Origin of the sequence: Terribium retamae, from assembly GCF_022347545.1 — a bacterium.
Classification (GTDB): Bacteria; Pseudomonadota; Alphaproteobacteria; order Rhizobiales; family Rhizobiaceae; genus Mesorhizobium; species Mesorhizobium retamae.
Genome location: NZ_JAKREW010000015.1, coordinates 56,894 through 112,953, shown reverse-complemented (window position 1 = coordinate 112,953; position 56,060 = coordinate 56,894). Strand labels below are relative to the sequence as shown.

At 60.6% G+C, this 56,060-nt stretch carries 59 protein-coding genes (2 of these 59 running past the window's edge); 29 read left to right on the top strand and 30 right to left on the bottom strand.

Features of this window, described 5'->3' with window-relative positions; all coding sequences use genetic code 11:
* Positions 1-1,060 carry the 3' portion of a pyridoxal phosphate-dependent aminotransferase gene (locus tag L4923_RS16460; protein ID WP_239366960.1) on the top strand. It extends 143 nt beyond the left edge of the window, so only the last 1,060 of its 1,203 coding nucleotides appear in the window; its start codon lies off the left edge, out of view; its stop codon occupies positions 1,058-1,060.
* Between the two features lie 75 nt (positions 1,061-1,135).
* On the opposite strand, the gene L4923_RS16455 is transcribed toward L4923_RS16460, so the two are convergent.
* Entirely contained in the window at positions 1,136-1,531 is a 396-nt protein-coding gene (locus L4923_RS16455; protein ID WP_239366959.1) for a (R)-mandelonitrile lyase, read from the bottom strand.
* Between the two features lie 188 nt (positions 1,532-1,719).
* On the opposite strand from L4923_RS16455, the gene L4923_RS16450 reads away from it, so the two are divergent.
* Positions 1,720-3,771: an elongation factor G gene (locus tag L4923_RS16450; protein WP_239366958.1), complete on the top strand. Its 2,052-nt coding sequence runs from the start codon at positions 1,720-1,722 to the stop codon at positions 3,769-3,771.
* 873 nt (positions 3,772-4,644) lie between these two features.
* Positions 4,645-5,148, top strand: coding sequence for a methyltransferase family protein (locus L4923_RS16445; RefSeq protein WP_239366956.1), 504 nt, complete (start codon positions 4,645-4,647; stop codon positions 5,146-5,148).
* Between the two features lie 37 nt (positions 5,149-5,185).
* Here the strand turns inward: L4923_RS16445 and L4923_RS16440 are convergent, their stop codons facing one another.
* Entirely contained in the window at positions 5,186-6,082 is an 897-nt protein-coding gene (locus L4923_RS16440) for a LysR family transcriptional regulator (protein ID WP_054310737.1), read from the bottom strand.
* A 53-nt stretch (positions 6,083-6,135) separates the two neighbouring features.
* A complete protein-coding gene (trxB, locus tag L4923_RS16435; RefSeq protein WP_239366953.1) occupies positions 6,136-7,110 on the bottom strand; it encodes a thioredoxin-disulfide reductase in 975 nt (324 codons plus the stop codon).
* 258 nt (positions 7,111-7,368) lie between these two features.
* Between trxB and L4923_RS16430 the strand changes: the two genes are divergently transcribed.
* Together L4923_RS16430 and L4923_RS16425 are read left to right on the top strand one after the other, a co-directional pair.
* Positions 7,369-7,860 carry an Lrp/AsnC family transcriptional regulator gene (locus tag L4923_RS16430; protein WP_239366951.1) on the top strand — a complete coding sequence of 164 codons (492 nt, stop codon included), beginning with the start codon at positions 7,369-7,371 and terminating at the stop codon, positions 7,858-7,860.
* 46 nt (positions 7,861-7,906) lie between these two features.
* The gene (locus L4923_RS16425; protein WP_239366949.1) at positions 7,907-8,725 is read left to right on the top strand and encodes a glycosyltransferase family 2 protein; all 819 of its coding nucleotides are present in this window, start codon (positions 7,907-7,909) and stop codon (positions 8,723-8,725) included.
* Here the strand turns inward: L4923_RS16425 and L4923_RS16420 are convergent.
* Genes L4923_RS16420 through rfaE1 form a run of 3 tightly spaced genes read right to left on the bottom strand, consistent with a single transcriptional unit; the run spans position 8,652 to position 11,382 of the window.
* Positions 8,652-9,308 carry an HAD family hydrolase gene (locus L4923_RS16420; RefSeq protein WP_275448440.1) on the bottom strand — a complete coding sequence of 219 codons (657 nt, stop codon included), beginning with the start codon at positions 9,306-9,308 and terminating at the stop codon, positions 8,652-8,654. The genes L4923_RS16425 and L4923_RS16420 overlap by 74 nt on opposite strands.
* Entirely contained in the window at positions 9,308-9,889 is a 582-nt protein-coding gene (locus tag L4923_RS16415) for a D-sedoheptulose-7-phosphate isomerase (protein ID WP_239366947.1), read from the bottom strand. The genes L4923_RS16420 and L4923_RS16415 overlap by 1 nt, the downstream gene beginning before the upstream one ends.
* 5 nt (positions 9,890-9,894) lie before the next feature.
* A complete protein-coding gene (gene rfaE1, locus L4923_RS16410) occupies positions 9,895-11,382 on the bottom strand; it encodes a D-glycero-beta-D-manno-heptose-7-phosphate kinase (RefSeq protein WP_239366944.1) in 1,488 nt (495 codons plus the stop codon).
* A gap of 137 nt (positions 11,383-11,519) precedes the next feature.
* Here rfaE1 and rfaD point away from each other — a divergent pair, with 137 nt between their 5' ends.
* Genes rfaD through waaC form a run of 3 tightly spaced genes read left to right on the top strand, consistent with a single transcriptional unit; the run spans position 11,520 to position 14,409 of the window.
* Positions 11,520-12,467 (top strand): ADP-glyceromanno-heptose 6-epimerase, encoded by a 948-nt coding sequence (gene rfaD / locus L4923_RS16405; protein WP_239366941.1) that lies wholly within the window; start codon positions 11,520-11,522, stop codon positions 12,465-12,467.
* Positions 12,440-13,447 carry a lipopolysaccharide heptosyltransferase II gene (gene waaF, locus L4923_RS16400; protein ID WP_239366938.1) on the top strand — a complete coding sequence of 336 codons (1,008 nt, stop codon included), beginning with the start codon at positions 12,440-12,442 and terminating at the stop codon, positions 13,445-13,447. The genes rfaD and waaF overlap by 28 nt, the downstream gene beginning before the upstream one ends.
* The gene (waaC, locus tag L4923_RS16395; protein ID WP_239366936.1) at positions 13,444-14,409 is read left to right on the top strand and encodes a lipopolysaccharide heptosyltransferase I; all 966 of its coding nucleotides are present in this window, start codon (positions 13,444-13,446) and stop codon (positions 14,407-14,409) included. Before waaF ends, waaC begins: the two co-directional genes overlap by 4 nt.
* A 58-nt stretch (positions 14,410-14,467) precedes the next feature.
* On the opposite strand, the gene greA is transcribed toward waaC, so the two are convergent.
* The 3 genes from greA to L4923_RS16380 all read right to left on the bottom strand — a co-directional run bounded on the left by greA (position 14,468) and on the right by L4923_RS16380 (position 16,164).
* Positions 14,468-14,941 carry a transcription elongation factor GreA gene (greA, locus tag L4923_RS16390; protein ID WP_239366986.1) on the bottom strand — a complete coding sequence of 158 codons (474 nt, stop codon included), beginning with the start codon at positions 14,939-14,941 and terminating at the stop codon, positions 14,468-14,470.
* Positions 14,942-15,196: 255 nt separating this feature from the next.
* A complete protein-coding gene (locus L4923_RS16385) occupies positions 15,197-15,739 on the bottom strand; it encodes a tetratricopeptide repeat protein (RefSeq protein WP_239366933.1) in 543 nt (180 codons plus the stop codon).
* Between the two features lie 74 nt (positions 15,740-15,813).
* Positions 15,814-16,164 (bottom strand): DMT family protein, encoded by a 351-nt coding sequence (locus L4923_RS16380; protein ID WP_239366930.1) that lies wholly within the window; start codon positions 16,162-16,164, stop codon positions 15,814-15,816.
* Between the two features lie 172 nt (positions 16,165-16,336).
* On the opposite strand from L4923_RS16380, the gene L4923_RS16375 reads away from it, so the two are divergent.
* The 3 genes from L4923_RS16375 to L4923_RS16365 all read left to right on the top strand — a co-directional run bounded on the left by L4923_RS16375 (position 16,337) and on the right by L4923_RS16365 (position 19,582).
* The gene (locus L4923_RS16375; RefSeq protein ID WP_239366927.1) at positions 16,337-17,239 is read left to right on the top strand and encodes an extensin-like domain-containing protein; all 903 of its coding nucleotides are present in this window, start codon (positions 16,337-16,339) and stop codon (positions 17,237-17,239) included.
* A gap of 133 nt (positions 17,240-17,372) precedes the next feature.
* Entirely contained in the window at positions 17,373-18,179 is an 807-nt protein-coding gene (locus L4923_RS16370) for an extensin-like domain-containing protein (RefSeq protein ID WP_425530961.1), read from the top strand.
* Between the two features lie 92 nt (positions 18,180-18,271).
* Positions 18,272-19,582 carry a hemolysin family protein gene (locus L4923_RS16365; protein ID WP_239366924.1) on the top strand — a complete coding sequence of 437 codons (1,311 nt, stop codon included), beginning with the start codon at positions 18,272-18,274 and terminating at the stop codon, positions 19,580-19,582.
* A 53-nt stretch (positions 19,583-19,635) separates the two neighbouring features.
* Here the strand turns inward: L4923_RS16365 and L4923_RS16360 are convergent, their stop codons facing one another.
* Positions 19,636-20,238 (bottom strand): NADPH-dependent FMN reductase, encoded by a 603-nt coding sequence (locus tag L4923_RS16360; protein WP_239366921.1) that lies wholly within the window; start codon positions 20,236-20,238, stop codon positions 19,636-19,638.
* 92 nt (positions 20,239-20,330) lie between these two features.
* Here L4923_RS16360 and L4923_RS16355 point away from each other — a divergent pair, with 92 nt between their 5' ends.
* Entirely contained in the window at positions 20,331-20,705 is a 375-nt protein-coding gene (locus L4923_RS16355; RefSeq protein ID WP_239366918.1) for a winged helix-turn-helix transcriptional regulator, read from the top strand.
* 75 nt (positions 20,706-20,780) lie between these two features.
* Here L4923_RS16355 and L4923_RS16350 read toward each other — a convergent pair whose 3' ends face one another.
* Positions 20,781-21,173: an acyl-CoA thioesterase gene (locus L4923_RS16350; protein WP_239366981.1), complete on the bottom strand. Its 393-nt coding sequence runs from the start codon at positions 21,171-21,173 to the stop codon at positions 20,781-20,783.
* Positions 21,174-21,378: 205 nt separating this feature from the next.
* Here L4923_RS16350 and L4923_RS16345 point away from each other — a divergent pair, with 205 nt between their 5' ends.
* Both L4923_RS16345 and L4923_RS16340 read left to right on the top strand, forming a co-directional pair.
* Positions 21,379-22,995 carry a GMC family oxidoreductase gene (locus tag L4923_RS16345; protein ID WP_239366916.1) on the top strand — a complete coding sequence of 539 codons (1,617 nt, stop codon included), beginning with the start codon at positions 21,379-21,381 and terminating at the stop codon, positions 22,993-22,995.
* On the top strand, positions 22,992-24,203 hold the full coding sequence (locus tag L4923_RS16340) for a mandelate racemase/muconate lactonizing enzyme family protein (RefSeq protein ID WP_239366915.1): 1,212 nt from the start codon (positions 22,992-22,994) through the stop codon (positions 24,201-24,203). The genes L4923_RS16345 and L4923_RS16340 overlap by 4 nt, the downstream gene beginning before the upstream one ends.
* Before the next feature lie 102 nt (positions 24,204-24,305).
* Here L4923_RS16340 and L4923_RS16335 read toward each other — a convergent pair whose 3' ends face one another.
* Positions 24,306-25,244, bottom strand: a complete 939-nt coding sequence (locus L4923_RS16335; RefSeq protein WP_239366914.1) for a diacylglycerol/lipid kinase family protein — start codon at positions 25,242-25,244, stop codon at positions 24,306-24,308.
* 729 nt (positions 25,245-25,973) lie between these two features.
* On the opposite strand from L4923_RS16335, the gene L4923_RS16330 reads away from it, so the two are divergent.
* The 3 genes from L4923_RS16330 to L4923_RS16320 all read left to right on the top strand — a co-directional run bounded on the left by L4923_RS16330 (position 25,974) and on the right by L4923_RS16320 (position 28,127).
* A complete protein-coding gene (locus tag L4923_RS16330; protein ID WP_239366913.1) occupies positions 25,974-26,408 on the top strand; it encodes a hypothetical protein in 435 nt (144 codons plus the stop codon).
* A gap of 3 nt (positions 26,409-26,411) precedes the next feature.
* Positions 26,412-27,542: a hypothetical protein gene (locus L4923_RS16325; RefSeq protein WP_239366912.1), complete on the top strand. Its 1,131-nt coding sequence runs from the start codon at positions 26,412-26,414 to the stop codon at positions 27,540-27,542.
* 87 nt (positions 27,543-27,629) lie between these two features.
* Entirely contained in the window at positions 27,630-28,127 is a 498-nt protein-coding gene (locus L4923_RS16320; protein WP_239366911.1) for a hypothetical protein, read from the top strand.
* Positions 28,128-28,132: 5 nt separating this feature from the next.
* On the opposite strand, the gene L4923_RS16315 is transcribed toward L4923_RS16320, so the two are convergent.
* The 4 genes from L4923_RS16315 to L4923_RS16300 form a co-directional block, all read right to left on the bottom strand.
* Positions 28,133-28,753, bottom strand: coding sequence for a hypothetical protein (locus L4923_RS16315; protein ID WP_239366909.1), 621 nt, complete (start codon positions 28,751-28,753; stop codon positions 28,133-28,135).
* A 13-nt stretch (positions 28,754-28,766) separates the two neighbouring features.
* Positions 28,767-30,413: an FAD-binding oxidoreductase gene (locus L4923_RS16310; protein WP_239366907.1), complete on the bottom strand. Its 1,647-nt coding sequence runs from the start codon at positions 30,411-30,413 to the stop codon at positions 28,767-28,769.
* Positions 30,414-30,573: 160 nt separating this feature from the next.
* Positions 30,574-30,828, bottom strand: a complete 255-nt coding sequence (locus tag L4923_RS16305) for a DUF1344 domain-containing protein (RefSeq protein ID WP_239366905.1) — start codon at positions 30,826-30,828, stop codon at positions 30,574-30,576.
* A 92-nt stretch (positions 30,829-30,920) separates the two neighbouring features.
* Positions 30,921-31,289, bottom strand: coding sequence for a hypothetical protein (locus L4923_RS16300; protein ID WP_239366903.1), 369 nt, complete (start codon positions 31,287-31,289; stop codon positions 30,921-30,923).
* 59 nt (positions 31,290-31,348) lie between these two features.
* On the opposite strand from L4923_RS16300, the gene L4923_RS16295 reads away from it, so the two are divergent.
* On the top strand, positions 31,349-31,606 hold the full coding sequence (locus tag L4923_RS16295; RefSeq protein WP_239366901.1) for a SemiSWEET family sugar transporter: 258 nt from the start codon (positions 31,349-31,351) through the stop codon (positions 31,604-31,606).
* Here the strand turns inward: L4923_RS16295 and L4923_RS16290 are convergent.
* The 5 genes from L4923_RS16290 to L4923_RS16270 all read right to left on the bottom strand — a co-directional run bounded on the left by L4923_RS16290 (position 31,597) and on the right by L4923_RS16270 (position 38,035).
* Entirely contained in the window at positions 31,597-32,643 is a 1,047-nt protein-coding gene (locus L4923_RS16290; RefSeq protein WP_239366899.1) for a CapA family protein, read from the bottom strand. The genes L4923_RS16295 and L4923_RS16290 overlap by 10 nt on opposite strands.
* Before the next feature lie 82 nt (positions 32,644-32,725).
* Positions 32,726-33,535 (bottom strand): galactosyl transferase, encoded by an 810-nt coding sequence (locus L4923_RS16285; protein ID WP_239366897.1) that lies wholly within the window; start codon positions 33,533-33,535, stop codon positions 32,726-32,728.
* A gap of 37 nt (positions 33,536-33,572) precedes the next feature.
* Entirely contained in the window at positions 33,573-34,577 is a 1,005-nt protein-coding gene (locus L4923_RS16280; protein ID WP_239366894.1) for a polysaccharide pyruvyl transferase family protein, read from the bottom strand.
* A 51-nt stretch (positions 34,578-34,628) separates the two neighbouring features.
* Entirely contained in the window at positions 34,629-36,113 is a 1,485-nt protein-coding gene (locus tag L4923_RS16275) for a lipopolysaccharide biosynthesis protein (protein WP_239366891.1), read from the bottom strand.
* 491 nt (positions 36,114-36,604) lie between these two features.
* Entirely contained in the window at positions 36,605-38,035 is a 1,431-nt protein-coding gene (locus L4923_RS16270; RefSeq protein WP_239366888.1) for an amidase, read from the bottom strand.
* 313 nt (positions 38,036-38,348) lie between these two features.
* Here L4923_RS16270 and uvrB point away from each other — a divergent pair, with 313 nt between their 5' ends.
* Positions 38,349-41,417, top strand: a complete 3,069-nt coding sequence (gene uvrB, locus L4923_RS16265) for an excinuclease ABC subunit UvrB (RefSeq protein WP_275448439.1) — start codon at positions 38,349-38,351, stop codon at positions 41,415-41,417.
* A 113-nt stretch (positions 41,418-41,530) separates the two neighbouring features.
* Here the strand turns inward: uvrB and L4923_RS16260 are convergent, their stop codons facing one another.
* Positions 41,531-42,580 (bottom strand): serine hydrolase domain-containing protein, encoded by a 1,050-nt coding sequence (locus L4923_RS16260; protein ID WP_239366885.1) that lies wholly within the window; start codon positions 42,578-42,580, stop codon positions 41,531-41,533.
* A 203-nt stretch (positions 42,581-42,783) separates the two neighbouring features.
* Between L4923_RS16260 and L4923_RS16255 the strand changes: the two genes are divergently transcribed.
* Positions 42,784-42,975, top strand: a complete 192-nt coding sequence (locus L4923_RS16255) for a hypothetical protein (RefSeq protein ID WP_239366883.1) — start codon at positions 42,784-42,786, stop codon at positions 42,973-42,975.
* A 24-nt stretch (positions 42,976-42,999) separates the two neighbouring features.
* Positions 43,000-43,428, top strand: coding sequence for a VOC family protein (locus tag L4923_RS16250; protein WP_239366881.1), 429 nt, complete (start codon positions 43,000-43,002; stop codon positions 43,426-43,428).
* A gap of 171 nt (positions 43,429-43,599) precedes the next feature.
* Here L4923_RS16250 and L4923_RS16245 read toward each other — a convergent pair whose 3' ends face one another.
* Positions 43,600-45,303, bottom strand: a complete 1,704-nt coding sequence (locus L4923_RS16245; protein ID WP_239366879.1) for a tetratricopeptide repeat-containing sulfotransferase family protein — start codon at positions 45,301-45,303, stop codon at positions 43,600-43,602.
* 230 nt (positions 45,304-45,533) lie between these two features.
* The gene (locus L4923_RS16240; RefSeq protein ID WP_239366877.1) at positions 45,534-45,950 is read right to left on the bottom strand and encodes a Kazal-type serine protease inhibitor domain-containing protein; all 417 of its coding nucleotides are present in this window, start codon (positions 45,948-45,950) and stop codon (positions 45,534-45,536) included.
* 483 nt (positions 45,951-46,433) lie between these two features.
* On the opposite strand from L4923_RS16240, the gene L4923_RS16235 reads away from it, so the two are divergent.
* The 3 genes from L4923_RS16235 (at position 46,434) to L4923_RS16225 (ending at position 47,696) form a co-directional block, all read left to right on the top strand.
* Positions 46,434-46,646, top strand: a complete 213-nt coding sequence (locus L4923_RS16235; RefSeq protein ID WP_239366875.1) for a cold-shock protein — start codon at positions 46,434-46,436, stop codon at positions 46,644-46,646.
* Positions 46,647-46,857: 211 nt separating this feature from the next.
* Complete coding sequence (locus tag L4923_RS16230; RefSeq protein WP_040970978.1) at positions 46,858-47,070, top strand: cold-shock protein; 213 nt, start codon at positions 46,858-46,860, stop codon at positions 47,068-47,070.
* Positions 47,071-47,276: 206 nt separating this feature from the next.
* On the top strand, positions 47,277-47,696 hold the full coding sequence (locus L4923_RS16225; protein WP_239366874.1) for a BA14K family protein: 420 nt from the start codon (positions 47,277-47,279) through the stop codon (positions 47,694-47,696).
* Between the two features lie 130 nt (positions 47,697-47,826).
* On the opposite strand, the gene L4923_RS16220 is transcribed toward L4923_RS16225, so the two are convergent.
* The 3 genes from L4923_RS16220 to L4923_RS16210 all read right to left on the bottom strand — a co-directional run bounded on the left by L4923_RS16220 (position 47,827) and on the right by L4923_RS16210 (position 49,946).
* Positions 47,827-48,468: an MBL fold metallo-hydrolase gene (locus L4923_RS16220; protein ID WP_239366873.1), complete on the bottom strand. Its 642-nt coding sequence runs from the start codon at positions 48,466-48,468 to the stop codon at positions 47,827-47,829.
* 130 nt (positions 48,469-48,598) lie between these two features.
* Positions 48,599-48,910: a hypothetical protein gene (locus tag L4923_RS16215; protein ID WP_239366872.1), complete on the bottom strand. Its 312-nt coding sequence runs from the start codon at positions 48,908-48,910 to the stop codon at positions 48,599-48,601.
* A gap of 142 nt (positions 48,911-49,052) precedes the next feature.
* Positions 49,053-49,946, bottom strand: coding sequence for a branched-chain amino acid aminotransferase (locus L4923_RS16210; RefSeq protein WP_239366870.1), 894 nt, complete (start codon positions 49,944-49,946; stop codon positions 49,053-49,055).
* 240 nt (positions 49,947-50,186) lie between these two features.
* Between L4923_RS16210 and L4923_RS16205 the strand changes: the two genes are divergently transcribed.
* From L4923_RS16205 to L4923_RS16190, 4 genes are all read left to right on the top strand, one after another.
* Positions 50,187-50,732: a MarR family winged helix-turn-helix transcriptional regulator gene (locus tag L4923_RS16205; RefSeq protein WP_239366977.1), complete on the top strand. Its 546-nt coding sequence runs from the start codon at positions 50,187-50,189 to the stop codon at positions 50,730-50,732.
* Positions 50,719-51,438, top strand: a complete 720-nt coding sequence (locus L4923_RS16200) for a response regulator (protein WP_239366868.1) — start codon at positions 50,719-50,721, stop codon at positions 51,436-51,438. Before L4923_RS16205 ends, L4923_RS16200 begins: the two co-directional genes overlap by 14 nt.
* A 51-nt stretch (positions 51,439-51,489) precedes the next feature.
* Positions 51,490-52,899 carry an ATP-binding protein gene (locus L4923_RS16195; protein ID WP_239366866.1) on the top strand — a complete coding sequence of 470 codons (1,410 nt, stop codon included), beginning with the start codon at positions 51,490-51,492 and terminating at the stop codon, positions 52,897-52,899.
* Positions 52,900-53,187: 288 nt separating this feature from the next.
* Positions 53,188-54,210: a glycosyltransferase family 4 protein gene (locus tag L4923_RS16190; RefSeq protein ID WP_239366864.1), complete on the top strand. Its 1,023-nt coding sequence runs from the start codon at positions 53,188-53,190 to the stop codon at positions 54,208-54,210.
* A gap of 51 nt (positions 54,211-54,261) precedes the next feature.
* Here the strand turns inward: L4923_RS16190 and L4923_RS16185 are convergent, their stop codons facing one another.
* The 3 genes from L4923_RS16185 to L4923_RS16175 form a co-directional block, all read right to left on the bottom strand.
* Positions 54,262-54,621, bottom strand: a complete 360-nt coding sequence (locus L4923_RS16185) for a tRNA-binding protein (RefSeq protein WP_239366862.1) — start codon at positions 54,619-54,621, stop codon at positions 54,262-54,264.
* Positions 54,622-54,637: 16 nt separating this feature from the next.
* Positions 54,638-55,138, bottom strand: a complete 501-nt coding sequence (locus tag L4923_RS16180; RefSeq protein ID WP_239366859.1) for a type III secretion system chaperone family protein — start codon at positions 55,136-55,138, stop codon at positions 54,638-54,640.
* A 320-nt stretch (positions 55,139-55,458) separates the two neighbouring features.
* Complete coding sequence (locus tag L4923_RS16175) at positions 55,459-55,773, bottom strand: accessory factor UbiK family protein (RefSeq protein ID WP_239366857.1); 315 nt, start codon at positions 55,771-55,773, stop codon at positions 55,459-55,461.
* Between the two features lie 235 nt (positions 55,774-56,008).
* Between L4923_RS16175 and lgt the strand changes: the two genes are divergently transcribed.
* Positions 56,009-56,060, top strand: the beginning of a protein-coding gene (gene lgt, locus L4923_RS16170) for a prolipoprotein diacylglyceryl transferase (RefSeq protein WP_425530960.1). Its footprint extends 803 nt past the window's final position; the window shows 52 of its 855 coding nt (coding positions 1-52); the start codon lies at positions 56,009-56,011; the stop codon falls past the right edge of the window.

Here is a 56,060-nt window from a genome sequence, read left to right as displayed (position 1 = left end):
CGTGAAGAATGCCGCCATCGAGGCGATCCGGCGCGGCGAGACGAAGTACCCGCCGGTCTCCGGCATCGCTCCGCTGCGCGATGCGATCGCCAAGAAGTTCAAGCGCGAGAACAATCTCGACTACAAGCCGGAGCAGACCATTGTCGGCACCGGCGGCAAGCAGATCCTGTTCAATGCCTTCATGGCTACGCTGAACCCCGGTGACGAGGTCGTCATCCCCCGGCCCTATTGGGTGAGCTACCCCGAGATGGTGGCGATCTGCGGCGGCACTTCGGCTTTCGCCGAAACCAGCATCGACAACGGCTTCAAGCTCACCGCCGAAGCGCTCGATAAGGCGATCACGCCGAAGACGAAATGGCTGGTGATGAACTCGCCGTCCAACCCGTCGGGCGCGGCCTATACGGAAGCCGAACTCAGGGCGCTCGCGGACGTGCTTTTGAAGCATCCGCAGGTCTGGGTGCTGACCGACGACATGTATGAGCACCTCACCTATGGCGATTTCGTCTTCAAGACCATCGCCGAGGTCGAGCCGCGGCTCTACGAGCGCACGCTGACCATGAACGGGGTCTCCAAGGCCTATGCCATGACCGGTTGGCGCATCGGTTATGCCGCAGGCCCGCTGCCGCTGATCAAGGCCATGGACATGATCCAGGGCCAGCAGACGTCAGGCGCCTGCACGATCGCGCAGTGGGCTTCGGTGGAAGCCCTGAACGGTCCGCAGGACTTCGTCCAGAAGAACAAGGCGATCTTCCAGGCCCGCCGGGACCTCGTCGTGTCGATGCTGAACCAGGCCCGCGGCATCACCTGCCCGTCGCCGGAAGGTGCTTTCTATGTCTATCCGTCCTGTGCCCAATTGATCGGCAAGAAGACGCAGGCCGGAAAAGTCATCGATAGCGATGAAGCCTTCTGCTCCGAATTGCTGGAAGCTGAAGGCGTGGCGGTGGTGTTCGGCTCGGCCTTCGGCCTCGGCCCGAACTTCCGCATCTCCTACGCGACCTCCGAAAAGCTGCTCGAAGAAGCCTGCACTCGTATACAGCGCTTCACAGCAAGCCTCAGCTGATCGCGGCAAGGGATTCGAAAGATTGTAAAAAAGCCCGGTTTCGACCGGGCTTTTTTGTTGGAAGGCAACTGTCCGTCAGCCTTGATATTGTTCGTCGCTGACTGGTTCCAGCCAGTCGACCGGCGAACCGTTGAGCGCTTCCTGCATGGCGATATGGGTCACGGCCGTCTTCTGAGCAGCGCCATGCCAGTGCTTTTCGCCGGGCTCGAACCAGACGGTATCGCCTGCCTTGATCTCCCGGATCGGCCCGCCCCAGCTCTGCGCGAGCCCGGCGCCCGAAACGACATGGATCGTCTGTCCGAGTGGGTGGGTATGCCAATGCGTGCGTGCACCCGGTTCGAAACTCACCGACGTCGCCCTGAGACGGGCCGGCGCCACTGCCTCGATGATCGGGTTTTGCGTCACCCGGCCGGTGAAATAGGCGTCTGAAGCAATGATTGTCGGCACACTGCCGCAGGCGATGATCTTCATCGAATTCTCCTTTCACTTCTGCGAATTGAGACCTTTGTCGGCCAAGCTTTCGCGCTCGTCATCTATTTTCCTTGCCCTGTTCCCGAACCCATGTTTCGATGTTTTCGGGCCGCTGGCAAACGCCGCCGGTCCGCGACGGCCGACAGGCCGGCCGCCGCTCTCAGCGGAATGCCTGAGTGGAGGTCAGCATGGGTAATCGCGCCGGAGGACGACGCTCGGGACCGAAATGCATTGCCATAGTCGGTCCCTTCGCAAGCGGTAAGACGACACTTCTCGAAGCCATTCTCGCCCGAACGGGCGCCATTCCACGACAGAACCCGGTCTCGTCCGGCAACACCGTATCGGACCATTCTCCCGAAGCCCGCGCCCATGCCATGAGCGTCGAGGCGACGGTCGCCACAACCGAGTTCATGGGTGACCAGCTTACCTTTGTCGACTGCCCCGGCTCGATCGAATTCGGCTTCGAGGCCGAGCCCGTCCTGGCAGCCTGCGACATCGCCGTCGTCGTTGCGGAGGCCGACGAGAAAAAGATCCCTGCTCTGCAGCTCATCATGCGCAAGCTGGACGATCTCGGCGTGCCCCGCATCCTCTTCCTCAACAAGGTCGACAAGGCGATCGCCGGCGTGCGCGAGACGCTGAAGATGCTGCAGCCGACGAGTTCCGTGCCGCTGCTTCTGCGCCAGATTCCGCTGCGCAAGGATGGCGTCGTCATCGGCTCGATCGATCTCGCTTTGGAACGCGCCTATATCTACCGCGAATATGCCGAAAGCGAGGTTGCAGAAATCCCCAGCGACGACAAGGCGCGGGAGATCGAGGCCCGCTTCTCCATGCTGGAAACCCTCGCAGACCATGACGACCAGCTCATGGAGCAACTGCTGGAGGAGATCGAACCGCCGAAAGATGCTGTTTTCGACGACCTCGCCGCGGACCTGCGGGCCGGCACCGTCACGCCAGTGCTGATCGGCACGGCCGAGAAAGGCAACGGCGTTCTGAGGCTCCTGAAGACGATCCGTCACGACGCGCCCGATATCGAAGCCACACGCAAGCGCCTCGGCGCGCCGGAGGGTTCGGCCACCGTCGTGCAGGTGATGAAGACCATCCACACCCCGCATGGTGGCAAGCTTTCGGTCTCGCGCGTCCTTTCGGGCCAGGTCAACGATGGGGCCGAGCTGTTCCTTTCCGACGGCAACAGCGCAAAGGTTTCCGGCATCTACCGCATGCTCGGCAAGGATCAGTCGAAGCTGGCTTCCGCCCAATCAGGCGAGACGGTCGCGCTCGGCAAGCTGGACGATGTTCGCACCGGTCAGACCCTGACCTCGGCCAAGGGTGGCATCAAACCGCTGGTCGAACTCGTTCCGCCACAGCCGGTCTTCGCCTTCGCGCTGCGACCGAAGGAGCGTAAGGATGATGTGAAGATGTCCGCGGCCATCCAAAGACTGGCCGAGGAGGATCCTTCGCTCAGCCTCAAACACAATCAGGATTCGGCCGAAACGGTGCTATCGGGTCACGGCGAGATGCATCTGCGCGTGGTGCGCGAGCGTCTGGAAGGAAAGAACCAGATCGCGGTCGAAGGACATGCGCCCGCGGTGCCCTATCGCGAAACCATCCGCAAATCGGTGCAGCAACGCGGCCGCCACAAGAAACAGTCGGGAGGCCATGGTCAGTTCGGCGATGTCGTGCTGGAGATCAAACCATTGCCGCGCGGCAGCGGCTTCCAGTTCACCGACACCATCACTGGTGGCGTGGTGCCCAAGACCTATATCCAATCAGTCGAAACGGGCGCGCGCGACTATTTGAAATGCGGTCCGCTTGGTTTCCCTGTCGTCGATGTCGCCGTCAATCTTTCCGACGGTTCCTACCACTCGGTCGATTCCTCCGACATGGCATTCCAGATGGCAGCGAAGCTCGCGATGAAGGAAGGCATGGCGAGCTGCTCGCCCGTGCTTCTGGAGCCGATCATGAAAGTCGAGATCTTCACCCCCTCCGACGCGACGGCCAAGATCATCGCGCTTATCCCGCAGAGGCGCGGGCAGATCCTCGGCTACGATGCCCGTGCCGATTGGCCGGGTTGGGATGTGGTGGAGGCGACCATGCCGCAGGCGGAGATCGGGGACCTCATCATCGAACTTCGATCGGCGACGGCAGGGGTTGCCAGTTACCGGGCGAGTTTTGACCATATGGCAGAGCTGACCGGGCGTCTCGCCGACGAGGTGATGAACACCAACGGCAAAGCTGCCTGACGACATCGTCGGCGCTCAGCTGAAGCGCCGGCGGTTCCCTCCCGAGCGAGACACAAAAACGGCGCCCGGTCTGACCGGACGCCGTTTTCGCGGACCGCTTTCTTGGGAGAAAAAGACGTCAGGTCCGCCGCATGAGATCCAATTCAGGTGGGTTCACCTCAACCGGAAGAATTAAGCTGGACGCGACCGTTGCCAGAGCCCGAACGTGGAGAGATGCCCCCATCCCTCGAACGATTCTGATCGCGTCCTAGCTACCTGCATAACCGCTAATTCGCTCTTTGACATGTTACTTGGGGTTACACGTGACCGTTACATGACGGATTGCTAACGGATCGGCCGAAAAATCGAAATCGATTTCCGGCAGCCATGCCAAGCCAACGGGGCATTCTGGTTCGATCGTATCTGGACCGTGCAGCAAACAGCCCCGTCATCGCTCAACGGTGAACCTGGTCTTACCAGCGGTCGTTTCGACCGCCCCAGACAGGGCTTGATACGGGCAACAAAAAAGCCGGATCGCGAAGACCCGGCTAAGTTGAATGGAAGTGCCCGTTAGGGCTAAACCTCCAGAGGGGAACACTCGAGGGCGCTAATGGGAGGAGAACGCGCCCAGGAGATGAATGATATATGGGCGCATCTTGCCCAATAAACAAGCACCTATTTTGCATCGCACACATGCAAAAAGTCATAGGCTGTGGTCTAACGCACATTTCAAGCCCATAGGGCCAGAAAAGCAGCACATTGCACGGCGACGATCAACCGGCGCTGCAAATCTATGCATTCACCATTGCCGGCACAGTTAGTTGCCTGACGCGGAAACAGGCAGTGGCGGGACATCGGTATACTATCCCGCGGGAGGAGCGATCGGAGAACGTCATGAGGCGCAGAAGTTCGGCCATCGTCGGCAGCGCTGTGTTCTTCCTGGCCGCGCCCTGCGTCGTCGCCGGCGTGCTGCCATGGCTGATCCTCGATCGCTACCGGCTTCCCTTCTCGACAAACCTGGCTTTCGCGGCAGCCGGCTGGCTTCTGATCGGCGTCGCCATTGTCGTGCTTCTGCATTCCTTCGGCCGCCTTGCCCTAGAGGGCATGGGCACCCCCGCGCCGGTGGCGCCGACCGAGAAGCTGGTGGTCGGCGGCATTTATCGCCATGTGCGCAACCCTATGTATGTCGCCGTACTTTCGATCATCGCTGGTCAGGCGCTGCTCTTCGCCAGCTTGGACCTGTTGCTCTACGGGGCCGTGATCGCCGCGGCCATGGTCTCGTTTGTGCATTTTTACGAGGAGCCAACGCTGAGCCGGCGTTATGGCGAGGAGTACGACGCCTACCGCCACGCCGTGCCCGGCTGGCTACCGCGGCTGACACCTTGGCGTGGCGAGTAGCCGGTCATTCTCGGCAGAACGTCGGAAAAGCATCCAGTCAGTACGACCAGTTGCGGGCCTTGGCGATAATGAAGTCGCGGAAGACATGCAGCTTCGCCTGGTTCTTCATCGCGTCCGGATAGGCAAAATAGGTGTCGAAAGACGGAACTTCCGTTTCTGGCAGAAGCTGCACCAAGCCGGCATCCTTGCCCACCACATAGTCCGGCAGCATGGCGATGCCGGCGCCGCCCTGTACGGCACGCTTGATCGACAGGATGTCGTTGATCTGCAACGTCGGCACGCGCTGGCCGCTTTCAAAATCGCCCACCGTCTCCAGCCAATTGAGTTCCGACAGGTGTGTCGGCACCGGCACGCCGAAAGTGACGATGCGGTGGCTCTTCAATTCCGCCACGGTCGCCGGCTTGCCGAATTTGTTCACATAGGCCGGCGAGGCATAGAGATGGAAATGCACGGTGAACAGGCGCCGCTGGATCAGGTCCGGCTGCTGCGGCTGCCGCAACCGGATCGCGCAATCGGCCTGCCGCATGGTGAGGTCCAGCTCCTCATTTGCAAGGATGAGTTGGAGGTGGATTTCCGGATAGAGGTCGATAAATTCCTGCACGCGGTCGGTCAGCCAACCCGCACCCAGGCCAACCGTCGTCGTCACGCGCAGAATGCCCGAGGGACGATCCTTGGATTCCGCCAGCCTTGTCTTGATCGATTCCAGCTTCATCAGCACGTCATGCGCCGTGCGGAACAGCATCTCGCCCTGTTCGGTCAGAACAAGCCCGCGCGCATGGCGATGGAACAGCGGCACGCCGACGTCATGTTCCAGCGCGCTGACCTGTCGCGAAATCGCCGACTGCGAAAGATGCAGTGTTTCGGCCGCATGCGTGAAAGACCCAGCCTCGGCTGCTGCGTGAAACACGCGAAGTTTGTCCCAATCCAGCGCCATGATTCCCCTCGTTTCGTTTTGGCGTCTGAAGGAAGATTTCGGAGATTCTGCGGCTACTCTGCCGCTTCCCGATGAACCTCAATCCCTGCGAGATATTTTTCCGCCTCGAGCGCCGCCATGCAGCCCATACCTGCCGCCGTCACCGCCTGGCGGTAGATGTCGTCCGTCACGTCGCCCGCAGCGAAAACGCCAGGGACGTCGGTGCGGGTCGAATCCGGGGCCGTCCACAGATAGCCATTCGACTTCTGCTTCAGCTTGCCGGTGAAGAGTTCCACGGCCGGCGCATGACCGATCGCCACGAACACGCCGTCGACCAGGAGTTGGCTTTCCTGGCCCGTCGCCACATTGCGCAGCTTCAGCCCTTCGACTGAAGGCGGCAACGGGGTCTTGCCCGGGCGCCCGGTAATCTCGTCCACCACCGTATCCCAAATAACGCGGACGTTTTCCTTCTGCAGCAAACGCTCGCGCAGGATCCGTTCAGCCCTGAATTCGCTGCGGCGATGGATGACGGTGACCGTCTTGGCCAGGTTGGCGAGGTAAAGTGCCTCTTCCACTGCCGAATTGCCACCACCGATCACCGCAACATCCTTGCCGCGGTAGAAGAAGCCGTCGCAGGTGGCGCATGCCGAAACGCCGAAGCCCATGAAGGTCTGCTCCGAAGGAATGCCCAGCCACTTCGCCTGCGCGCCGGTGGCGATGATCAAAGCATCAGCCGTGTAGGTTGTGCCGGAATCGCCCTTCGCTACGAACGGGCGAACGTCGAGATCGACTTCTGTGATGATGTCGTTGATGATCTCCGTGCCGACATGCTCGGCCTGCTTCTGCATCTCGCTCATTAGCCACGGTCCCTGCACGGGATCGGCGAAGCCCGGATAATTCTCCACATCCGTGGTAATCATCAATTGGCCGCCCTGCTGGAGGCCGGCTACCAGGACAGGCTTCAGCATGGCGCGGGCCGCGTAGATGGCTGCAGTATAGCCCGCCGGTCCGGAACCGATGATGAGAACGGGCGCGTGCTTGACGGTCATGGAACGGCCTTTGCAAAAAACGGCCGCACCGAGCGGCCCGAACGAGCGGCAATTGTTGCGCGCAATGTAAGTGTTGCCCACTCCGCCAGCAAGGACGTGCAGCAAGTGTCCCCATAATGCTTGAGTGACTGCAGAAACCGGCCCATTGCGGTCAGCCCCGGGGGAATACTGAAAATTCCCGGTTCGCGGGGATGGCGCTGCCCGCAAACTCGTTTAATGACGTGTTTGCGAAAGATTCTTGCGCAGCGGGCAGAAACCATGCCGATAAAAGCCGACCTGGATGCCATCGACTGGAAGATACTGCGCGAGTTGCAGCGCGATGGCCGCATGACGAATGTCGAGCTGTCGCGACGCGTCGGCATATCGGCTCCGCCGTGCCTGCGGCGCGTCAAGCGCCTTGAGGAAACCGGCATCATCCGCGGCTACCGTGCCCTGCTCAATGCGCCCGCTCTCGGCATGGATGTCGTGGCGTTCTGCCTTATCGGGCTGCATCATCAGGCAGATGCGGAACTGAAGGCCTTTGCCGAGCGCACACGCAGTTGGCCGATCGTGCGCGACGCATGGATGGTATCGGGGGAATCCGACTTCCTGCTGCATTGCGTGACGAGCGATCTCGCTACCTTCCAGAGCTTCGTCATCGAGGAACTCACCTCCACGCCGAATGTCGATACGGTGCGCACCGCGCTGACGATCAGGCAAGTGAAAGATGCCGGATTAGTCGAAATCAATGCCTTGAACCAAACACAGTAAAGGCGCATGGCTGGACGCAGCCCACGCCGCGTCTAGTTCTTCCTTCATGTCTCAATTCAACACGCCCGTCTCCGCTCTGATCATCTGCAAGAATGAGGTCGACATGATTGCCGACTGCCTGCAGAGCGTCGATTTCTGCGCTGAAATCGTCGTGGTGGACTCAGGCTCGACGGACGGCACGCTGGAATGCATCGAAGATTTCATCGCCAAGGGTTATCCGATCCGCCTCTTCCACAATGATTGGCCGGGTTTCGCCAAGCAGCGACTTTTTGCGCTGGAACAAGCCACGCAGCCCTGGTGCCTGTGCATCGAGGCCGACGAGCGCGCCGACGCCGAACTGAGGCAGTCCATCATCGACATCGCAGGTTCAGGCAGCGCCGATATCGATGGCTGGTTCGTCCGTCGTCGCGACTATCTCAAAGGCTATGGCTATGCCCATCGCTGGGTCGCTCACAATCGCATCTTCCGCTTCTTTCGCCGAGACAGGGCGACAATGGATATCGCCCAGCGCGTGCATGAATCCTTCAGGGTGCCCGGCCCCACCGCGCTCATCGAAAAAGGGATGCTTCTGCATCGTCGCGCCACCTCGCTGACGGAGGATTTGAAGCGCACCAACGCCTATTCATCGCTCAAGGTCGAAGCCCAGAGCGAGCAGGGTGAAAAACCCAGCATGGCGCGGCTGATGGTCTCACCCTGGATCAATTTCCTGAAATTCTACATCGGCAAGCGCTATTTCCTGTGCGGCCGCCATGGCTATGTCCACTCGGCGATGGTCTTCCTCTATTCCTACGTCACCGAAGCGAAGCTCTTCGAGGCACGCGACGAACGCCGCGCTGAAAAGAACACCCTCGAGGCAGGCCAATAGCCTGAATTTCGCGCATCGCTGCTTGTTCCGCGTCAGCGCCATCCTTCACATGGAACAGTCGTGACAGTCCCGCGCGGCGTCCCGCCTCGATGTCGGCCTCCTTGTCGCCAAGTATGATCGATCCGACCAGGTCGAGGTCCAGCCTTGCCGCAGCGGTCAAAAGCATGCCCGGGTTGGGTTTGCGCATGGGATGGTCGTTCGCCGCCAGAACGCCTTCTCCAGCCTCGTGGTAGGCGCAGGCCAGGACCATGTCGATGAAGCAATTCCGCTCAGCCAGGAGATCCAGCACCCGGTTGTTGACGCCAGCAAAAACATCCCAGCCGAAATAACCGCGCGCGATGCCGGACTGGTTGGTTACGATGATTGCCGGCAATCCCGCCTGGTTGGCAGCCTGGATGACGGGCACGATCTGGTTACGCAACACAATCTGTCGCGGCTCACTGGGATAGCCGATATCGACATTGATCGTGCCGTCGCGGTCGAGAAATACAGCCGGTCGACCGGCTGCAAAGCGTGTCTGGCCAATTCGTTCCACCCAAAGCCCGGGCGCTTCGAGCGGATACGAGGCCTTTGTCTCGGGCATCAGGCCGCGGGACCGTTGCTCAGACGGCTTTCCACCTCTTCGCAAAGATAGTGGTAGAGGCAGATATGGCCCTGCTGGATGATCGGCGTGAAACTGGACGGCACGTTGAGCAGGATATCGCACAGCGGCTTCAGCTTGCCGCCAGTGTCGCCCGTCATGCCAATCACCGTCATGCCCATGGCGCGCGCCTGTTCCGCCGCCGCCAGAATGGAAGGGGAGTTGCCGCTGGTCGAGATCGCCAGCAGCACGGCATCTTGCGCGCCATGCGCTTCAACCTGCCGGGAAAACACCGTGTCGAAACCGTAATCATTGCCCCAGGCCGTCAGCACGGCTGCATTGGCAGGCAGCGCGATGACGTTGTAGGCCTTGCGCTCTTTCAGAAAGCGGCCGACCAGTTCGCCGGCAATGTGGATCGCATCGCTCGCCGAGCCACCATTGCCGCAGATCAGGAAGGCCTTGCCCGCGGATAGCGCCGCGACGACCGCATCGGTTGCGCGTTGCATTTCAGCGGAAAGATCGCGCTCGGCCATGGCCGTGATCGCGGCAGCGGAGCGGACAAGATAGTCATTCAGATTGGACATGGAGTTCAGGTTCCGCTGCGGCCGCGCAATTTGCCAATGGTGCCGGTGGTGCTTTTTCCGGCGACGAGATCGACCAGGACAACACGGCCGCCCGCCTTCTGCACCACGTCGGCGCCAACCACCTGGTCGACTGTATAGTCCGCGCCTTTCACCAGGATGTCTGGCAGCAGCATCTCGATCAGTTTCAGCGGCGTGTCCTCCTCGAACAGCACCACCGCATCGATGGAGGCAAGGGCCGCCAGGACGCAGGCACGGTCGTGTTGATCATTGACCGGCCGCTCCGGCCCCTTCAGCCGCCGCACGGAAGCGTCGCTGTTCAAGCCCAGGACCAGCCTGTCGCATTGGCTGCGCGCGGCATTGAGAAGGCTGACATGGCCAGCATGCAGGATATCGAAGCAACCATTGGTGAAGCCGACGGTCAGGCCTTCATCCTTCCAGGTTCTTACCAGCCGCTGGGCCGCGTCAGCATCGAGAATTGCATCCTTGTGGACCGCGCCGTGCGAACGAAACAGCGCTCCGGTCACTTCGTCGGCCGTGACGCGGGCCGTGCCACGTTTGCCGACGACAACGCCGCCGGCAGCATTGGCAATGGCTGCCGCGGCAGCGCGATCGGCGCCTGCCGCCAGTGCGAGCGTAAAGGAGGCTATCACCGTATCGCCTGCACCGGAGACGTCGAACACCGCGCGGGCCTGGGTTGCGATGTGACGCGCCGATTGCGCGTCGACGACGCTCATGCCCTTTTCGCTGCGGGTCGCCACGACGAAATCAAAGTCGTTGGCCGCGATCAGTTCGCGCGCGGCAGCAACGATTTCCTCATCCGTGAAGACCGAGCGCCCTACGGCTTCACCCAATTCCTTGCGGTTCGGCGTCACGGCCGTGGCGCCCTGATAGCGTGCATAGTCTCGCCCCTTCGGGTCGACGAGAACCGGTTTGCCTGCCTCACGACAGATCGCGATCAGTTGCGCTGCCACGCCATCGAGCAGGACGCCTTTGCCGTAGTCGGACAAGATGACGATATCGGATCTGGAAAGCGCCGCTCGAAAATCGGCAAGCAGCCTGGTTCGCTCCGCAGTGTCCAGCGCCCGGACTTCTTCTTCGTCAAACCGCAGAACCTGCTGGTTGAGCGCGCTGAAGCGACTCTTCGAAGACGTCATACGATCGCGTGTCAGTCCAATGCCGCCTGCGTCGATGCCCAATTCGGCGAACATGCGCATGACGTTGCGACCGGCAGCATCGTCTCCGAGGACAGAGACAGGGATTGCCTTGCCTCCCAATGAGACGATGTTGGACACGACATTGCCGGCGCCACCGACCGCCAGTGTTTCACCGCGGCCATGCAGGACAGGGATCGGCGCTTCCGGCGAGATGCGTTCGATTACGCCGCTGACGAAGCGGTCGAGGATCAGATCGCCGACCACCAGCACGGTGATATCGGCAAACCGGGCGATCGCGCGGTGAAGGATTTCAGGAGAAGACAGGTGCAACTCGCTCATGCGCAAGCCGATATACCGCAAAGCAGGGCAGTGCAACTGCGGCAAGGCCATTGATGCCTTACCATGGATACCCTTGTCGACAGGCTCCTCCACCTCTCCTATAAGGACCGCGATCCGCTCAACAATCCGAGGTGCTGATGATCATCGTAACCGGCGGCGCCGGCATGATCGGCTCCAACATCGTCGCCGCGCTCAACGCGGAAGGCCATGACGACATCCTGGTCGTCGACGACCTGACCGACGGCCACAAGATCGTCAATCTGGCCGATCTCAGGATCGCCGACTATCTCGACAAGGACGAGTTTCCAGCCTTGTTCGAGGCCGGCAAGCTCGGCAAGATCGAAGCCGTCTTCCATCAAGGCGCCTGCTCCACCACCACCGAGTGGAACGGCAAATTCATGATGGAGGTGAATTTCTCCTATTCGAAGCGCCTGCTGCATGCCTGCCTCGAGCAGCGCGTGCCTTTCCTCTACGCATCCTCGGCCTCGGTCTATGGCGGTGGCTCCGAGTTCCGGGAAGACCAGGAATTCGAGCGCCCGCTCAATGTCTACGCGTGGTCGAAGAAATTGTTCGACGACTACGTTCGCCGCATCGTCGGCCCAGGCCACTCACAGGTCGCCGGCCTGCGCTACTTCAATGTCTACGGCCCTCGCGAACAGCACAAGGGCACGATGGCTTCGGTAGCCTTCCATCTGTTCAATCAGGTCGGGCGCGGCGAGAACCCGAAGCTGTTCGGCGCCTATGACGGCTTCGGTCCTGGCGAGCAAAGCCGCGACTTCATCCATGTCGGCGATGTCGCCGACGTCAATCTCTGGCTCTGGAAGCGAGGCGCCAGCGGCATCTTCAACTGTGGCACTGGCCGCGCACAGCCCTTCCGTACCATCGCAGAAACGGTGATCGGCTCGCTCGGCAAAGGCAGCATCGAATATATCGACTTCCCCGACCATCTGAAGGGCAGCTACCAGAGCTTCACCCAAGCTGATATGTCCCGCCTGCGTGCTGCCGGTTACAACGGCCAGTTCCGCGACGTGGAAACCGGCGTGAAAGACTATGTCGAATGGCTGAAAGCCCGACGATCCTCGTGATCGGCCCCCGCTGGGTGGGCGACATGGTCATGGCGCAATGCCTGTTTTCGGCGTTGAAAGAGCTCCATCCGAACGCCGCCATCGACGTCATGGCGCCCGCATGGGCCGCCCCCTTGGTTGGGCGCATGCCGGAAATCCGCCAGCAGATCGAGATGCCGGTACCGTCCGGCAAGCTGGAGCTCGGCGTCCGGCGCAGATACGGCCGCATGCTCAAGGGCCGTTATGACATGGCCTATGTGCTGCCCGGCAGCTTGAAATCGGCCCTGATCCCGTTCTTTGCCCGAATTCCGAAACGCGTCGGCCATCTGCGCGAAATGCGCTACGGCCTGCTCACCGATATTGTGGAACAACCCAAGAAGGAAAAGCGCCGAACTGCCTACGGCTTCTTTTCGCTGGCGCGCGGCGGCACCTTCCGGGCTCCGAAGCTCACCGTGGCCGCCGCGAACCAGGCTGAGTTGCTCGAACGCAACGATCTCGAGGTCGGTAAGTTCGTGGCGATGATGCCGGGCGCCGAGTTCGGCCCGGCAAAACGCTGGCCGAGCGCATCCTATGCCGGCCTGGCCCGCGCCATGATGGCGAAGGGCTTCAAGGTCGCGCTCTTCGGCTCGAAGAACGATAGTGCGGTGACCGAGGAGATCTCGGCGCTTGCCCCCGGCTGCGTCGACCTGGCCGGCAAGACCCGCCTGGAAGACGCTATCGATCTCATCGCCGCGGCCAAAGTGGCGGTTTCGAACGACAGCGGCCTGATGCATGTGGCGGCAGCGGTCGGCACGCCGATTGTCGCAGTCTATGGCTCGACATCTCCCGAAAACACGCCCCCGCTCGCCGAAAAACGCGAACTTGTATGGCTGCAGCTCCCCTGCTCGCCATGCCACGAGAAGGTCTGCCCGCTCGGCCACATGAACTGCCTCAACACTTTGGAGGTCGGACGCGTCGTCGAGGCCGCGGATCGGCTCCTCGAACAGCCTGCAGCCGCATGAAAGTCCTGATCGTCAAGATTTCGTCGATGGGCGATGTCATCCACACCTTTCCGGCCGTAGAGGATGCTCTACGCGCCCGACCGAATATAAGTTTCGACTGGTGCGTGGAGGAACCTTTCGCCAGCATCGTGGCGCTGCATCCAGCGATCGGTACGATCCACAAGGTTGCGCTGCGCCGCTGGCGCAAGCAGCTTGCTTCGCCGGCCACCTGGCGGGAAGGTGGTGCTTTGCGCAATGCCCTGCGTACGAGCCGTTACGACCTGGTGCTCGACGCGCAAGGCTTGATGAAATCGGCCTTGGTCGCCAAGCTCGCCGGCGCGCCGATTGCTGGTTTCGACAAGGAAAGTGCCCGAGAACCCGCGGCCACCGTCTTTTACGATCAGCGTTACGGTGTCCCACGCAACCTGCACGCCATCGAGCGCACGCGACGCCTATTCGCCCTGGCACTCGGTTATGAGCCGGATTTGTCGACACTTGATTCCGGTATCGCCGTTCCTTCCGGCAGTTCGCCGGTTCCGACCGGACAAGCCGCGACTTTGCTGCATGGCACCAGTCGCGAGGACAAAAAATGGCCGGTTCAGGAATGGATCGCCACGGCTGAACTGCTCGTCAGGCAAGGATTTACGCCGGTCACGACCTGGTCAAACGACAAGGAGCGGGCCGTCGCAGAAGCGATCGGCAAAGCTGTGCCTGCAACTCTGGTCGTACCGAAATCGCCATTGTCCGAAGTCGCTGGCCTGATCGGCCGCTCGACGCTCGTCATCGGTGCCGATACCGGGCTCACCCATCTGGCGGCCGCGTTCGGCTTGCCCACCGTTGCGATTTTCCTGACGACGGAACCGGGTCTTACCGGCCCGCGAGGCCAGTTTGCCTCAACGCTGGTGGCTCATGGCGAGCAGCCTGTGACACCACAAGCCGCGGTCGCAGAGGCAACGACTTTGCTGAGACTTAAAGGTCGATAGTTGCCGGGAAGCCAGCAGGCCGCTCTTTCGCGCGGCCTGGCCCCAATATCACCAGATCCTAGACGAACTGAACCTTGACGATCTCATAGCCGCGAGCACCACCTGGCGCATTGACTTCGATGGCGTCGCCGACCCCCTTGCCGATCAACGCACGCGCGATTGGCGAGGAGATCGAAATACGGCCGGCCTTCACATCGGCTTCCTGGTCGCCGACGATCTGGTAGGTTTTCTTCTCTTCCGTGTCTTCGTCGACCAGAACGACGGTGGCGCCGAACTTGATCGTGCTGCCCGAAAGCTTGGAGACATCGATGACTTCGGCACGCGCGACGAGATCCTCGAGCTCGCTGATGCGGCCCTCATTGAGGCTCTGTTGCTCCTTGGCAGCGTGATATTCGGCGTTTTCCGAAAGGTCGCCGTGCGAACGTGCCTCGGAGATCGCTTCGATGATGCGCGGCCGCTCTTCCTGCTGGCGCCAGCGCAGCTCTTCCTTGAGAGACTCGAAACCTCCGCCTGTCATCGGCACTTTGTTCATCATGTCACCTTTCCTGCCAGCCCCTGAAGCGGGACCAACCCTGTCGCTGGGTACAAAAAGAAAACGGCCCGGCAGCTTCTGACTGACGGAACCGTCTCACCTCAGATTCCAGTAATATAGCAAGCTCTAGCCGATTTTCATCTCAAAAAAAGCAGCAGGGACATTCCCGCATCGGCAGGTTCACAGCTCGACAACCGACGACAGCCTCATGGGATTTGGGGCCAACGAAACCGCTCGGGGATGAGACGAAAACGGTCAGCTTCTCTCGTAATGTTCGATCTGCTCGGAGAGCATGCCGTATTCGCGCGATTGCTTGCCGGTCCGTTTTTCGATCTCGCCAAGCTGCTCGCGCGCACCGGCCACATCACCCATCTGCAGGCGCGCTTCGCCCAGATATTCGCGCACCAGCGTGTAGTCCGGATTCTGGCGCAGCGCTTCCTCGTAATAGCCCAGGCCGACAAGGATGCGGCCCGATTTACGATGCGAATAGCCGAGATAGTTGAGGATCCGCGGATCCTTCTTGTTTGCGGCGAGCGTCAGAACCGCGATCGCCTCGTCATAGCGACCGGCCATTGCCAGGTCATGCCCCGCCTCATAGATATTGTCATCGTCCAGCATACCTTGCTTGGGCGGCGTGCATTTCTTGGACTTGGTGTCGTACACCTCGCCCTTCTTGCATTTCGTGACGGTCGGGCTGGATGTATCGCCACCACCTTCGCCTGCCGCCTGAACCTGGACGGCAGCAAACGGCAAGGCGACCAGAACGGCCGCAGCATGTATCAGAAGTCGCTTGTGCATCGGGAACTCCTCCTGGCCTATCGACGAGAGGATAACGCCGGTCGGGTTCGATTTCATCCCGCTAAGAGTGGACTCTATCCCTTGAAAATGAAAGCAGCGCCACCGGCAATCAGTGCGAACCCGATCGCATGGTTCCAGGTCAGCGACTCCTTCAGATACAGCACCGAGAACACTGCAAAGACGGTGAGCGTGATCACCTCCTGCATCGTCTTCAATTCCGCGGCGGAATAGACCTGGTTGCCGATGCGATTTGCGGGCACCGCCAGCCAGTACTCGAAAAAGGCGATCATCCAGCTGCCCATGACGGCGATCCAGATCGGCGAACTCTTGAACTTGAGGTGCCCGTACCAGGCGAAGGTCATGAAGACGTTCGAGGCGACGAGCATGAGGATCGGCAGGACGCGAGGCGAGAGAATCAGCGACATGGGGAAAAATCCATAGAAGGAGAGAGCGTCCATTTCGTCCCGCCGGCCCTCCCAGTCAACCATCCGCTGCGAACCGGCTCAGCGAGCTTTTTGCAACAAGGTCGTAACCCATTGTGAACGAAGAGTTCTCGGCGCCAGGCAACCCAACAGGCACAGTCGCCGTTTGTGCTCCATGACGCTGTTGAAATGGCCGCTGGCGGCAATCGGACTTACGTTTCTGGGTGCCGCCGTGTCGTTTGAAGGCGGCGTAGCGTGGGCGAAATCACCCAATTTGCCCGCGACGGCACCGATACCCGAAAGCCACCGCCGGGACATGGGCGAAATCAAGCCGACGCCTTCCGAAGACGATCCGCCTTCCAGCGTGCCGCTGCCGCAGGCGCGTCCCGACGATACGTTGCCCGACCACCAGATGAAAGGAGAGAAGGCCCATAAGCCGTTCCAGGGCCCGGAATTACCGCCGGATTGGAAAAACCCCACCGTGGTCAAACCGCCGCCAGATCCACGCTCCGCAGTTGTTCCTGCGGAAGTGATGCCGGCAGAAGAAACGGCATGCCGTAGGCGGCTGGCGGCACTCGGCGCCGAATTCGAGGAAGCGGAAGCCAGGCATGACACCGCCCTCGGCTGCTCATTGCCCTACCCGCTGCTGCTTAGGAAGCTGGGAAAGTCGGTCGAGATCGAACCTGATGCGGAACTCAATTGCGCCATGGCCGAAACCATGTCCCGCTTCGTCAAGGACGTAGTCGTGCCGGCAACCAAAGTCGAACTCGGCCAGGAGTTGAAATCGATCTTTCAGGCATCAGGCTATGTCTGCCGTCCGCGCAACGGCAGTTCCAAGCTTTCGGAGCATGCCTTTGGCAATGCGGTGGATATTGCCGCCCTCACGCTTGCGGACGGCACCGTCGTTCAGGTCGGCAAGACGTCGTCCGCAGCCCAGGCGAAGCTGATCGAGCAAATTCGCAAGGACGCCTGCGGACCGTTCAAGACGGTGCTCGGACCTGGTAGCGATGCCGATCACGCCTTGCACCTGCACCTCGACCTGGCTCCGCGCCGAAATGGCGGCACGTTCTGCCAGTGAAGGCTTCCCGCCGCATTTCCACCACAGCTGTAAACCGCGCCGCTGAACTTTCCTTTACCCTTGAGGCGTAAAACACCCTTGGCTCGAGGGGCTTGCCCGAGGGACGGGAAGAACGATGGCCGGAGAAACTCACATCGCTGGGCGACCCAGGCGCAAGCCGTGGGTCGCGACAAGGCGGATTGCCGCGTTGAGCATGCTGGCGACAGCCGCGGCCTGCACGACGGGCGACGTCTTCGAGCTGAAGCCCGCAATCGATGTCGGCTCGACGACGTCTGCGGTGCCGAGGATGACGACTGCCGAACCGCAATTGTCCGGCATGCAGACCCTCGTGCCATCCAACCCCTATATGACGGCGGCCTATCCGCGCATGGACGAACCGATGTCGCCCGTGGAGCAGTTGTCGGCGGAAGAGATCGACTGCCGCAACGAGCTTAAGCGGCTCGACGTCGCCTATACCGATCTCTCCCCGATCCGGGAGGGACAATGCGGCATCGAGCACCCGGTCAAGGTGACGGCAATCGGCAATGTCCAGATGAAGCCGGCAGCGACGCTGACCTGTAATATGGCCGCCACCTTCGCAGCTTGGACGAAGCGCGAACTGGTCCCGACGGCGCGCTGGCGCTATTTTTCCGGCGTGAAGACGATCCATCAGGGGTCGAGCTATTCTTGCCGTAAGATCGCCGGCGAAAGAGTGCTTTCAGAGCACGGCAAGGGCAACGCACTCGACGTGATGAGCATCGAACTGAACAACGGCGAGGACATCGACGTGCGCAAGCCTGGCTGGTTCGCCTTCCGCACCAGCGGTTTCCTCGATTCCGTTCGGTCCGACGGCTGCGACTACTTCACCACCGTGCTTGGCCCTGGTTACAATTACGACCACCGCAACCATTTCCATTTCGACATCAAGAACCGCAGGAACGGCTACCGCGCCTGCCGTTAGGACGCGCCGGCTCTTGTCAAAGTTCAATACGCGTTGGACAAAACGCCCGGCAACGCTTTTCGAAGTGGCGGGTGGGATGCTATTGAGCGCGTATGCTATACGCTGAAATCGCTATCGTGGTCGCTCTCATCTGCGTGAACGGCCTTCTGGCAATGTCCGAACTCGCCATTGTCTCTGCCCGTCCTGCGAGGCTCAAGGCGATGATCGACCGCCATGTCAGTGGTGCGGCACGTGCATTGGAGCTTGGCGCCAATCCAGGTAAATTCCTGTCTTCCGTGCAGATCGGCATTACGTTGGTGGGTATTCTGTCCGGTGCCTTTTCCGGCGCCACGCTGGGCGAACGGCTGGCCAGCTTCCTGGCTGATGCCGGCGTGGGCCCACGTTTCGCCAACACCGCCGGTGTCGGCATCGTTGTGGCGGTGATCACCTATGCTTCGCTCATCGTCGGCGAACTGGTACCGAAGCAGATCGCGTTGCGCGATCCCGAGCGTGTGGCATCCCGTGCCGCGCCATTCATGGCGGTGCTCGCCAAAATCGCAGCTCCGATCGTTTTCATCCTCGACATCTCCGGCCGCGCTGTTTTGTGGCTGCTCGGCTTCAGCGGCGAAAGCGAGGAGAAGGTTACCGACGAAGAGATCAAGATGCTGGTAGCCGAAGCCGAACACCATGGCACGATCGAGTCGGATGAACGCCGCATGATTGCCGGAGTGATGCGGCTGGGCGACCGTGCGGTGCGTGCCGTCATGACACCGCGTACCGACGTCGACTGGATCAATCTTCAAGTCGATGACGCGTCGATCCGCAAACTTTTGATGGAAACGCAGCACTCTCGCCTGCCGGCGGGCGAAAGCGTCGACGCCATGATCGGTGTCGTGCAAACACGCGATGTCCTGGCGGCATTGCTCGCAGGCCGAGCGCTCGATCCGCGCAAGCACGTCAAGACGGCGCCCATCGTGCACGACCAGGCTGATGCTTTGGACGTGCTGGCGACCTTGCGCGAATCCGAGGTGCCGATGGCTCTTGTCCATGACGAGTACGGCCATTTCGAAGGCATCGTCACGCCGGCCGACATTCTGGAAGCCATCACCGGCGTATTCCGCTCCGACCTCGATGCCGGCGACGAGGAGGAAAGCGCCGTTCAGCGTGACGATGGGTCATGGCTTTTGGCTGGCTACATGCCTGCCGACGAGATGGCCGACCTGCTCGGTTTCGACCTGCCCGACGATCGCGACTACGAGACCGTTGCGGGCTATCTCCTGTCGCACTTCGCGCATCTGCCCACCACCGGTGAGGCGATCGACGCGCAGGGTTGGCGCTTCGAAGTGGTGGATCTCGATGGCCGCCGCATCGACAAGGTTATCGCTACGCGGCTTGCCGGTGCGCCACACGGCGTGGCGCGATAAATTCAAGTATTAGGGGTGAAAAGGCATCAACTGCCTTTTCACCAAAGAGCAACTCAGGCTGCTTCGACGTCAGCCGTCGCCAGATCGGCATCGCGGGCCGTCTTCAGTGCACGTGTGTACCAGGAAAGCTGGTTCAGCATGTCCTCTGCGGCCTGGTTGACGTGTTCGAGTTCCGACAATTTCGTGCCGCCCTTGACGGCCATGTAGTCCGCCCAAACGATATGAACTGCGGTGCGCACGGGTACCATCTGCAATTCGATGGCATGGAGACGGAGCTGTTCGATTGCGCGCGCGCCCCCAACGCCACCGTAACCTACAAAGCCCACCGGCTTCTTGTTCCACTCGGTGTAGGCATAGTCGAGCGCGTTCTTCAGGACGGCGGTGGGCCCATGCGTGTACTCGCTGGCCGTGAAGATGAAAGCGTCGAATTCATCGATCTTCTTCTGCCATCGCTGAGCAGCCTCGTTCTTGGACGGCGCCCACAGCGAGGATGCCGCTTCGTCGAAAAACGGCATGGGATAGTCGCGCAAATCGACAAGCTCGACTTCCCATTCGCTGTGCTTGGCAGCGAGCTTGGCGATCCACTCCGCCGGTGCGTCGGCGAAGCGGGTTGCTCGCGTCGAACCGATCACAACGGCAATCTTGGGTTTAGACATCGGAGGCTCCTTGTAAGGACGAACTAGGAGTATCATTTGGATACCGACGCTATATCTGATACTGTCAACTCGCTTGGCAAGGAGGCACTTTTTTGAAACCGAGGCACCCGCATGTCACCGGCGACTGTCTGGCAGTCAGCGATATCCTGCAGCGCATCGGCGACAAATGGTCGTTGCTGGTCGTCCAGAATCTGGGCGAAGGTCCGCACCGCTTCAACGAATTGAAGCACCAGATCGGCAACATTTCGCAGAAGATGCTGACGACGACGCTGCGCAGTCTGGAGCGAGACGGTTTCGTCACGCGGACGGTGTTTCCGACGATTCCGCCAAGGGTCGACTACGAACTGACCGATCTTGGCCGCGAGCTGCTGATTCCGGTGAAGGGATTGGCCGAATGGGCCATCGCCAATGCGGGCCGCGTCAGCGAAGCGCGCGCGCGCTTCGATGGCATCAAGGCAGCAGCCTGACGCACTATCTCTTTGCTTTTACGCAATTCCGGACGGAAAACCGCTACACATTTTTCCTGGAATCGCGCTTCGGAATCATTCAGCGGGTACCGGCTTCGGATTGCCTTCGCCGTCCAGCGCCACCATCACGAAGCCGGCATGCGTGACCATCTCCATCAGGTCGGAGAGGTAGCGTTGTGCCCAGGCCTCGACTTTCAGTGTCATCGAGGTGCGGCCGACGCGCTCCACGACCGTGTAGATGCAAAGCGTGTCGCCGATCTTCATCGGCTTGGCAAAGGACATCTCCTTCACAGCAGCGGTCACCACCCTGCCCTTCGCGCGCTCTGCCGCGCGGATACCGCAGGCCAAATCCATTTGCGCCATGACCCATCCACCGAAGATGTCGCCGGCTGCATTGGCATCGGAAGGCATGGCCAGCGTCCGAAGCGTCAGGTCGCCCTTCGGTTTTCCGTCCGCGTAATGCACCATGCGAAAATCCTTCATGCCGAATGTCATGATGCCGTAACCGCGCAACTGAAAAGCGTCAACGCTGACGAACGGGCATATCGTCCTTGCCGCAAATGGCACCCGTATTTCAGTCGTTTTTCTCACACCGCATGCCGGAAGTGCCGGTGATAGCGACGAATGCGACAGCTAGTCTTGCCGAAAAGCAGACCGAGCGCCGCCAATCACCATGCAGACCTATGATTTTATCATTGTCGGATCCGGTTCCGCCGGTTCGGTTGTGGCGGAGAAGCTTTCGGCATCAGGACGTTTTTCCGTACTCGTCCTGGAGGCCGGCGGCAGTGACAATCGCTTCTTCGTCCAGATGCCGTTGGGCTACGGCAAGACCTTTTTCGATCCCGCCGTCAACTGGAATTACAGGACAGAGCCCGATCCTGGTCTTGCCGGCAATGCCGATCATTGGCCGCGCGGCAAAATCCTGGGTGGATCGAGTTCCATCAACGCGATGGTCTGGATCCGCGGGGCGCGCGAGGACTTTGACGCCTGGGCAGCCGCCGGCAATCCAGGCTGGGGTTATGACGACGTCCTGCCAATCTTCAAGGCCATCGAAGACAACGAGGCCGGTGCTGATGAATGGCGTGGTCGTGGCGGGCCGATTCACGTCACCGACAACCGCGCGCGAATCCACCGGTTGACGACCCGCTATCTGAAGGCCGCCGAGCAGGCCGGCCTGTCCACCAACAACGACTTCAACGGCGCAAATCAGGAAGGCGCCGGCATCTATCAGATCACCACTAAGAACGGCCGCCGCATGTCGGCCGCACGTGCCTTCCTTCGCCCCGCCATGAACCGCGCCAACGTCCGTGTCGAAACAAATGCGCTGGCGACAAAAATTCTCTTCGATGGCAAGCGCGCGGTCGGCATCGAATACGTCCGGAACGGCGAAACCAGAACCGCACGCGCCGGCCGGGAAGTGATCGTGTCCGGCGGCTCGATCAACTCACCTCAGCTTCTTCAGCTCTCCGGGATAGGCCCAGCCGGTCTGTTGTCCAACCTTGGCATTCCGCTTGTGCAACAGTCGGAAAACGTCGGTCGCAACCTGCAGGACCATCAAGGCATCAACTATACCTGGAAGGCCAAATGGCCAACCCTCAATCAGATCCTGCGGCCGTGGTGGGGTAAACTGCTGGTTGGCATGCATTATCTCGTCCTGCGCTCCGGACCGCTGTCGATGTCGATGAACCAGGGCGGCGGCTTCTTCCGCACCGATCCCGGCCAAGCCCGGCCCAACATGCAACTCTATTTCCAGGCCTTTTCCACCGTGCTGCCAAAACTCGGCGAGCGTCCGATCCTCTCACCGGATCCGTGGCCCGGCTTTTCCATCGGCCTTTCGAACTGCCGCCCATCCAGCCGCGGCGAAATCATGATCCGCTCGAAAGATCCGCAGGATCATCCGAGGATCACGCCCAACGCCTTCTCGACCAACGAGGATGTGTCGGAAATGCTCGATGCGGTGAAATTCCTGCGTCGCATCGCGGCTCAACCTGCGCTCGCCGATGTCATTGCAGAGGAAGTTTTGCCTGGTCCTTCAATCACTTCCGATGCCGATCTGATTCAGGATTTCAGGAAACGCTCCGGCACGGTCTACCATCCTGTATCGACCTGTCGCATGGGCCCCGACCCAGCGCGGGCCGTGGTCGATCCCCGCCTGAAGGTCCACGGTCTCTCGGGTCTGCGCGTCATCGACGCGTCGATCTTTCCTGACAACATCGCCGGCAACACCAACGCCGCCTCTATCATGACGGGATGGAAGGGCGCTGAAATGGTTCTGGAGGACAATCGATGAAAATCACCGACGTAAAAACCTGGGTCGTCGGCAATCCACCACCCGGCATCGGCGGCAAATATTTCATCTTCGTCAGACTGATAACCGACTCCAATGTGGTCGGCTATGGCGAGGCCTACAATGCAACCTTCTCCGCGCATGTCACGGCGCGCATGATCGAAGACATGGCCGAACGCTATCTGGTCGGCCGCGATCCGCACGATATCGAGAATTTCTTCCGGCGTTGCTATTCGTCGGGTTTTACCCAGCGCCCAGACGTATCCGGCATGGGTTGTTTCTCGGCACTCGAAATGGCCTGTTGGGACATCATCGGCAAGGAGGCCGACAAACCGGTCTACAAGCTGCTGGGTGGCCAGGTGCATGAGAAGCTGCGCTCCTACACCTATCTCTACCCGCATGAGGGCAGCGTCCATTCAGAGGATGCACGTGGGCGCAACGTCTACAACGATCCCGATCTCGCCGCTGAATGCGCGACCCACTATGTCGAGCAGGGCTTCAATGCAGTGAAGCTCGACCCGGCGGGCCCTTACACCGCCTTTGATGGCCATCAGCCGCGCCTCCTCGACATCGACCTCTCAGCCCGGATGATCAAGGCAATCCGCGAGGCCGTCGGCACCAGGGCCGACATCCTGTTCGGCACACATGGCCAGTTCACCGCTTCCGGAGCGTTGCGCATGGCCCGTGCCATCGAGCCTTATGACCCCCTGTGGTTCGAGGAACCAGTGCCGCCCGACATGCCGGAAGTCATGGCGCAGGTAGCGCGTGGTACCTCGATCCCGATCGCTACAGGCGAGCGGCTGACCACCAAGTTCGAATTCGCCCGTGTCATCGAGAACCGTGCAGCCACCATCCTGCAGCCCGACCTCGGCCGCTCCGGAGGCATCCTCGAAACCAAGAAGATCGCGGCGATGGCAGAGGCCTATCATATTCAGATCGCACCGCACTGTTATTGCGGGCCGATCGTCGGCGCTGCCAATATCCAGCTCGCCGCGACGTTGCCGAACTTCCTCATCCTGGAATCCCTGAAGCAATGGGACGGCTTCCACGCCACCTTGCTCAAGAAGAAGATCGAATGGCAGGATGGCTGGGTCATTCCGTCGAAAGAACCTGGCCTCGGCGTCGAACTCGACGAAGCGGTCTGCGAAGCACATCCATGGAACGGCAAGCAGTTGCACCTGGAGATGGCGCCGGACCCATTGTTCCCCTAGGGAAAAGGAAAGTCCTTATAAAAACCCAACCGTTTCATCGGGTTGTCGAGATCTTCGGAATCGGTTCCGCAAATTGCCCATTCACGACAGGAAGTGTTTGAATCAGCACTTCAGTTTCAGGGCGCCAGGTACGACCACAAACTCTGCCGGGACACGGCCCGGCGCTTCGCCATCTATATCAACCAATGCACTGTTTTCGAATGCGCCGCTTGCCGGCTCGACCAGAACCTTGCTGCCGCGCAGAATGGTAACTGCCGGATGATTGCGATGCTGGCCGCTGTAGAGCAGATGGATATCGCGCATGAGCGCAACCTTGCCGGCCGCACGAAGGATAACGATGTCGAACTGCCCGTCATCCAGCGAGGCGTCCGGCGCAATCATCATGCCGCCACCGAAGAAAGGGCCGTTGGCTATTGCCACCAAGGCGACACGCCCCATGATCGGTTCACCATCGTCGATCGTGACCACGACGTCATCGAAGCGATAGTTGAAAAACTCGGTGACCGTCCGCCACAAGAACAGAGCCTTTGCCGGAATACGTCCCTTGCGCTTGTCCGCATTCACCGCTCGGTCGACATGACCGGACAGGCCGAGGCTGGCGATATTGATGAAATGGCGGCTGGCCAGAGCGCCATGATCGTCAATGTAGGAAATGCGCCCGACATCGATCAGCCGCATGCCGGAACCAGCGATCCGCTCGACGACCGAATCGATGTCGTCCGGGAGACCGAGCCCGCGGGCGAAATCCGTTCCGGTACCGCATGGCAGCAGGCCGAGCGCGGGGCGGTCATGCCCCTCTCTTGTCGCCTGCAGCAGACCATCGGCAGTTTCGGAGGCCGTGCCGTCACCGCCGGCGGCAATGACCAGATCATATCCCTCGGCCGCGAATTCGATCGCCAGACGCTCCGCGTCTCCCTCGGCCTGCGTCTCGCGCAATTCGAAGCGTCCGAGATGCTGCTTGAGCGCGACGGCAACATCTGGCCAGTCGCGTATCAGCCGGCCATCGCCGGCAACGGGATTGAGAATGATGCCGACCTTCAACCGCTCCTCCCCTTGCGGTGGTCTTACCTGTCTGGAAACGCCTTACCCAAAACTCGGCACGGGCCGAGCAGGTTGCACGCGATGCGTGGTTTGGGCAAAACCGTTCCGTTTACCCGAAAAGTCCCCTTTTACCACAGGTTATTCCCGATAACCCCGATATTCACAGGCCGCCAGCGGTTTCGAATGCCGGTATTCGGGCGTATGGTTAAGTCATCTCAGGCGGCCACGGATTGAACGGTCGAAAGACAACGGCAACCACGCGGAACTCCTGAGGCCTGCACCGCGCAGATCAGCAACGGGCTTGCTTGTTGCCAGATCGAGAGCCGCGATGTGCGGGGCCGCGGAAAGCGTGCGAACGCCAACGGCGGACCGATGCGAGCCATGAAGGCCGGGAAAGACCTTCGATGGCACGTCGACCGAAACCCGCAAGGGTCGGGGGCCGGCGTGATCCGGAATGGACGCAGCCTTTCGGGGAAGCGGACTGACGGGTCGTCAAAATCAAGGCCAGCAGGTGCAATGTCCTTCGGAAATTGCCGCCGCTGACTGGTCCTGGTCTGACAGGGAGGCGCTGGGAGAAATCCCGGCGCCAACTGTTTCTCGGCCGCTTCACATGCACTACCTCCAGAACCCAGAAGCTTCGGGTGGCCGTTGGGGGCCCGGACCGGCCAGGCTGCACATAGGAACGGAATCGGTTATCGTCCCCCCGTCATTCGAGGAGAGGGACCTTCCATGACGCTGATCCAAAAGCTTGCCGTGGCTTATGCCGTATTGTTCTTCGTCGTCGTCGCCATCGGCTATGTTCCTGCCTTCAACGACGCCAACGGCTATCTTTTCGGCCTCTTCTCGCTGCAGTGGTACGACGATCTGCTACACGCCTTCTCCGGCGTCTGGGCTGCGATCGCTGCCTTTATCTCGCATCGCCAGTCGGTGTTCTATTTCAAGCTGTTCGGCTCGGTTTACCTGTTCGACGGCGTCCTTGGCCTTGTCACCGGATCGGGCTGCCTCGACGGCGGTATCTTCCTCAACGGCTTCCGCTCCTTCAACGACATCGAACTCCCGGCGCGTTTCTTCGCCAATCTTCCGCATCTCCTGATCGGCGGCATTGCCGTCTATATCGGCTTCAGGCTTGCCAAACGCGTACACGACCACTTCGCGACGGCCTAAGCCATGTTCGTGCTGCGTTGGCTGAAGCGCATCCTGAAGGCGATCGCCGGGCTGGTCGTGATCGTCCTGCTCATCCCGGTTCTCGGGCTGACCTATGGCTGGCTCACCACCTCGGGACTTGATAGGACGCCCCTGCCCGGCATTGCCGAAGGCGCGCCGCGGAAGGAACTGGCCGACAAGCTGCGCGCCGAGATTCCAGGCTACCAGCGGCCGGAGGAATCGACCTTCCTTACCTATCCGGAATGGGCGATCGTCTATGCGGCGCGTGAATATGCCGGCTATGTGAAGGACAATCCGCCGAGCGGCTTTCCATACTGGTCCTATATCGGCCGCTTCTGGCAGGACTATGCGATGGTGATCCGCGCCAGCTCCGCCTACCCGTTCAACTGGCAGAACCATCAGATGCTGGCCGTCATCGGCACCAGCCATACGATCGAGCACGCGATTCAATGGGCCTACGAGAATACGGTCGGCCGCGTTACGGAAGCCGTCGGCGGCCATCGCACCGCAGCTGACGTCTACCAGGCAAAGGTGGCGGCAGAGTATGCCGCCTTCCTCGACCAGGTGCCATGGTATCAGTTTCCCTATGCGGAAAAACGAGCAGCTCTGTTTGCCGTCCAGCCAGCCCTCAGTGACGGCGTGGTCCGACCAAACGAGCGCAAGCTCGCCTTCGGTCTCGCTGATACCATCAAGCAGGGTTATGCGGATTTGATCAAACAGGCGCTCGCCGCCACCTCCGATCCCGCGCTGCTCGACATTCACGTCTGGGCCGTGGGACCGGTCGGCGACGCAACACTCGGTGAGCGGGAAACCTTGCTGGAGCGCGATCTTGGCGCTGATGGCGCTGTCTTCGTCACCAAACGCTATCAGGTCTTCACGGAGATGATCCCACGCCTGATCGACAAGGGCGTTTCCTTCGTCGAGATCGGCGGCAATGATGAGATCCTGGCAACGGTTCTGTCCAACGGCCCGGTTGCCGTTCCCGAAGGCGCGCGCGAACTGTTCGCCTATCAGCTACCGGCCGAGCCTGCATCACGTCGCACCGGTCTGATCGTTGCGGTCCGCAAGCTGCATGCAGTCGTTCCAGCCCTTATCAAGAGCGGGACCAGACTGGAACATATCTACGATTATTGACGGTTTTCGCCACGCTGATTTCACAATCGCAGCGAAATCCCGCCGTGTTGCTGAGCGATCTTGGCCCTGATTTCGAGGGGCTCAAACGTGATCAAGACCGCACTTGTCGCCATGACCATCGTGGGATGCGACTGCGATGCCAGGCTTTGTGAGTATATCGGCGAAACACCGGCCAAATGGTCGACCCTTGCCGATTGTGAAGCTGCGATGAAAAACCAGATGCTGCACCACGGAAAGGGTTTCAGCTATCCAGTGGTTTCCGGCATCTGCCGCACCGTAGAACCGCAGACCGCGATGGCCGTTTCGACCTTTCCACCGCAGATCGCTTCGGCTCCTCTCGACGACGAAATCGCGGCACTTGGCTTGCGCCGGCCGGAAATTCCGATCGCTCCGCGCCCGATGCCGATCGTCAAGGTCAATGCGGAAACCCAAGGAACCGATGTCGGCGGCGACGCAATTCTCTACCGGACCGAAAGCGGCTACACACTGGTAAAGACCAGGCTGGGCCGGACTTTTTCAAGCACCGCGATGGTCGTGAAACGCTCCGCAGGCTGGCTTGCTGCGCAGCTGCAGGATGCGTGGTAAATCGCCTACTCGCCCATGCGAAGCTTCAGGCTTTGCCAGAACTTGTCGATCATCGGCCTGTCGTCTTTGGCATTGTCGTCGTCCAGGCTGGTAATGACGACCACTCCCTGGTTTGCTGTTCCATAGCTCATCACTTCATAGGTAACCCGATCGGCGTGGGTCTTCACCGTCGCCGTCAACCCACGCAGCACCTTGCCGTCGGCGAGCTTTCGCGAGCCGGCTTTTTGGCTGAGCTTTCCACCCGCTTGCACCGATTCCTTGGTGATCTCCTGAAGCATGAGCTGGTTGAGCGTCACCGGGTTCATGTCGGAATATTCCTGCACGATCACCATTGAGCCGACCGCCGAAGCCATCAGATGCTGATCGATCCCTTTGGAGAGGTTCGTTTTCGTCACCGTCACCCCACTCGGATGCACGAAGGAGAAGCTGTCGCTGCTGAAGGTCGCGAATGCGTTGCGTTCCAGCCTGATCTTCGCCTTGTCGCCATTCGGCAAGGTCACGGTCGCGTCTTCGTCGGTATCGATGTCTACGGAAACGCCGTCGATGGTGAGCTTGTAAGCCTTGAAGTCTTCGGAAACCGCCGGCGCGCAAACAAACGTGACAGCTACGAAAACTGCCATCGTCATGCCGTATCGCATCTCAGCTCTCCGTCGCGTTAGGGCTGAGTGCTTTCAAAGCCCGGTAGAAGGTCGAAGAAAACAGCTCATCGGGATCGTAGCTGCGCTTGCGCGCCAGGAAGAATGGCAGTTCCGGATAGGACGCCAGCAACTGCGTGCCGGTGTAATGCAACTGGTAGGGCAGGAAGAAACGGCCGCCATGGCGAATGGTCGCGTCGATCAGTGCCCGCGTCAATTGCCGCATCTGTATGTTGCCGTCGTCCGTCGTCGGCTGATTGATGTAGAGCACCAGGGAGAAAGCGGGCGCCGGAGCATAGTTCAGCGCGATATCCTCCTTGTGAACCACCCGCACCGACGCGTTCAACACCGGCAGGGGTTGGTTGCGCAGAATCGTTCGGACCTCGGCGACATAGGCATTGTAGGCGGCGCGAGGCACGAAATACTCGTGCAGTATATCGGTTTCGCCGACCAGATCGTTGAACAGATACGGCACGGAATCGTGCATGGGATTGTTGCGGGTCACCAGGCAGGCTTCGCCTTCACCCATCGCCGCGGTCCGCGTCACCGTACAGCTCTCGAAACGCGGCTCCAGCGTCTTTTCAGTGAACCATTTGAGTTCCTGGAACGGACCACCCCATTTCGCCAGGTTCATGATCAGGCGCTTCACGCCGACTGCGCCAGGTTCGCCGATCGGTGGCTGATCGCCAGGCGGCTGCTCCGCCACTTTTCCGTAGCGATAGACGATCATGTCTTCCAGGAAATTTCCCGGCGCGGTCGACAGATGGCCGTAGAACAGCCCGATCTCGCGGTTCGGTTCCAGCACCTCTTCGAAAAACCGCGGGAATTCTTCCGATTTTATGATTTCGCGGGTCGTGCGGTAGACGGCATTGTCGACGATGTCGAGCGTTGCCTCCAGCACCACACCGAACAGCCCGTATCCGCCCACGACATGACGAAACAGGTCGGTGTTTTCCGACGCCGAACAGTTCAGCACCGAACCATCGGCCAGCATGACGCGCAGCGATCGGATCGAACCGGCAACCGAACCGGCCTGATGGTCCATGCCGTGAGCGTTGACCGACAACGAGCCGCCGACGGAAAAGATGTCGGTTGACTGCATCGCCTTCACCGCGAAACGGGGATGCAGGATGTTCTGGATGTCATGCCAGGTGGCTCCGGGCTGCACGGTCATTGTCCTTGCCGCAGCATCGACCGCAACGGCGTTGAACTTGCGCATGTCGAGGACAAGCGCATTGTCATCGAAGGCGTGGCCGCCCATCGAATGCCGTACCGCAGCCATCGAAACCTTCAGGCCGTTGGCGCGCGCAAAACTCAACGCTTCCGCGACATCCTTTTCGCTGCCGACCTCGACCATGCCGTAGACAGGTGTGCGTGAAAGCCCGCTGGCGTCGTTCACCGTTCCGCCCTTGGTCAGCCAGGTCAGGCCGGCGTTGTGGGGCGGCACGTTGTCCAGCGGCTTGAGAGCTAGCGTGTGGCCATCCACGTCCGGGATGCGCCCGGCGTCCTTCACCGAGGCAGGGCTGCGCATCAACCGGGCTACTGTATTCCCGCCCCACAAGACGGCGCCGCCGACCACAGCCGCGCCGAGCAGCAATCGTCGGGTGGGCCGCCAGCCATTTTGACGATTTCCCATGCCTTGCCCGGCCATGTCGCCCCCCTCGTTTCCCAACCGATAGCGCGGGCTTTTCGCAAAGACCATAGTGCAACGGCGTGACGCGCAGCCTCGCTGGCGCAAGAAAGCCGGCCTTCCGGCCGGCTTTGTTCAAATGGTATGAAGGTTGGGAAGGAAACGCGTTTCGTTCCCGATATCAGGATGATTTGACGATCGACGTGACGATGCCCGTCTTATCGTCGACGGTCACCGCCACCTTGATGCCGACCTGAAGCTTGTCGACAGTCGACTCTGCCGGAAGCTGATAGATCTTGCCATCGTCGAGCGTGAACGACTTGGTATCCGGGTCGATCGATTTGATTGTGCCTTGCACGGTCGCGGCATAGGCCGAGCTGGCCGCAAACAGGGCGACGGAAGCCGCCGCAACGATCGTCTTGGTGATTTTGTTCATGGTCAGAGCTCCGTTTTTTTAGGATCGGAAGCGTCCCGGCCAGATTGCGCTGAAACAGCTGCAGCGTAGCGAAAACGGCGGAACACCCAAAACTAAGGAACCCAAGGCGTCGCGACCAAATCACATTGGATAACTTTGTTAAACGAAATCATAGGCTTATTTCGGACATAATACGCATCGAGACCACACCAGTGCTGTTCGGCGGCGAGACGCGAGGCGATTTTTCGCAATAAAAGGAAGCGCTTCGCGGCGATGGATCCAACATCGCCGGCGCCGCGAGCCCCATGCCATCCCACGCCGACCGGATAGCTGGGATTTTCGGCGGCGAACCCCGTTTTTGCTTTCTTCTCAATGGGTTGGGATAAAAATCCCGCAAACGGGACATTTTTACCTCCCCTCCCCTTGAGGGGCGCGATTCTTCTTTGGTCCAGTTCGCACCTCTCTTCCCAAGAATCGCGCATTCTGGCATATTGGACCGGTTCAATCGGCGCTCCCGGCCGATCCTCTGAAAGTTTAGGTCTTGCACCCCTCGATCGAAATTATCGGCGCGGTCGCCGCCTTCATCACGACGGTTGGCTGGATTCCGCAAGTCGCCAAGATCGCCCGCGAACGCCGTGCCGGCGACATCTCGCTCGTCACCACCGGCGTCCTCGCCTTCGGCATTCTGCTATGGGCGCTCTATGGCCTCCTGATCGGCTCCTGGCCGGTCATCCTCGCCAACGGCTTCACCTTCATGCTGGTAGCCGCCATCGTCGCCATGAAATTGCGCTACGGCTGAGTCCCCAGCACGCGCGCAAGCCGCCCTTCCACGCGTGCACGCAACGCCCCAGCAAGCGCTGTCACCGGCATCAGTCGTTCGCGCTTGCCATCACGCAGCCGCACAAAGGGATGCATCCGGTACCCAGCGACCTTGCCGAAGCTCGCCGGCTCAGCGCTTACGTCAACGATAAAGATCCCGCCAATACGTCCCGGCCACGGCTGCCACGCCAACGCAGTGCCGAGGAAGTCGCCCACCCCATAGGCGACGGGCACTTGTCCGACAAGGTCGACCGGTTGCAGGACATGGGCGTGATGTCCGACAATCAAGCCAAAGCCGCGCTCGATTAGTGCTCGCGCCAGAGCAACTGTCTCGGCCTGCGGAAAATGCCGAAATTCCCATCCCCAGTGCGGCACCGCACAAAGAAGGTGCGCGCCTTCCGTGTGATGCACAGGCCAGTGCAGGGGGGCGGATTCCGTCGATACGCGGCCTGAAAACTGTGCCTGGGTAGCATTGCGCCATAGCGTGAACGCAGCAAAGCCAATGGTCAGGCTGCCGGCATTCACTTTCTGCACGAAACCACCGTCCGCGGTACCGATGGTTCGGATGCCGAGGCCTTGCAAGGCACCAACCGTTTCTTCGAAACCCTCAACGCCCTGGTCGAGCATGTGATTGTTGGCGAGCGACAGCACGAGCCGTTCGTGCTGGATGCCGATGGCAGCCATCGCCTGAACGAGGAAGGCCTCTTCCATAGCATGGTGCGAACCCATCCACGTCCCGAATTTCGCTCGCACGCGTGTGACGATCGGGCTTTCGCAGTTGCCGATCACCAGATCGGCAGAACCAAGCGGCGCCTTCAGTGCCGGATCGCATATCGGCGCCTCCCTGGAGGCGACCGCTGAAATGTCGCCGATGAAAGCGAGCCGCACCGTCTTGGCAGGGCGCGGTGTCAGCAAGTAAGCCGCCGATGGCCCGAAATCCTTCACATCGCCGTCGAGCGACGGCTTCAGGAAACGCGGAAGCCAGGAGAGCTTGTAGGAGAGCGGATAGTTCGACACGCGCGGCCCAGGTTGTTTGCCCCGGTTTATACGCAGGGCCGCGAGCGGTGAAGTGGCGCTTCACGAGGCCAAACGAGAAGCGCTACGCGGCTTGGCCGAAAAACTCCCGCCTTGCGCCATCATTGACCAGCCGGAGCTTGCCCATATTGCGCAGCAGGCGTCGCGGCCGCTTCAGCGCCTCCCAGCTCAGGAAGTATTTGACCAGCAGACTGGGGGCCTTGCTGTGCGAGCCGGCGTGGCCGACGCGATAGACAGCGCCGCGGAACGGCAGCGGCGCCAGCGGCGTGCCATTCCTGGCCAGGATATCGGCAATGCGGACATGGCTGCCCAGCATCGACTTGATCCAGTCCAGCGAGGCATCCTCAAAACGCTCGGGTAGGCCATAAAGGGCAGCGCGGATAATGAGGGATGTCCCGCACAGGTGGCTGAAGTCGTCATAACCAAGCAGAATCTTGCCGCCGTCGTCCCAGATGTAGCCCTTGTCGATCGTCCAGCCATTGGCCTCCCGGTTTTCCGCGACATGTTCGACGATGTGGGCGCTGACGAAATCGTCATCGTCGACGATCATGAAGAAACCGCTGTCGCGCGCAGCCAGCATGCCCATCAACACACGCCGGCCCTTATCCGCTCGGAAGGCGTCATAGACATCCTCGATATTGGCCTTGTCGATCTCGTGCAGGACATTCGGCGGGAATGTCACGCGCACGACGCTGAAGCTTGCCGGCAAATCGGGCAGGTCCGCCCCTTCGTTGGCCACGATGATCCCTTGCCAATCGCCATTGGTCTGGTTCGAGATCGACGCGACGGTCTGGGTCAGGTTCGCCTTGAGCAGTCCCCAGTCGCGGGCGTTGTCTTGGTGGCGAACGGGGATGATGAAGGTGACGAGGCTCATCGCAACTTGCCTCCATGGCACTCCGAAACCCGCGACCTCATGCGGCGATCCTTTGTCCGGCGCGGCTGCGTGCCCAGGCGATACCGTCGTCGAGCGACGTTGCCTTGTAGGAGAGATCGGTTCCGCCCGAGAAGGCGTTCATGAAACGCCGTACTTTGCCGTAGCTGTTGTCCAGCACGGCGTGTGGCCGACCGATCAGCAGCGAGCAGATATGGACATGCAAGCGATCGGTGACGATAGCCTGACCACGCGAGATCTGGCGGATGCCACGCTGAAATCGGTTGTGCGCCGCAGCGTCGAGCTTGCGCAGCCGCACTTCGCCCGGCTTCAGGGTCAGCAAACCGGAAGCGGCGCCGATTGCCTTGGAAACGCGCACGCTTCGCGCGGATTCGCTCGTCCAGTCCTCGACCGGAATATCGCCATAGGCGGAAAGATCCACATCACCTGCCTTTTCCTTGTCTGACCGCAGCATGGCAAGGACCGGAAACTCGGCAGCCGCCGGTTTGATGGCTCCGATTGCGAACGCCATGTCGGGGCAGAGGCGGACATGGCAGTCGAAATGCTTTTCGGCGAACTCCTTGGACTCCTCGTCACGCACCAGCAGAACGAAGTTCTTGTGCCGCGCAATGGCGCGCGCGCTTTCTTCGATGCGCGCGGGCGATGCGTAGTGGATCGACTGCGGGAACTGGATGATCTGGCGGTTCGGAAAACGCTCGAGGATCCGCTCGCGGAAATCCTGATGCGCAACCCAGATATCGCCGAAATTGCCGCCGCCATGGATGAAGATCGGCCCGCTCGGCATCGCTTGTTCGAGTTCTTCCGCAGAAAAATCGTCGATGCGCGAGACGTAAGCAGGCCGCTTGCCGTAGTGGTCCTTCAGATAGGCCATCTCACCCAGCCAGATCGCGGAATCGCCGCAGTTGCGGATATCCGGAAAGTCGAGGATCGCCATCGGTTCGTCCACCGACAGATAGTCCTTGAGGCAGTCGTGGATCCTGTCCTGCAATTCCTTGATCAGGACGAGATTTGATTTGGATGTCATTGATGTCTCCATCTGGCTTGTTGGACGGCCGCGCGCGGTCGCCGCGTATCGTCAGGCGGGGCGAACTTTCGAATAGATTTTGCCCAGGATTTTCTGGATCTCCGTTTCAGGCCCTTCGGGCCGTCCCATCAGGATCCAGAGCAGGAAGGTGGATGCGCAGTACAAAAAGCCTCCAAGGCTCACCAGGATCGCCAACTGCTTGGCCAGTTCGACCTTGTCGGTTGTGTAATCCAGATAATGTGACGCTACGGCGACGCCGGCGGCCATCAGGGCGATGCTGGCAAGTGCGCGTACATTCGCCCAGAGCTGCTTCGAGACGCTGACGCCGATGAAACGGCGCACCAGGATCATGTTGACCAGCGCGCTGAACAGCCCGGTGAACACACGGCCGATGATCACGCCAGGCAGGCCGGCCATGATCAGCCCGATCACCATCACCGGAACACGCACCAGCAACATCTGGGTGTCGCGGATGAACAAAAGCCGGGTCTCTCCCTTCGCCATGCCGAGTGGCTGCACCAGCGACCCCAGGGTCTGCAGGGCGAAGACCGATGCAAGCGCCTGGATGATGAAGATTACGGGCGCCCACTTCTCACCGAGCGTAAGCCGCACCAGCGGATCGGCGATCACAGCAACGCCGATGCCCGCTGGAAGCGCGATTGCAGCCACCAGCGCCTGCACACGCTGATATGCTGCGGCGAGACGGGCCGGATCATGGCGGATGCTGGCAAAGCCCGGATAGATCGTCTGCGTCAACGGCATGGTGGCTTCGCGCGTCGGCATCATCGCCAGATTGCTGCCAAGCGAATAATAGCCGAGCGCGGAGCCGCCGAGCATCTTGCCGACGAGCAGATAGTCGAAGCGCCAGTTGAGCGTATTCACGATCTGGCCAGCGGTAAGCCACGCCGAGAAGGAGAAGAACTCCTTCATGTGCTGGAACGTGATCCTTGGCCGGAACGGCAGCACCATATAGGAAACCACCACATTGGTGGCTTGGCTCACCAGCGTGCCGATGACCAGCGCCCAGTAGCTGTGATAAATCATGGCGATCGCCACAGCAGCAACGAATCCCGTTAGCTTCTGCGAGACCGACAGCACGAATTCTTGCCAGAAGATCAGGTCGCGCTGCAGCATGATCCGTCGCGGATTGATCAGACCGCCCAGCAGGATGCTGGCGCCGAGCGCCAGCATGACACCGGTCAGCCGCGGTTCGTTGAACAGGAGCGCTGCTGGATAGGCGAAGCCGGCGAACAGCAGTCCGAGCAGCAACCCGCGCGAGGCATTCAACGTCCAGGCCGCGCTGAAATGCGATTCATCCGGCGCCTTGTGACGGATCAGCGCCTCGGAAAGCGAAATCTGGGTGACCGTATCAACGATCAGCAGCATGGTCGTGGCCAGCGCCACGAGGCCGAAATCGGCCGGCGTCAGATACCAGGCCAGCACGAAGGTCGAGAGCGTCGCCAGGCCATTGACGATCGCCCTGGACAGGCTGAGCCACATGCTTCCCTTGACGAGGCGTCCGGTGATGCTGCTCATGCGGCGACGCTGGCTCCACGGCACGATTCCGAAAAGTCTCGGGCTTTTCGGATGAAGATGATGCGACAAGACTCTAGGCTGGAGCGCAACACTCGTTCATTGCGGCTGCATTCCGCCCCTATGCACGGAATCAGTTGTCTCGCCGCAAGGCGAGCGGGTTTTCGCAGCATTCCAACAGCCGCAAGAGCGATGTCCGCCGGTACCAAGCCTTACTCCAATCGGAACCGGTCACGGCACAATCCTTATGGGATTCCGCGCGCGCCTGCCTTTGTTCGCCCCTGCCGCTCACCAAGACGGCCGCAAATTAGGTTCCGCTATGTTGCACTGCAATAGGGACCTGATCACGGTTCATTTCAGGCTTTCGTTATGTAACCGTGACAGCGGTTTAACGGCACCTGAAGGCCGTCCGATGGAGCCGACCATAGGCGGGAAATGTGTCAGGATTGGAGCTTTCGACAGCAGACTCGGTAAGGAACAATTCTACGCTCGGCTCAGGCGCAGATCGGTGGACGCCTGCCCTTCCACGGCATTGCCTGTTCGAGTTGGCTTGAGACGGCCAGTACAGCTGCTTCGTCACCATAACGGCCAACGAGTTGCACACCGATCGGAATGCCTTCTTGCGACCAGCCGAGCGGCAGCGAAATCGCCGGCAGACCGGAAATGTTGAACGGATAGGCGAAGCCGGCATCCGCCCACCTGGCATTGTAGCGGTCTAGATCCGTCATCGACATGTCGTAGTAACCCATCGGACGAGGCAATTGCGTCAACGTCGGGGTGACATAGATGTCGAAGGGCGAAAGGTCCTGCGCGATCGCACGGCTGAGCTGCCTTAGCTTCTCGACATCGCGCACATGGTCGATCCCGCTGATCGACCGGCCGCGCTCGATAATCGCCCAGGTGATCGGCTCGACGTCCTCTTGGGTGACCGGCCGTCCGATTGCGCCAGCCAGTTTTTCGAACATCGCCGCTGTTTCGACCGGCACCATATGGCAATAGGTGCTCCAGGCGTCATTGCCGTCGAGGGCCATGTCATGCTCCTCCACGTCATGCCCAAGGCCTTCCAGCGCCTTGGCGGTGGCGACGACCGCGGCCACAACCTGCGGGTCGACAGAGGTGCCATTGTTCGAGGTCACGGTGTAGCCGACGCGCAGTCGCTTCGGCACCCGCCGTGACAGTTCCAGCCAGCTTTCGACGGGCCTCGGGGGCACATAGGCATCGCCCGGCAGCGCGCCAGCCACTGCGTCGAGATAGGCGGCAGTGTCGCGCACCGTGCGCGAATGGCACAGGAAATAAGCACCACCGTACCAAAAATCGCCGTCAGGAGCGAGCGTCACGCGGCCACGCGAGGGCTTCAGGCCGACTATGCCGCAGCAGGAAGCTGGGATGCGGATGGAGCCGGCGCCATCACTCGCCTCGCTGATCTGCACCATGCGAGACGCGACCGCCGCCGCCGTGCCACCGCTGGAGCCGCCCGCGGTGATCCCCTCTTTCCACGGATTGATGGTCGCGCCATAGAGTTTCGGTTCGGTCGAGATCGACCAGCCGTTTTCCGGCGCGTTCGACTTGCCGACAAGAACGAAACCCGCCGCCTTCGCGCGCCGCACCGTCTCGGAATCCGCCTCGGCAATGAGGTCTTTCATGTAGGACGAGGAATTGGTCAGCGGCGCGCCCTGCCACGAGCTGCCGAGTTCCTTGGCCAGGAACGGCACACCGGCGAACGGAGCCGCACGGTCGACCTCGGCTGCCGCCGCTCGCCCCATGTCATAAAGCCGGTGGACGACCGCGTTCAGCCGGGGATTGAGCTGCTCGATCAGTGTGACTGCGGTTTCGATCACTTCCAGCGGCGAGACTTCGCCACTTCGTACCAACTCCGCCACGCCGAGCGCATCGGATTGCACATAGACGTCTTGCAATTTCGTCACGAGATTCCTCCTCCCAGAAGAATGGTGGCGACCGGGCCAGTTGGATACCGGCGGGTCCGGTCACTGCTCTCAGTGGAAACAACATAGGATCACTGCCGACCGGCTGGATGGAGCAGACGGGTCATCTCTGCCGGACCAGCGGCGACCCGGACTCGAGACTCTGGTAGTTTCGCGCATACAAATGATCCCGGCCTCCCGCTCCTGCCGGCTCCTGACAGCCTCATGTCAGCAATACCCCTGAACATGCCGCCGAAATATCGGTCCAAACCTTTAGGCTCTTCCCATTCCGGCGGACTCCTCCCATATTCCAAACATGGCCAAATCCCCTGAAAAGAACCCGCCTCGCCCGGAGGATCGCTCCCCACCGCGTAAGCGCGGCAACCCCATCACCGACTACCTCGACGCCTCGGAACCGCTGCACCGCGGTGGCTTCGAGGAAGTGCAGCAGGCCGAATTCACCGGCGCGCCGCTGAAGGGCTCCATTTCGGACTGGGCCGAGCAGATCTCCAAGGAAGCCGAGAAGACAGGGCCGAAACCCAAGAAAGTGCCGGAAAAGAGCGCCGCGCCGACCCGTACGGCGCGTGGCACGTCCATGGGCGGCGCCGCCTCTGCCAAGGAGCGGGCTGCTGCCGGCCTCAATCCGGTGGCTGGTCTCGATATAAGCCTTGAGGAAGCCGCCTCGCTTTCCAATACCGGCGTCACCGCCACCGTCCAAGCGTTGGCCGACCTGATCGAGAGCGGCAACCCTCTTCACAAGAACGGCGTGTTGTGGACACCGCACCGCCCCGAGCGCCCGGAGAAATCCGAAGGCGGCATCGCCATCAAGATGGAGACCGAGTTCAAGCCGTCGGGTGACCAGCCGACAGCCATCAAGGATCTGGTCGAGGGTGTCGCCAACGAGGACCGCACCCAGGTGCTGCTCGGCGTCACCGGTTCGGGCAAGACCTTCACAATGGCCAAGGTCATTGAGGAGACGCAGCGGCCTGCCCTGATCCTGGCACCGAACAAGACACTGGCCGCCCAGCTCTATGCCGAGTTCAAGAAGTTCTTCCCCGAGAATGCTGTCGAGTATTTCGTCTCCTACTACGACTACTATCAGCCGGAAGCCTACGTTCCCCGGACGGACACCTATATCGAGAAGGAAAGCTCGATCAACGAGCAGATCGACCGCATGCGCCACTCGGCAACGCGTTCCCTGCTTGAACGCGACGACGTCATAATCGTCGCCTCGGTGTCCTGCATCTACGGTATCGGTTCGGTCGAAACCTATACGGCAATGACCTTCCAGATGACGATCGGCGACCGCCTCGATCAGCGGCAGTTGCTCGCCGACCTGGTCGCGCAGCAATACAAGCGCCAGGACGTCAATTTCGTGCGTGGCTCGTTCCGTGTGCGCGGCGATACGATCGAGATCTTTCCGGCCCACCTCGAGGACCGTGCATGGCGCATCTCCATGTTCGGCGATGAGATCGAGTCGATCACCGAATTCGACCCGCTGACCGGTCAGAAGACCGGAGACCTGAAGAGCGTCAAGATCTACGCCAATTCGCACTATGTGACGCCGCGCCCGACGCTCAACCAGGCCATCAAGTCGATCAAGGAAGAGTTGCAGCATCGACTTGCAGAATTGGAGCGAGCCGGACGCCTGCTGGAGGCACAGCGCCTGGAGCAACGAACGCGCTTCGACCTCGAAATGCTCGAGGCAACCGGAAGCTGCGCCGGGATCGAGAATTATTCGCGCTATCTCACCGGCCGCAACCCGGGCGACCCGCCGCCAACTCTGTTCGAATATGTGCCGGACAACGCACTGATCTTCATCGACGAAAGCCATGTCACCATCCCGCAGATCGGCGGCATGTATCGAGGCGACTTCCGGCGCAAGGCGACGCTGGCGGAGTATGGCTTCCGACTGCCCTCCTGCATGGACAACCGGCCGTTGCGGTTCGAGGAATGGGATGCCATGCGTCCGCTTACCATCGGCGTCTCGGCCACGCCCGGCGCCTGGGAGCTGGAGCAGTCGGGAGGCGTCTTCGCCGAACAGGTCATTCGCCCGACCGGCCTGATCGACCCGCCTGTCGAAGTGCGCCCAGCCAAGAGCCAGGTCGACGACGTCGTCGGCGAGATCCGCGAGACCACCGCCAAGGGTTATCGCACGCTGGTGACGGTGCTGACCAAGCGCATGGCCGAAGACCTGACCGAATATCTGCACGAGAACGGCATTCGCGTGCGCTACATGCATTCCGATATCGACACGCTGGAACGCATCGAGATCCTGCGCGACCTGCGCCTCGGCGCATTCGACGTGCTGGTCGGCATCAACCTGCTGCGCGAAGGTCTCGACATTCCTGAATGCGGTTTCGTCGCCATCCTCGATGCCGACAAGGAAGGCTTCCTGCGTTCAGAGACCTCCCTGATCCAGACCATCGGTCGTGCCGCGCGTAACGTCGACGGCAAGGTCATCCTCTATGCCGACACCGTTACCGGCTCGATGGAACGCGCGATGGCGGAGACCAACCGTCGCCGCGAAAAGCAGATGGAATACAATGCCGCCAACGGCATCACCCCGGAAAGCGTGAAATCGCGCATCGCCGACATCCTGGATTCGGTCTACGAGAAGGACCACGTTCGCGCCGATATCTCGCAGTTCACCGACAATGCCGGCGCGATGATGGGCAACAACCTCAAGGCCCATCTGGAAGCGCTCGACAAGCAGATGCGCGATGCCGCCGCCAATCTCGATTTCGAAAAGGCTGCCCGGATCCGCGACGAGATCAAGCGGCTGCGCGAAATGGAGCTTGCCATTTCCGACGACCCGCTGGCACGCGAAGTGGAAAGGCAAAGCCCCGTTTCAGGCCGAGAGAAAGGCAAGCACAACAAAGGTGTCGCCAAGCACCGTACGGCCGAAGAACAGGAACGTTTCCGCAAGCTCGACGAAGCACGCGCCGCCGAGGAAGCGGCCAAGGCTGCCCGCCCCAGCCTGTTCCGCAAGCCGCATCTCGATGAGATGGGCGCCGATGGCGCGGTGCCAGTGAAGAAACCACTGTTCCAGAAACCTTCGATCGACGATATGGGCCCTGGAACAGACATGCCGACGCCTGCCGGCGCGGTCTCGCGTTCGCTGTTCAAGAAGCAGAGCGCGAAGGAAGCGCATGGTTCAGACTACGGTACGCCGGACGACGGAAAAACCTTGTTCCGCAAGAACTCGCTCGATGAAATGACGGTGCGACGCACAGAAAAGCCGGTCGAGGGCAAGCGTCCGGTCAAGCCGGATGACGTGAAGCCGATCGTACGCGAACGCGCAGGCATCGGCTCCTACGAGGACCCGGCGGACAAAGCCAGGCAGAAGCGCCGGCCGGGGAAAACCGGCAGGCCCGGTCACTAGGGCGTTTCCGTTTTTCACGGAAACGCGGAAACGCTCTAAGTTTTTGTTTTCGTCGCATTTTTTGTAACGCCAAGTGATTCCACTTGGCCACAAAATGCTCTAAAGAATGCCAACTATTCGTTCTCAGTTGGGCGCGCTTGGATTGCGACGATGATGGTGCCAAGTAGACTGTGCAATTCGTCCCGATAGCCGGTGACCGCCGAAGGATGGGCTTCTTCCGAAGTCATCACGACGGTCAGACCAAGCGCCGGAACGACGTAAAGCATCTGACCGCCATAACCCCAGGCATATTTCACATCCTGGCCAGCGATGCTGCGTAGGAACCAGCCATAGCCGTAACCATCGCCGCTGAACTGCGAGGTTGTACGCTGCCGCCAGGACTCGGCTATCCAGTCTGGCGATATGAGCTGCCGCCCATCCGGTGTCTTGCCGCCATTGCGGTAGAGCTCACCGAAAACCAGCAATGAACGCGCGCTCATCGCCATCTGGTTGCCGCCAAAATATATGCCTTGAGGATCTCGTCCCCAGGAAGCGATCGAAAAACCGTTCAACGGCCTCAACCAGTGGCGAGCCAGATCGAGGGTGGAGCGGCCGCTCCTGCGCGTCAGGATCGCCGACAGAAGATGTGTCGAGGCCGTGGAATAAAGCATGCGCCCGCCCGGCTCGTCCACGAAGGGCTCGGCGAGAGCTGCGCGCACCCAGTTCCGGCTCGCCACCCAGCGTCCGTAATTCGGCCCTGAGGTACGGTCGAGCCCCGCCTGCATCGACAACAGATGACCGATCGTGATCGCGTTCAGGCGCGGATCAGGATTTGGTGGAAGATCCCGCTCGAGCAACGGCGCTACCTTCTGGTCCGTCCCCTCCAGAACTCCCTTGGCGATGGCGATCCCTACGAGAGCAGACATGACCGTCTTCGAGGCCGACTTGATATTGGTCGACGCGGCTGGGTTTCGACCATTGTAACCGCGCTCGGCCAGGGTTTTTCCGTCCTTGGAAACAAGAATCGCCTTCAACGGTGTCAGCACGTTGGCGCGATCCAGTGCATCGGCCAGACCTGGCGAACGCAACGGAACGGACGGAGGCTCAGCCAACTGCGCCAACACCGACCTTGGTGAAAGAAGGGTCGGGGCAAGCGCCAAAGCAAGAGCGGATCGTCTGTTCATGATGCCCCGCTACGGGTTCCTGATGGCCAAACCATGAAGCACCGCCACTTTGACACGATCCTCACACGGAAATGACCGTCCGCGGGGGCACCCGCAATCAGCTCGAAAAAAATTTTTCGTGCCCCTGTCGGAATGGCGCTGCGCCGACCGTCATTATGCTGTCGGCGCGATAATGCCGCCGCCAAGCAAAGGGAGAATGCACCATGTCGATCCTGTCATCCATTGGTCGCATCGCGACCGAATACTCGGCGGCGCGCACCCGTGCCCGTACCGAACGCACGTTGCGTTCACTGCCGCTCGAACTGCGCAAGGACATCGGTTTGACTGAGGCAGCGGACGGACGCACGAACCACCACCACCACGGTTTGGTAGGCCTGTTGGTAGCGATACGCTGAAACCCATAATCAGAGGAGAGCCCCATGAACGACACGACCGCACAGACCGAATATCCACGCCCGCAGGTGCTCGGCGGCCTGATCGCTTACCTGCAGGTGGACGGCGCCGTGAAGGCCGCTGAATTCTACAAGCGCGCCTTCGGCGCCGAAGAAGTATTCTCCTATCCGCCGGATGAGCAGGGGCGCACCATGCACATCCATCTCTACATCAACGGCTCTTCGCTGATGCTCAGCGACGCTTATCCCGAGCACGGCCATCCGCACAAAGCGGCGCAAGGCTATACGATGCAGCTTATCCTTCAGGCCGACAACATCGATGGCTGGTGGAGCCGCGCGGTTGATGCTGGCTGCGACATCGAAAGTCCGCTGCAGGAGATGTTCTGGGGCGATCGCTGGGGAAGCCTGCGCGACCCATTCGGCGTCAACTGGGCGATGAACGCCCCAATCAAGTAGCCAGAGGTCACCTTCTCCAAACAGGAGGCAGGCTTCCCGCCGCCGGATCGTATCCCTGAAGCATGATCCCAAGAGACAAGATCATGCGAAAACTGAGGGAGAGATCGGAATATCGGTCGATATGATCGGATTCCGATCGACGATCTGGCGGTTTGTTTTTTGGTGGAATTGCTACTTCAACCGCTGGATCAACGGATCAAGCCGATCGCCATAGCGCTTCCACAGATCCACGGACCCCTTGTACATCGGCTGGCGTACCTGCGCGGCAGAAGCCGTACGCACCTGCCGCTCATTTTCATGGAACGAGAGGACGGCGTCACTCCAGGGCAAGCCGAGATAGTCGATCAACGCGCGGCTCTGCCCTTCCTGGTCGGCTACGAAATCCTCATAGCGCACATCATGCACGACGCCTGGCAGAACTGCGTGCCAATGCGCCATCATATCCACATAGAGATTGTGGAAATCGGCCAGCTCGGTGAGGTCGTAACCGTAAAGATGGCCGTCGCCCCGGAAATGCGACTTGAAGATCGACAGGCACGTCGCCACGGCATTGCGGCTGCAATGCACGATCTTGGCATTGGGCAGCATCAGATGCAGGAAACCCACCAAAAGGAAGTTACCCGGCATCTTGTCGGTGACATGTTTCAAGCCGGGATAGCGGGCATGCAGCATGTCCAAATAATCGTGGCCGGCATCGGCGAAGGCCTTGTCCGGCATATCGACGATACCGGCCGGGAAACCGCCTTTCATATCGAGGGGGAACCCCTTGCCCACCGCCGTCTTGAGAATGGTGAGCTCGCCGGCGCCGAATACCTGTGGATGACTTGCGATGATCTGCTCGACCAGCGTGGTACCGGATCGCGGCATGCCGACGACGAAGATGGGCGTATCGTCCTCGATCGCGCTGGGCCTGTGCTTCTCGAAAAACGCCTTGGTAAAGGTCGCTTTCATCGCTTCGAATTCGGCACGTGTCTTCGCCGCGTCGTAGGTTAGGCCTTTGCGGCGGACCGCGTTGCCCTCAGCGAAATAGTCGAAGGCCTTGTCATAGTTCTTGAGATCGTCATGCGCCTTGCCAAGGCCGAAGGAAAGCTGCATGCGCGCCAGGCTGTCGGCCGGCGCTTTGGCGTGCTGCGCCTCCATGGCCGCCAATTCCTCGTCGCGTTCTCGCTGCGGCTTGACCTGCGAGAGCATCAACCAGGACTTGGCCTGCCCAGGATTGGCGGCAAGCGCGATGCGGAAGTGCTCGGCAGCCTCCGCAAGGCGGCCTTTCTCCATCAGCCCAACGCCGTAGCCATGATTGAGCTCGGCGTCCTTCGGACGGATCGCCAACGCTTCCTGGAAAGTGACGAGCGCATCGTCCAACCGCCCCGCTTCCTGCTGCGTCTCGGCAAGGCTGGCCCTGGCGCGCATATGGAACGGATTGCGGCCGACCGTGGCACGAAAAACCTCTTCGGCGGCATCGAAATGGCCGATCTGGCGTAAGGTCGAACCGAGGTTTTCGCGCGCCGCAGCGTGGTCGGCCTTAGCCGCCACTGCCTTTCGGAACTGATCGGCCGCTGCAACTGCACGGCCTGCATCGCGCAACACCGTCCCATAATTGTTCAGGAAATCCGGATTCTTCGGCTCGGCTCTGAGCGATTGTTCGATGAGGGCAAGCCCTTCGGCGCTGCGGCCTGTCTGGTGCAGTAGAAGGCCCAGGAAATGCGCTGCGGCCGCATGACTGGCCCTAGCGGCCAGCACTTGCCGGTAAAGGTTTTCTGCTTCGGGCAAACGCCCGCTCTGATGCAACTGCAATGCCTGCGCGACCGCACGATCCAGGTCGCCGCCACGCGGCGGTTGCCCGGAGCCACCCTTGGCACCATCGCGCCTTCTCAATGCCCGATTGATGGGACACCTGCCATGTTCGTCTAAGCCTGTTGCGACTAGAGCGTTTCGCTTTTACGGGAACGCGGAAAACTCTAACTCTTTGTTTTTACGCAATTCCGGACGGAAACCGCCACGTACTTTTCCTGGAATTGCTCTAGGCCATCCGTCTGGCGGTTTCAAGCGCGGCATGTTCGAAGGAGCTGTCCAGGCGCCACAGATACGGCGCCTGGACATGGAACTCAGCATGGGCCGTCGTCGACGATACGCCATCCGGCAGCGCGAGCTTCGCAGCTGTTCGGGAAGGTTTGCAACTGTCCGTGGCGGCGAGCACAGACGGGCGCATATTCCCGCGTGCAGAATTGCGGTCGATCACCACCGTCGTCCCAACCACCGCCGCGACATGGGCCGTCGCCAATAACACGGTAACCGGAGCGCCGTGCCATGCAGGCGTTGGCGAAAGTCTGTCGGTCGCCGCCGCGCCGCGCGCAGACAGGTTCGTATTCGCGCGTGCAGAGTTGCGGTCCGGGTCCGGGATAAGGCGGCCGCGGTCGTGGCCCCGGCCCCTCGTCCACAACGACGGTACAAGCGGCAAGTACAACAGCCAAGATAGCCAATGCCAAATTTCGTGGCCGCAGGAAAAATCTCAAAAGTGTCATGGCCCTCTCTCCATCTCCCCTTCCGGCGCAAGGCGCCGGAGACATGGCGCTTATGATCCTAGCGACCACGTCGACCCGATTGAATAGACCCGTGGCGGACAAGGCAAGCGCGGGCTGCCGGCTTGGTGAACGGTCAGATGAACCGTACCAGCAGGTTCTGTGCCTATCGTTCCCGATCTGTGGCAGATGACCTTGCCTTTTCGAGGGACTAGAGCGAGTGCATGCTGGGCATCTGGTATCTGATCCCCAGCTTGCAACGATCACATTTCCGTGCGATAGATTCCGTGTTCGGGCATTTGCGACCCGGAGACTGGAACGTTTGAACGACCCTTTCCCCGATAGTGTGAATCTCTGACAGCCCCGTTTTCGGCGGGGGGTTTTGTCATGCGCGAATGCATGAGTGCCGAAAAGCCACCGGGAACTGCCCATCGGCTGAGGACCACGGGCGGAACCCATCGTTGAACGGGTGAGGGAGTTTTTCCAATGGCCCAGACCGGTACTGTAAAGTTCTTCAACACCACCAAAGGCTTCGGTTTCATCACGCCCGACGGCGGCGACAAGGACGTCTTCGTCCATATTTCCGCGGTCGAGGCCTCGGGGTTGCGCACCCTGGTCGATGGACAGAAGGTCAGTTTCGACGTCGAACCCGACCGCAAGGGTAAAGGCCCCAAGGCAGTCAATCTGCACGCGGCTTAAGGGCGTTGGAAATTTCGTTCTTGCAACAAATTCGAAAGGCGCGACGGTCCTCGTCGGGCCTTTTTTCATGCCGCCAAAACATCGGTGGCTTCTCGGCTAACCTACGGCAAAAGTTTTTCTTGCCGATACCGACAAAATAAACGACAAATTTCCAGTCTCGGACACTCTGTGCCCGGAGACTGGACTGATGGGGTTCACAAGGAGTTTCCCAATGCCGCAGACCGGCACTGTCAAATTCTTCAATCATGCCAAGGGCTTCGGCTTCATTACGCCGGACGATGGAGCGAAGGACGTTTTCGTTCATATTTCCGCCGTGCAAGCTTCGGGACTCCCTGGCCTTGAAGATGGACAGAAAGTGACTTTCGATACCGAGCCGGATAAGCGCGGCAAGGGTCCCAAGGCGGTCAATCTGACCATCGGCTGAGCCGATCGCCCGCGGGCGACGTCGACCGATAGAGCATCGCCCACCGCAGACGAAAGCGGTGGGACGTTTTTGACGGTTCGCAAAAAGGTGATCCCGTTCAGGACGATTCCGTTCAGCCTCCGTTCAGCCACGACCGCATATTAATGGCTGCAAGACCGGACGACGCCTCCAGAAGAAGCGGGCGATCCGGGATCAAGGAGACCGTCATGAACCGATTTTTCAAAGCTGCCATCCTGTCCGTCGCCGTCGGTGCGACGACGCTGGCGACCTTTTCCCCTGCAAGTGCAGACGACTGGCGTTGGCGCCGTCATCATCACCGTGGCGGCGATGCTCTTGCCGCCGGTGTGGTCGGTCTCGCCGCCGGCGCGCTGATCGCCGGTGCATTGTCGCAGCCGCGCTATCGTGAGCCGGCCTATTACGACGACTACGATTATTATGAGCCGCGGCCTCGCTATGTCGTGCGCCCACGGCCAGTGGTCAGGCAGTATTACCGCTATTCCGGCGGGATCGAGCCATGGACCCCGGAATGGTACAATTACTGCGGGAACCGCTATCGCTCGTTCAACGCACGTTCCGGCACATTCACGGGCTATGATGGCCAGCAGCACTTCTGTGTCGCCAACTAAACGTCGCGATCAAGCCGATCTCGACATTCCGTCCGTGTGATGGATTTCAAGTTCCCTGCCTCGCCCTAAAAGCGCCGCTTTCAAGCGGCGCTTTTTTCGTGATCGCATGAGCTCCACCGGAAGCGTCCGTTCAGGTCAGGAAAGGGTTGGAGCGGCGCTCGTCGCCAAAGCGACTGCCAGGGCCATGACCGCACAGGAAGCCGATATCGTCGCCCAGCGGCAGGAGCTTTTCCTTGATCATCCGGATCAGCGTCTCGTGGCTGCCGCCAGGCAGGTCCGTGCGGCCGACGGAACCATGGAACAGCACATCGCCGACATGGGCAAACCGGGCGGCTCGATTGAAGTAGACGACATGGCCGGGCGCATGCCCGGGGCAGTGCAGCACTTCGAAAATGTGCTCACCGAACGAAACGCTCTCGCCCTCCGTCAGGAAGCGATCGGGCACACAGTTGCGGATCGTGTCGGTGATCCCGAAGCGGCGCGCCTGGTTTTCCAGATTGTCGAGCAGTGGCTTGTCGTCTTCATGCGGGCCGATGATGTCGACACCGAGCGCGTCCTTGAGATCCATCGCACCGCCGGCATGGTCGATGTGGCCATGCGTAATCCAGATTGCCTCGACCGCTATGGCGTTGTCCCGCACTGCAGCCAGAATCCGCTCGACATCGCCCCCAGGATCAACGACCACTCCCACCTTGCTGTCGCCGTCGAAAAGGATGGTGCAGTTCTGCTGGAACGGCGTGACCGGCACGATGCCGGCATTGAGCTGACCCATGATGGCTCCTTGATGGCTTCCCCCTCCACCTAGAGGTTACGGGCCTCTGCGTCCAGTTCGCGGAAATCCAAAGCGCCAAATGAAATGGGCGGCCAAAGCCGCCCATTCTTAAAACTCGTGATGGTCGCGCTTATTTTTTCATCGCGTTCATGACCAGGCCGATGATGCCGGTCAGGATCGCGCCGCCACCGGCACCGCCGACGATGTTGTTGAGGTTGAGCGCGCCGCCCAGGCCGTTGGCGGCAGCTGTTGCCGCAGCCGGATCAACCGCTCCGCCGCCGAGAAGGCTGCCGAGGATGGCTGCGCCACCGACGCCACCGATAGCACCACCGAGGATCTTGGGAAGCTGGGACATTGCCGCCTGCTGCAGCGCTGCACCCACCGCCTGACCGCCGATGATACCGCTGATCACCTGGACGATGATCGGAAGAAGTGTTTCCATTCTGTAGTCCCTCCTTGGATGCCTGCCGCCGCAGGCAGGCACCAAAATGAGACCGCGAATCGGTTGAAAGTCAAATGTCAGTAAAATGCGCTTACAAAAAAGCAGCGCATAACTGCCCTTTGAACACAAACTGCCAATTTTATTAGGCAGCAGCGACCGTTTTTACGGGTTGGACCGCGTCCGCATAGTCCTGAACAAGCAGTCTGCTGATCGCGCCGACGGCGAATCGGTACTGCCCAACTTCGCTAACCGGCGTGACTTCCGCCGCCGAACCGGTCAGGAAACACTCCTCGAAGCCTGCCAGCTCTTCCGGCAGAATGGCGCGTTCGACGACCTCGATACCGCGCCTGCGCGCCAGATCCATCACGGTGCGCCGCGTGATGCCGTCGAGGAAACAGTCCGCTATCGGCGTGTGCAGCTTCCCATCCTTTACAAAGAAGACATTGGCGCCGGTCGCCTCAGCCACCTGCCCGCGCCAGTCGAGCATCAGCGCATCAGCATAACCTTTGGCCTCCGCGAGGTGCTTTGACATGGTGCAGATCATGTAGAGTCCCGAAGCCTTCGACTTCGACGGCGCCGTGGATGGATCCGGCCGGCGGTATTCGGCCCAGTCGAGCCGCAAACCTTTCATCTTCAGTTCCGGATCGAAGTAGCTCGGCCACTGCCAGATGGCGATCGCGCAATGAATGCGATTGTTCTGAGCGCCTACCGAAGTCTGTTCGCTGCCACGCCAAGCGATAGGCCGAACATAAGCATCCTGGAAACCCTGAAGTTTCAACAGCTTGCGGCAGGCATCGTCAATCTCCGCCACCGAGTAAGGAATGGTGTAACCGAGAATGCGGGCCGATTCATGGAGCCGCTGGCTGTGCTCCGTCAGCTTGAAGATCTCGCCGCCATAGGCGCGTTCGCCCTCGAAGACAGCGCCGCCATAATGCAGGCTGTGCGTCAGCACATGAACTTTCGCTTCGGCCCATTTGATGAACTGGCCGTTCATCCAGATGAAACCATCCAGTTGGTCGAAAGGAACAGTCGTCATAAAATCCTCCCGAGCGCAGGCGGGCTGCGCAGCGTGGTCACGTTGCGTTGCTGTCAATTCGGCTCGAGGGTGACCTGCGATGCTTCGGCAGGTCTGGTCGCTGCTGACGAAAAGTTCCCGGAAAGTGTTCCAGCCTTGCCTTTTCGTGCGCAATCGGCCCTAAAGCTTATCGAAAATTACCACCGTCTGAAAAATACGTCAATAATGCTGACATATTTTTCGATTAAACTCGGGACCATCATGGCAGACCGCAAGACCGTTCGGGGAGCACCGATCAAAACACCGATAGGTGAACAGGACGGCATCGACTTCAGCATCATCGAATTGTTCTTCTTCGCCTACCGAGATTTCACCTCCGATCCCGACGAGATCCTGGCGGACTATGGCTTCGGGCGCGCCCACCACCGTGTGCTGCACTTCGTCAACCGCAGGCCGGGATTGACGGTGGCAGAACTCCTGGACGTGCTCAAGATCACCAAACAATCACTGGCACGCGTGCTCAAACAACTGATCGACACCGACCATATCGTTCAGCTTCCAGGTCCGCGTGACCGCCGCCAACGCGAACTCTATCCGACGGAAAAGGGCCGCGCGCTGGCTTTGGCGCTGGCAAGGCCACAGTCGCGCCGCATCCGTACGGCATTGGGAGATTCCGGTTTGGGGAACCGCGCTTCGATTGAATTGTTCCTAAAGGCGATGGTCAATCCGGAACTAAGGGCGCAGATTGATATCTTGCCCGCGAACCCTACCCAGAAACTGTCAGGGAACGATCATGGAGAACATTGAGAGGGCCGACAGGCCGCCCGCACCGAACGACGATGCGCCGCATCTCCTGGTGGTCGACGACGACACCCGCATCCGCAACCTGCTCAAGCAATATCTGACTGAGAACGGTTTTCGTGTCACCGTGGCCGGCAACGCCGATGAAGCACGGCGCAAATTGATCGGCCTGGACTTCGACCTGCTGGTGCTCGACATCATGATGCCCGGCGAGAGTGGCGTCGACCTCACCCGCTCACTCAGGACCGACAAGGATGTTCCGATCCTGATGCTGACGGCCCTGTCGGAGACCGACAACCGCATCAACGGGCTGGAAGCCGGAGCCGACGATTATCTGCCCAAACCTTTCGACCCGCGTGAACTGATCCTGCGCATCAACAATATCCTGCGTCGCGGCGGCCCGGCCACCACGCCCAAGGTCGAGCAATTGGTGTTTGGCCCCTACACGTTCCAGATCGCCAAGCGCGAGCTGAAGAAAGGCGGCGAGGCGCTCAAGCTGACCGACCGCGAACAGGAGATCCTGGCGATCTTTGCCGCGCGCGCAGGCGAAACGATTCCGCGGCACGAACTGGTCGGCGACGATTCGGAGGTCGGCGAACGTACCATCGACGTGCAGATCAACCGCCTGCGTCGCAAGATCGAGCGCGATCCGGCAAACCCGGTCTGGCTGCAGACCGTGCGCGGTATTGGGTATCGGCTGAGCGTGGAATAGAATGTGAACCTGCCGCCCGGCAAACCGGCGGCAGCTTCATGCGATAGGTGAATGGCGACATCGGAATTGCAGGGACCGCAACCAGAAGGCGGACGCATCGTGCGCACGCTGGGCGCACTGCCGCGCGGCTGGCGCCGGTTCTGGCGGCGCGTTTCCTACTACATGCCGAAGCGGCTCTATGCCCGTTCGCTCATCATCGTCATCGCGCCGATGATCCTTCTGCAATCGGTCATTGCCTACATTTTCCTGGAACGGCACTGGCAGCAGATGACGCAGCGCCTGTCGCAGGCCGTGGTCCGTGACATTGCCGCGGTCGTCGACCTGATAGAGACCTATCCGCGCGAAACCGACTACGGCAACATCATCCGCATCGCGCAGGACCGCATGCAGTTGAAGGTCGACCTTCTGCCGCCCGACCCCTTGCCTCCGCCCGGGCCACGGCCTTTCTTCTCGATCCTGGACGATGTGTTGCCGGCCGAAATCACCCGCCAGATCAACCGCCCCTTCTGGATCGACACGGTCGGCAATTCCAATGTGATCGAGGTCCGTATCCAGCTCGAGGACAAGGTGCTGCGGGTCTTTGTCCGCCGCAGCCAGGCCTATGCTTCCAACACCATCGTCTTCCTGATCTGGATGGTCGGCGCCTCGCTGGTGCTGCTGATGATCGCCATTCCGTTCTTGCGCAACCAGATCCGGCCGATCCTGGCTCTCACCGAAGCTGCCGAGAGTTTCGGCAAGGGTCGGCCGATGCCACGCGATTTCCGGCCGCGAGGCGCCGAGGAGGTACGGCGCGCCGGCTTTGCCTTCATCCAGATGCGCGAGCGCATCGAACGCCAGATGGAACAGCGTACGGCGATGCTGACCGGCGTCAGCCATGACCTGCGCACGGTACTCACCCGCTTCAAGCTGCAACTGGCTCTGATTGGTGGAAAACGCACGGATACCGAAGCGCTCAATCAGGACATCCAGGACATGCAGTCGATGCTGGAGGGCTATCTGGCATTCGCGCGTGGCGAGGCTTCCGAAGACCAGGGCGACTTCGATCTGGAGATCTATTTCCAAAAGCTGCGCGACGAAGCAGGACTGCGAAAGCGCAAGCTCACCACCACCGTCAGCGGGCCAAAACTGGTGCATGTACGCCCCAACGCCTTCGAACGGCTGCTGTCGAATGTCGCCGGCAATGCATTCCGTTATGGCAAGACCGTCGACATCAAGGCCGTCAACAGCCGCGGCTCCCTCACCGTGACGATCGACGACGATGGGCCGGGCATTCCACCCGACAAGCGTGAGGAGGTGTTCAAGCCCTTCGTACGGCTCGACGAAGCGCGCAACCTGGACGCCAGCGGTACCGGCCTTGGCCTCTCCATTGCGCGCGACATAGCCCGCACCCATGGCGGCGACATCACCTTGGAGGAGAGCCCGCTCGGCGGCTTGCGCGCAATCATCAGGGTGCCGTCCTAAGCATCGGCCGTAAAGCCCTGGAGGGGCAGAGTCCTCTTTACGCATCGCAACGGATACGCGGCGCCAACCGTCAGGCTCTCCTCAAGCTGTCTGCGCGCGAATTCATCGCGGCGTCATGAAAACATGGTCAACAGCGCCCATGAAGCGCGCGATTGTCCATGATTCGATCTGGCGCCTGGATCCCGGCATCCTGCCAGCCAGGCCGGACTGGCGCGAGGAACGGGTCTTGAACGGTCTTTCGATCCGGCCGCAGGCGAACAGATTCCGGAGACATCGCAGCGAGGTCTCATGCGCATCCTGATGGTTACCGACGCTTGGCGCCCGCAGGTCAACGGCGTCGTCCACACGCTGGAGCGGCTCTCTGAGACACTGAAGACGCAAGGCGTCGAGACCCATTTCCTGACTCCGAACATCTTCCGCACCCTGCCCCTGCCGACTTATCCCGACATCAGGCTGGCCTTGACCACACCGCGCCACGTCGCCGGGCTGATCGCGGATTCGAATGCAGACCATATCCACATCGTCACGGAAGGCCCGCTCGGCATCATGGCGCGGCGCTACTGCCGTGCCAACGGCCGGCCTTTCACGACCAGCTACCACACCCGCTTCCCGGAATATCTGAGCGCCCGCCTCCCCGTTCCGGAGAGATGGGCATACAACTGGCTTCGCGACTTTCACAATTCCGGCCAGGGCACGCTGGTCGCCACGCAATCGCTGGCCGACGACCTCGCCGCGCGCGGATTCAACAAGCTGAAGCCGTGGACGCGTGGGGTCGACACCGAACATTTCCGCCCCGACAAGCGCGGCGACCTGCCTTATCCACGTCCGATCTTCCTGTCGGTCGGCCGCGTCGCCATCGAAAAGAACTTGCCCGCGTTCCTCGATCTCGACTTGCCCGGCAGCAAAGTCGTGGTAGGCGACGGGCCCGAGCGCGCCAAACTGATGGCGCGCTATCCCGACACGCATTTTCTAGGCCATCGCCCCAGTGGGGAGCTAGCCGAACTCTACGCATCTGCCGACGTCTTTGTCTTTCCGAGCCGCACCGATACCTTTGGCAATGTCATCATCGAGTCCTTGTCCAGCGGCACGCCAGTGGCCGCCTATCCGGTGACGGGGCCGATCGACATCGTCGGCGACGGCATTGGCGGCAAGGTTTCCGAAGATCTTCGCCAGGCTTGCCTCGACGCCTTGACCGTCAGCAGGACCGAAGCCCGCGAACGCGCCATGCGTTACAGCTGGAAAACTTGCGCCGACATGTTCATGGACACGGTGAACGAGGCGCTGGGACGACGCGAGAAACTCGCCGCCTAGCGCGTTGCGCCGGAAATCGGACCGATTACGCTTTCGGACGGGCCTCAACGATCAGAACAGACGACCGCCGTCCGGAACCTTGCGTTCGATCGCGCCCAGAACGACGTCGCCGTCGCCATCGGGGAAGCCAAGCGTCAAAACTTCCGACATGAACTTGCCGATCTGGCGCGGTGGGAAATTCACCACAGCGAAGACCTGGCGACCGATCACGCTTTCCGGCGTATAATATTTGGTGATCTGGGCGGAGGACTTCTTGACGCCAATCCCCGGACCGAAGTCGATCTTCAGCTTGATCGCCGGCTTACGGGCTTCGGGAAATGGTTCGGCCTCGATAATCGTCCCGGCGCGGATATCGACACGATCGAAATCCGCGAAGGTGATCTCGGGCTTACGCTCGGTACTTGCAGTCATTTCTCAGCAATATCGGTCAGGCGGTGCCATAGGTTTCGAACAGCACGCTCGACAGCGCGTCCTTGGCCGAAGTGCCGGACCAGACGACGAACTGGAACGCCTGGAAGTAGCATTCGCATGCTTCCAGCGCCGAGGAGAGCAGCACTTCGACCTGCTGGCTGGACGGTTCGACGCCGCCGGCAAGCAGCAGGGACTGGCGGAACATGATCGCGCCTTCCTGCTCCCACAAGTCGAAGTGGCCGAACAGCATCTGCTCGTTGATCAGCGACAGCAGCCGCATCACTTCTAGCGCGCGGTTTTCAGGAACCTTGATGTCGAAAGCGCAGGCCAGATGCAGCGCCTCGAAATCCTCCATCCACGAGAAGGAGACGTGATACTCGGTCCAGGTGCCGGTCACCGATATCGAAATTTCGTCGTCACCGGCCCGCTCGAAAGACCAGTCATTGTTGTGCGCAACCTGCTCGATGACATCGACAGGATGTATCTCGCGGGAGAATTCGAGTTCGAGGAGTTCCATGGAATGCTTCCTGTCGTTCTGGGAGCGCCACCGCACGCTCCGCGGGGGAGGCACGCACAACGAACAAATGTCTAGAACTCGGACGGCCTGGACTGCTCGACGCAACAACCCATGACCGGACCCCACCGCCCGGCGCATGACCCCGTTCCGAATCATGCAGCAAATTCAGTCTATTGATCGGGAGTCGCGTGACCAGCCCAATTTTTTGGGACGGGCCATTCGCATGTGGAAAGCGGAGTCACAAAGAGTCACACGTCGGCGTTAAGCGATTCACCACAAAGCGCTTTTTCGGACGGCGGGTTGTGGAAAGATTTAACGAATTATTTTTTTGCGCGTGGCTTCGCCGGGGTAGCCGAGGCCGGCTTTTCGGTCTTGCTGCTTGGCGAACCGGCAAGCTGGGCTTCCAGCGCCTCGATGCGCGCGGCCAGTTTGGCATTTTCTTCGCGCGCTTTGGCCGCCATTTCGCGAACAGCCTCGAACTCCTCGCGCTGCACGAACTCCATCGAATTCAGCAGTCGTTCCGCCTGTGCGCGGAACGCGGTCTCAACTTCGCGGCGCACGCCTTGGGCGGCTCCCGCCGCATCGGTCACCAGCTTGGCGAATTCATCGAGAATGCGGTTCGATCCGGTCGACATGGCAAAACCTCTGTTGCTCGATTTGACCTAATGAGCCGTATGCCAGAATGCAAGGTTGCTCTGCCTTGACCCTGCCAAAAGCCTGCCCCATGGTCCGCGCCTCAAAGCATGATCCCGAATAGGTGCTGACTTTTCGGATAAGATCATGCGGTAAAACAAAGAGATAGATCGGAATGGCGATACAACGTCGCATTTCGCTCTAGCATGACCCGCATGGGAGATTGTCTTGGCCGACTTGCTGCCGCTTGCTGCCCTTTCGTTTCCGAATATCGATCCGGTCATCTTCC

Coding starts and splice junctions, on each gene's coding strand:
- L4923_RS16455 (WP_239366959.1), bottom strand. CDS start 1,531: ATGAAGATCATCGCCTGCGGCAGTGTGCCGACAATCATTGCTTCAGAC.
- L4923_RS16450 (WP_239366958.1), top strand. CDS start 1,720: ATGGGTAATCGCGCCGGAGGACGACGCTCGGGACCGAAATGCATTGCC.
- L4923_RS16445 (WP_239366956.1), top strand. CDS start 4,645: ATGAGGCGCAGAAGTTCGGCCATCGTCGGCAGCGCTGTGTTCTTCCTG.
- L4923_RS16440 (WP_054310737.1), bottom strand. CDS start 6,082: ATGGCGCTGGATTGGGACAAACTTCGCGTGTTTCACGCAGCAGCCGAG.
- trxB (WP_239366953.1), bottom strand. CDS start 7,110: ATGACCGTCAAGCACGCGCCCGTTCTCATCATCGGTTCCGGACCGGCG.
- L4923_RS16430 (WP_239366951.1), top strand. CDS start 7,369: ATGCCGATAAAAGCCGACCTGGATGCCATCGACTGGAAGATACTGCGC.
- L4923_RS16425 (WP_239366949.1), top strand. CDS start 7,907: ATGTCTCAATTCAACACGCCCGTCTCCGCTCTGATCATCTGCAAGAAT.
- L4923_RS16420 (WP_275448440.1), bottom strand. CDS start 9,308: ATGCCCGAGACAAAGGCCTCGTATCCGCTCGAAGCGCCCGGGCTTTGG.
- L4923_RS16415 (WP_239366947.1), bottom strand. CDS start 9,889: ATGTCCAATCTGAATGACTATCTTGTCCGCTCCGCTGCCGCGATCACG.
- rfaE1 (WP_239366944.1), bottom strand. CDS start 11,382: ATGAGCGAGTTGCACCTGTCTTCTCCTGAAATCCTTCACCGCGCGATC.
- rfaD (WP_239366941.1), top strand. CDS start 11,520: ATGATCATCGTAACCGGCGGCGCCGGCATGATCGGCTCCAACATCGTC.
- waaF (WP_239366938.1), top strand. CDS start 12,440: ATGGCTGAAAGCCCGACGATCCTCGTGATCGGCCCCCGCTGGGTGGGC.
- waaC (WP_239366936.1), top strand. CDS start 13,444: ATGAAAGTCCTGATCGTCAAGATTTCGTCGATGGGCGATGTCATCCAC.
- greA (WP_239366986.1), bottom strand. CDS start 14,941: ATGAACAAAGTGCCGATGACAGGCGGAGGTTTCGAGTCTCTCAAGGAA.
- L4923_RS16385 (WP_239366933.1), bottom strand. CDS start 15,739: ATGCACAAGCGACTTCTGATACATGCTGCGGCCGTTCTGGTCGCCTTG.
- L4923_RS16380 (WP_239366930.1), bottom strand. CDS start 16,164: ATGTCGCTGATTCTCTCGCCTCGCGTCCTGCCGATCCTCATGCTCGTC.
- L4923_RS16375 (WP_239366927.1), top strand. CDS start 16,337: ATGACGCTGTTGAAATGGCCGCTGGCGGCAATCGGACTTACGTTTCTG.
- L4923_RS16365 (WP_239366924.1), top strand. CDS start 18,272: ATGCTATACGCTGAAATCGCTATCGTGGTCGCTCTCATCTGCGTGAAC.
- L4923_RS16360 (WP_239366921.1), bottom strand. CDS start 20,238: ATGTCTAAACCCAAGATTGCCGTTGTGATCGGTTCGACGCGAGCAACC.
- L4923_RS16350 (WP_239366981.1), bottom strand. CDS start 21,173: ATGGTGCATTACGCGGACGGAAAACCGAAGGGCGACCTGACGCTTCGG.
- L4923_RS16345 (WP_239366916.1), top strand. CDS start 21,379: ATGCAGACCTATGATTTTATCATTGTCGGATCCGGTTCCGCCGGTTCG.
- L4923_RS16340 (WP_239366915.1), top strand. CDS start 22,992: ATGAAAATCACCGACGTAAAAACCTGGGTCGTCGGCAATCCACCACCC.
- L4923_RS16330 (WP_239366913.1), top strand. CDS start 25,974: ATGACGCTGATCCAAAAGCTTGCCGTGGCTTATGCCGTATTGTTCTTC.
- L4923_RS16325 (WP_239366912.1), top strand. CDS start 26,412: ATGTTCGTGCTGCGTTGGCTGAAGCGCATCCTGAAGGCGATCGCCGGG.
- L4923_RS16315 (WP_239366909.1), bottom strand. CDS start 28,753: ATGACGATGGCAGTTTTCGTAGCTGTCACGTTTGTTTGCGCGCCGGCG.
- L4923_RS16310 (WP_239366907.1), bottom strand. CDS start 30,413: ATGGCCGGGCAAGGCATGGGAAATCGTCAAAATGGCTGGCGGCCCACC.
- L4923_RS16305 (WP_239366905.1), bottom strand. CDS start 30,828: ATGAACAAAATCACCAAGACGATCGTTGCGGCGGCTTCCGTCGCCCTG.
- L4923_RS16300 (WP_239366903.1), bottom strand. CDS start 31,289: ATGCGCGATTCTTGGGAAGAGAGGTGCGAACTGGACCAAAGAAGAATC.
- L4923_RS16285 (WP_239366897.1), bottom strand. CDS start 33,535: ATGAGCCTCGTCACCTTCATCATCCCCGTTCGCCACCAAGACAACGCC.
- L4923_RS16280 (WP_239366894.1), bottom strand. CDS start 34,577: ATGACATCCAAATCAAATCTCGTCCTGATCAAGGAATTGCAGGACAGG.
- L4923_RS16275 (WP_239366891.1), bottom strand. CDS start 36,113: ATGAGCAGCATCACCGGACGCCTCGTCAAGGGAAGCATGTGGCTCAGC.
- uvrB (WP_275448439.1), top strand. CDS start 38,349: ATGGCCAAATCCCCTGAAAAGAACCCGCCTCGCCCGGAGGATCGCTCC.
- L4923_RS16260 (WP_239366885.1), bottom strand. CDS start 42,580: ATGAACAGACGATCCGCTCTTGCTTTGGCGCTTGCCCCGACCCTTCTT.
- L4923_RS16255 (WP_239366883.1), top strand. CDS start 42,784: ATGTCGATCCTGTCATCCATTGGTCGCATCGCGACCGAATACTCGGCG.
- L4923_RS16250 (WP_239366881.1), top strand. CDS start 43,000: ATGAACGACACGACCGCACAGACCGAATATCCACGCCCGCAGGTGCTC.
- L4923_RS16240 (WP_239366877.1), bottom strand. CDS start 45,950: ATGACACTTTTGAGATTTTTCCTGCGGCCACGAAATTTGGCATTGGCT.
- L4923_RS16235 (WP_239366875.1), top strand. CDS start 46,434: ATGGCCCAGACCGGTACTGTAAAGTTCTTCAACACCACCAAAGGCTTC.
- L4923_RS16230 (WP_040970978.1), top strand. CDS start 46,858: ATGCCGCAGACCGGCACTGTCAAATTCTTCAATCATGCCAAGGGCTTC.
- L4923_RS16225 (WP_239366874.1), top strand. CDS start 47,277: ATGAACCGATTTTTCAAAGCTGCCATCCTGTCCGTCGCCGTCGGTGCG.
- L4923_RS16220 (WP_239366873.1), bottom strand. CDS start 48,468: ATGGGTCAGCTCAATGCCGGCATCGTGCCGGTCACGCCGTTCCAGCAG.
- L4923_RS16215 (WP_239366872.1), bottom strand. CDS start 48,910: ATGGAAACACTTCTTCCGATCATCGTCCAGGTGATCAGCGGTATCATC.
- L4923_RS16210 (WP_239366870.1), bottom strand. CDS start 49,946: ATGACGACTGTTCCTTTCGACCAACTGGATGGTTTCATCTGGATGAAC.
- L4923_RS16205 (WP_239366977.1), top strand. CDS start 50,187: ATGGCAGACCGCAAGACCGTTCGGGGAGCACCGATCAAAACACCGATA.
- L4923_RS16200 (WP_239366868.1), top strand. CDS start 50,719: ATGGAGAACATTGAGAGGGCCGACAGGCCGCCCGCACCGAACGACGAT.
- L4923_RS16195 (WP_239366866.1), top strand. CDS start 51,490: ATGGCGACATCGGAATTGCAGGGACCGCAACCAGAAGGCGGACGCATC.
- L4923_RS16190 (WP_239366864.1), top strand. CDS start 53,188: ATGCGCATCCTGATGGTTACCGACGCTTGGCGCCCGCAGGTCAACGGC.
- L4923_RS16185 (WP_239366862.1), bottom strand. CDS start 54,621: ATGACTGCAAGTACCGAGCGTAAGCCCGAGATCACCTTCGCGGATTTC.
- L4923_RS16180 (WP_239366859.1), bottom strand. CDS start 55,138: ATGGAACTCCTCGAACTCGAATTCTCCCGCGAGATACATCCTGTCGAT.
- L4923_RS16175 (WP_239366857.1), bottom strand. CDS start 55,773: ATGTCGACCGGATCGAACCGCATTCTCGATGAATTCGCCAAGCTGGTG.